This window comes from Lactonifactor sp. BIOML-A5 (genome assembly GCF_009677585.1).
In the GTDB taxonomy this organism is placed as follows: Bacteria; Bacillota; Clostridia; order Lachnospirales; family Lachnospiraceae; genus Lactonifactor.
Genome location: NZ_WKYV01000010.1, coordinates 57,672 through 115,342 on the forward strand (window position 1 = coordinate 57,672; position 57,671 = coordinate 115,342).

Annotated in this window: 55 protein-coding genes and 1 pseudogene (2 of these 56 cut by a window edge); 18 read left to right on the top strand and 38 right to left on the bottom strand. The window is 42.6% G+C overall.

Annotation, left to right across the window (positions count from 1 at the left end):
• The 7 genes from GKG41_RS10190 to GKG41_RS10220 form a co-directional block, all read left to right on the top strand.
• A protein-coding gene (locus GKG41_RS10190; protein ID WP_002569176.1) for a DUF4366 domain-containing protein crosses the window boundary here: on the top strand, positions 1–572 show its 3' portion. The gene continues 130 nt to the left of window position 1, outside the view; only the last 572 of its 702 coding nucleotides appear in the window; its start codon lies beyond the left edge, outside the window; it ends in the stop codon at positions 570–572.
• A complete protein-coding gene (locus GKG41_RS10195; protein ID WP_002569177.1) occupies positions 569–757 on the top strand; it encodes a hypothetical protein in 189 nt (62 codons plus the stop codon). The genes GKG41_RS10190 and GKG41_RS10195 overlap by 4 nt, the downstream gene beginning before the upstream one ends.
• Positions 758–772: 15 nt before the next feature.
• Entirely contained in the window at positions 773–2,863 is a 2,091-nt protein-coding gene (locus GKG41_RS10200; protein WP_002569178.1) for a DNA topoisomerase 3, read from the top strand.
• Positions 2,864–3,075: 212 nt separating this feature from the next.
• A complete protein-coding gene (locus GKG41_RS10205) occupies positions 3,076–6,639 on the top strand; it encodes a YodL domain-containing protein (protein WP_002569179.1) in 3,564 nt (1,187 codons plus the stop codon).
• A 3-nt stretch (positions 6,640–6,642) separates the two neighbouring features.
• Positions 6,643–7,596: a hypothetical protein gene (locus GKG41_RS10210; RefSeq protein ID WP_002569180.1), complete on the top strand. Its 954-nt coding sequence runs from the start codon at positions 6,643–6,645 to the stop codon at positions 7,594–7,596.
• Between the two features lie 2 nt (positions 7,597–7,598).
• Positions 7,599–7,805: a transposon-transfer assisting family protein gene (locus GKG41_RS10215; protein ID WP_002569181.1), complete on the top strand. Its 207-nt coding sequence runs from the start codon at positions 7,599–7,601 to the stop codon at positions 7,803–7,805.
• Positions 7,802–8,167: a cysteine-rich VLP domain-containing protein gene (locus GKG41_RS10220; protein WP_002569182.1), complete on the top strand. Its 366-nt coding sequence runs from the start codon at positions 7,802–7,804 to the stop codon at positions 8,165–8,167. The genes GKG41_RS10215 and GKG41_RS10220 overlap by 4 nt, the downstream gene beginning before the upstream one ends.
• A gap of 177 nt (positions 8,168–8,344) precedes the next feature.
• On the opposite strand, the gene GKG41_RS10225 is transcribed toward GKG41_RS10220, so the two are convergent.
• From GKG41_RS10225 to GKG41_RS10240, 4 genes are all read right to left on the bottom strand, one after another.
• Positions 8,345–8,596 (bottom strand): helix-turn-helix domain-containing protein, encoded by a 252-nt coding sequence (locus GKG41_RS10225; RefSeq protein ID WP_002569183.1) that lies wholly within the window; start codon positions 8,594–8,596, stop codon positions 8,345–8,347.
• A 63-nt stretch (positions 8,597–8,659) separates the two neighbouring features.
• Complete coding sequence (locus GKG41_RS10230; protein WP_002569184.1) at positions 8,660–10,006, bottom strand: relaxase/mobilization nuclease domain-containing protein; 1,347 nt, start codon at positions 10,004–10,006, stop codon at positions 8,660–8,662.
• A complete protein-coding gene (gene mobC, locus GKG41_RS10235) occupies positions 9,967–10,296 on the bottom strand; it encodes a plasmid mobilization relaxosome protein MobC (RefSeq protein ID WP_002569185.1) in 330 nt (109 codons plus the stop codon). The genes GKG41_RS10230 and mobC overlap by 40 nt, the downstream gene beginning before the upstream one ends.
• A 267-nt stretch (positions 10,297–10,563) precedes the next feature.
• A complete protein-coding gene (locus GKG41_RS10240) occupies positions 10,564–10,917 on the bottom strand; it encodes a helix-turn-helix transcriptional regulator (RefSeq protein ID WP_002569186.1) in 354 nt (117 codons plus the stop codon).
• 384 nt (positions 10,918–11,301) lie between these two features.
• On the opposite strand from GKG41_RS10240, the gene GKG41_RS10245 reads away from it, so the two are divergent.
• From GKG41_RS10245 to GKG41_RS10280, 6 genes are all read left to right on the top strand, one after another.
• The gene (locus tag GKG41_RS10245) at positions 11,302–11,481 is read left to right on the top strand and encodes a cysteine-rich KTR domain-containing protein (RefSeq protein ID WP_002588768.1); all 180 of its coding nucleotides are present in this window, start codon (positions 11,302–11,304) and stop codon (positions 11,479–11,481) included.
• A gap of 23 nt (positions 11,482–11,504) precedes the next feature.
• Entirely contained in the window at positions 11,505–12,494 is a 990-nt protein-coding gene (gene rlmN, locus GKG41_RS10250) for a 23S rRNA (adenine(2503)-C(2))-methyltransferase RlmN (protein ID WP_002569187.1), read from the top strand.
• Between the two features lie 537 nt (positions 12,495–13,031).
• Entirely contained in the window at positions 13,032–13,472 is a 441-nt protein-coding gene (locus tag GKG41_RS10260; protein WP_002569188.1) for a sigma-70 family RNA polymerase sigma factor, read from the top strand.
• Positions 13,453–13,713 carry a helix-turn-helix domain-containing protein gene (locus tag GKG41_RS10265; protein ID WP_002569189.1) on the top strand — a complete coding sequence of 87 codons (261 nt, stop codon included), beginning with the start codon at positions 13,453–13,455 and terminating at the stop codon, positions 13,711–13,713. The genes GKG41_RS10260 and GKG41_RS10265 overlap by 20 nt, the downstream gene beginning before the upstream one ends.
• A 417-nt stretch (positions 13,714–14,130) precedes the next feature.
• On the top strand, positions 14,131–14,358 hold the full coding sequence (locus GKG41_RS10275; protein WP_004613661.1) for a transposon-encoded TnpW family protein: 228 nt from the start codon (positions 14,131–14,133) through the stop codon (positions 14,356–14,358).
• Positions 14,359–14,458: 100 nt separating this feature from the next.
• Positions 14,459–16,135: a recombinase family protein gene (locus GKG41_RS10280; RefSeq protein ID WP_002569190.1), complete on the top strand. Its 1,677-nt coding sequence runs from the start codon at positions 14,459–14,461 to the stop codon at positions 16,133–16,135.
• Positions 16,136–16,183: 48 nt separating this feature from the next.
• Here GKG41_RS10280 and GKG41_RS10285 read toward each other — a convergent pair whose 3' ends face one another.
• Genes GKG41_RS10285 through GKG41_RS23285 form a run of 5 tightly spaced genes read right to left on the bottom strand, consistent with a single transcriptional unit; the run spans position 16,184 to position 20,393 of the window.
• Complete coding sequence (locus GKG41_RS10285; protein ID WP_154258394.1) at positions 16,184–16,456, bottom strand: hypothetical protein; 273 nt, start codon at positions 16,454–16,456, stop codon at positions 16,184–16,186.
• On the bottom strand, positions 16,440–17,465 hold the full coding sequence (locus GKG41_RS10290; protein ID WP_154258395.1) for a recombinase family protein: 1,026 nt from the start codon (positions 17,463–17,465) through the stop codon (positions 16,440–16,442). The genes GKG41_RS10285 and GKG41_RS10290 overlap by 17 nt, the downstream gene beginning before the upstream one ends.
• The gene (locus tag GKG41_RS10295; protein ID WP_154258396.1) at positions 17,456–19,090 is read right to left on the bottom strand and encodes a replication initiator protein A; all 1,635 of its coding nucleotides are present in this window, start codon (positions 19,088–19,090) and stop codon (positions 17,456–17,458) included. Before GKG41_RS10295 ends, GKG41_RS10290 begins: the two co-directional genes overlap by 10 nt.
• A gap of 15 nt (positions 19,091–19,105) precedes the next feature.
• A complete protein-coding gene (locus tag GKG41_RS10300) occupies positions 19,106–20,137 on the bottom strand; it encodes a ParB/RepB/Spo0J family partition protein (protein ID WP_154258397.1) in 1,032 nt (343 codons plus the stop codon).
• 1 nt (position 20,138) lies between these two features.
• On the bottom strand, positions 20,139–20,393 hold the full coding sequence (locus tag GKG41_RS23285; protein ID WP_194167092.1) for a DUF6870 family protein: 255 nt from the start codon (positions 20,391–20,393) through the stop codon (positions 20,139–20,141).
• Between the two features lie 158 nt (positions 20,394–20,551).
• Here GKG41_RS23285 and GKG41_RS10310 point away from each other — a divergent pair, with 158 nt between their 5' ends.
• On the top strand, positions 20,552–21,133 hold the full coding sequence (locus GKG41_RS10310; protein ID WP_154258398.1) for a helix-turn-helix transcriptional regulator: 582 nt from the start codon (positions 20,552–20,554) through the stop codon (positions 21,131–21,133).
• 55 nt (positions 21,134–21,188) lie between these two features.
• On the opposite strand, the gene GKG41_RS10315 is transcribed toward GKG41_RS10310, so the two are convergent.
• The 6 genes from GKG41_RS10315 to GKG41_RS10340 all read right to left on the bottom strand — a co-directional run bounded on the left by GKG41_RS10315 (position 21,189) and on the right by GKG41_RS10340 (position 28,350).
• Positions 21,189–22,220: a DUF4316 domain-containing protein gene (locus tag GKG41_RS10315; protein WP_154258399.1), complete on the bottom strand. Its 1,032-nt coding sequence runs from the start codon at positions 22,218–22,220 to the stop codon at positions 21,189–21,191.
• Positions 22,217–22,447: a transposon-transfer assisting family protein gene (locus tag GKG41_RS10320; protein ID WP_154258400.1), complete on the bottom strand. Its 231-nt coding sequence runs from the start codon at positions 22,445–22,447 to the stop codon at positions 22,217–22,219. The genes GKG41_RS10315 and GKG41_RS10320 overlap by 4 nt, the downstream gene beginning before the upstream one ends.
• Positions 22,440–24,410 (bottom strand): LPD16 domain-containing protein, encoded by a 1,971-nt coding sequence (locus GKG41_RS10325; protein ID WP_173015582.1) that lies wholly within the window; start codon positions 24,408–24,410, stop codon positions 22,440–22,442. Before GKG41_RS10325 ends, GKG41_RS10320 begins: the two co-directional genes overlap by 8 nt.
• Before the next feature lie 125 nt (positions 24,411–24,535).
• Positions 24,536–25,654, bottom strand: coding sequence for a DUF5688 family protein (locus tag GKG41_RS10330; RefSeq protein ID WP_154258402.1), 1,119 nt, complete (start codon positions 25,652–25,654; stop codon positions 24,536–24,538).
• Between the two features lie 2 nt (positions 25,655–25,656).
• Positions 25,657–27,765, bottom strand: a complete 2,109-nt coding sequence (locus tag GKG41_RS10335; protein ID WP_154258403.1) for a DNA topoisomerase 3 — start codon at positions 27,763–27,765, stop codon at positions 25,657–25,659.
• 177 nt (positions 27,766–27,942) lie between these two features.
• Positions 27,943–28,350, bottom strand: a complete 408-nt coding sequence (locus tag GKG41_RS10340; protein WP_154258404.1) for a hypothetical protein — start codon at positions 28,348–28,350, stop codon at positions 27,943–27,945.
• 206 nt (positions 28,351–28,556) lie between these two features.
• On the opposite strand from GKG41_RS10340, the gene GKG41_RS10345 reads away from it, so the two are divergent.
• Positions 28,557–29,468: an XRE family transcriptional regulator gene (locus GKG41_RS10345; protein WP_154258405.1), complete on the top strand. Its 912-nt coding sequence runs from the start codon at positions 28,557–28,559 to the stop codon at positions 29,466–29,468.
• Positions 29,469–29,636: 168 nt separating this feature from the next.
• Positions 29,637–30,677 (top strand): annotated as a pseudogene (locus GKG41_RS10350) (nucleotide sugar dehydrogenase); the annotation flags it as partial.
• On the opposite strand, the gene GKG41_RS10355 reads toward GKG41_RS10350, so the two are convergent.
• From GKG41_RS10355 to GKG41_RS10415, 14 genes are all read right to left on the bottom strand, one after another.
• Positions 30,657–31,673: a Coenzyme F420 hydrogenase/dehydrogenase, beta subunit C-terminal domain gene (locus GKG41_RS10355; protein WP_154258406.1), complete on the bottom strand. Its 1,017-nt coding sequence runs from the start codon at positions 31,671–31,673 to the stop codon at positions 30,657–30,659. The pseudogene GKG41_RS10350 and the gene GKG41_RS10355 overlap by 21 nt on opposite strands.
• Positions 31,666–32,625, bottom strand: a complete 960-nt coding sequence (locus GKG41_RS10360) for a polysaccharide pyruvyl transferase family protein (RefSeq protein ID WP_347563322.1) — start codon at positions 32,623–32,625, stop codon at positions 31,666–31,668. The genes GKG41_RS10355 and GKG41_RS10360 overlap by 8 nt, the downstream gene beginning before the upstream one ends.
• A 7-nt stretch (positions 32,626–32,632) precedes the next feature.
• Complete coding sequence (locus tag GKG41_RS23475) at positions 32,633–33,697, bottom strand: recombinase family protein (protein WP_243142174.1); 1,065 nt, start codon at positions 33,695–33,697, stop codon at positions 32,633–32,635.
• The gene (locus tag GKG41_RS23145) at positions 33,582–36,683 is read right to left on the bottom strand and encodes a SpaA isopeptide-forming pilin-related protein (RefSeq protein WP_173015581.1); all 3,102 of its coding nucleotides are present in this window, start codon (positions 36,681–36,683) and stop codon (positions 33,582–33,584) included. Before GKG41_RS23145 ends, GKG41_RS23475 begins: the two co-directional genes overlap by 116 nt.
• A 16-nt stretch (positions 36,684–36,699) precedes the next feature.
• Positions 36,700–37,221, bottom strand: coding sequence for a hypothetical protein (locus GKG41_RS10370; RefSeq protein WP_154258409.1), 522 nt, complete (start codon positions 37,219–37,221; stop codon positions 36,700–36,702).
• A 90-nt stretch (positions 37,222–37,311) separates the two neighbouring features.
• Entirely contained in the window at positions 37,312–38,028 is a 717-nt protein-coding gene (locus GKG41_RS10375) for a DUF4366 domain-containing protein (RefSeq protein ID WP_154258410.1), read from the bottom strand.
• Positions 38,021–38,272 carry a DUF4315 family protein gene (locus GKG41_RS10380; protein WP_173015580.1) on the bottom strand — a complete coding sequence of 84 codons (252 nt, stop codon included), beginning with the start codon at positions 38,270–38,272 and terminating at the stop codon, positions 38,021–38,023. Before GKG41_RS10380 ends, GKG41_RS10375 begins: the two co-directional genes overlap by 8 nt.
• 20 nt (positions 38,273–38,292) lie before the next feature.
• Positions 38,293–40,548 carry a CD1108 family mobile element protein gene (locus tag GKG41_RS10385; RefSeq protein ID WP_154258412.1) on the bottom strand — a complete coding sequence of 752 codons (2,256 nt, stop codon included), beginning with the start codon at positions 40,546–40,548 and terminating at the stop codon, positions 38,293–38,295.
• 46 nt (positions 40,549–40,594) lie between these two features.
• On the bottom strand, positions 40,595–41,407 hold the full coding sequence (locus GKG41_RS10390; RefSeq protein WP_173015579.1) for a phage replisome organizer N-terminal domain-containing protein: 813 nt from the start codon (positions 41,405–41,407) through the stop codon (positions 40,595–40,597).
• The gene (locus GKG41_RS10395; protein ID WP_154258414.1) at positions 41,394–41,612 is read right to left on the bottom strand and encodes a hypothetical protein; all 219 of its coding nucleotides are present in this window, start codon (positions 41,610–41,612) and stop codon (positions 41,394–41,396) included. Before GKG41_RS10395 ends, GKG41_RS10390 begins: the two co-directional genes overlap by 14 nt.
• Positions 41,609–41,836, bottom strand: a complete 228-nt coding sequence (locus tag GKG41_RS10400; protein ID WP_154258415.1) for a hypothetical protein — start codon at positions 41,834–41,836, stop codon at positions 41,609–41,611. The genes GKG41_RS10395 and GKG41_RS10400 overlap by 4 nt, the downstream gene beginning before the upstream one ends.
• A complete protein-coding gene (locus GKG41_RS23150) occupies positions 41,829–41,978 on the bottom strand; it encodes a hypothetical protein (protein ID WP_173015577.1) in 150 nt (49 codons plus the stop codon). The genes GKG41_RS10400 and GKG41_RS23150 overlap by 8 nt, the downstream gene beginning before the upstream one ends.
• A gap of 575 nt (positions 41,979–42,553) precedes the next feature.
• A complete protein-coding gene (locus GKG41_RS10410) occupies positions 42,554–43,003 on the bottom strand; it encodes a sigma factor-like helix-turn-helix DNA-binding protein (RefSeq protein WP_173015576.1) in 450 nt (149 codons plus the stop codon).
• Positions 42,996–43,622: a sigma-70 family RNA polymerase sigma factor gene (locus GKG41_RS10415; protein ID WP_154258418.1), complete on the bottom strand. Its 627-nt coding sequence runs from the start codon at positions 43,620–43,622 to the stop codon at positions 42,996–42,998. Before GKG41_RS10415 ends, GKG41_RS10410 begins: the two co-directional genes overlap by 8 nt.
• Positions 43,623–44,198: 576 nt before the next feature.
• Between GKG41_RS10415 and GKG41_RS10420 the strand changes: the two genes are divergently transcribed.
• Positions 44,199–45,674, top strand: coding sequence for a nucleotide sugar dehydrogenase (locus GKG41_RS10420; protein WP_154258419.1), 1,476 nt, complete (start codon positions 44,199–44,201; stop codon positions 45,672–45,674).
• Positions 45,675–45,732: 58 nt separating this feature from the next.
• On the opposite strand, the gene GKG41_RS10425 is transcribed toward GKG41_RS10420, so the two are convergent.
• The gene (locus GKG41_RS10425) at positions 45,733–47,700 is read right to left on the bottom strand and encodes a helix-turn-helix transcriptional regulator (RefSeq protein ID WP_154258420.1); all 1,968 of its coding nucleotides are present in this window, start codon (positions 47,698–47,700) and stop codon (positions 45,733–45,735) included.
• Between the two features lie 206 nt (positions 47,701–47,906).
• On the opposite strand from GKG41_RS10425, the gene GKG41_RS10430 reads away from it, so the two are divergent.
• Complete coding sequence (locus GKG41_RS10430; protein ID WP_154258421.1) at positions 47,907–48,800, top strand: helix-turn-helix domain-containing protein; 894 nt, start codon at positions 47,907–47,909, stop codon at positions 48,798–48,800.
• Between the two features lie 36 nt (positions 48,801–48,836).
• Here GKG41_RS10430 and GKG41_RS10435 read toward each other — a convergent pair whose 3' ends face one another.
• The 8 genes from GKG41_RS10435 to GKG41_RS10470 form a co-directional block, all read right to left on the bottom strand.
• Complete coding sequence (locus GKG41_RS10435; protein ID WP_154258422.1) at positions 48,837–49,892, bottom strand: NAD-dependent epimerase/dehydratase family protein; 1,056 nt, start codon at positions 49,890–49,892, stop codon at positions 48,837–48,839.
• An 18-nt stretch (positions 49,893–49,910) separates the two neighbouring features.
• On the bottom strand, positions 49,911–51,659 hold the full coding sequence (locus GKG41_RS10440; protein ID WP_154258423.1) for a DUF4209 domain-containing protein: 1,749 nt from the start codon (positions 51,657–51,659) through the stop codon (positions 49,911–49,913).
• 237 nt (positions 51,660–51,896) lie between these two features.
• Positions 51,897–52,823, bottom strand: a complete 927-nt coding sequence (locus GKG41_RS10445; RefSeq protein ID WP_154258424.1) for a sugar phosphate nucleotidyltransferase — start codon at positions 52,821–52,823, stop codon at positions 51,897–51,899.
• Positions 52,824–52,900: 77 nt separating this feature from the next.
• The gene (locus GKG41_RS10450) at positions 52,901–53,455 is read right to left on the bottom strand and encodes a serine acetyltransferase (RefSeq protein ID WP_154258425.1); all 555 of its coding nucleotides are present in this window, start codon (positions 53,453–53,455) and stop codon (positions 52,901–52,903) included.
• A gap of 64 nt (positions 53,456–53,519) precedes the next feature.
• Positions 53,520–54,695, bottom strand: a complete 1,176-nt coding sequence (locus GKG41_RS10455) for a Coenzyme F420 hydrogenase/dehydrogenase, beta subunit C-terminal domain (RefSeq protein WP_154258426.1) — start codon at positions 54,693–54,695, stop codon at positions 53,520–53,522.
• Positions 54,685–55,827, bottom strand: coding sequence for a polysaccharide pyruvyl transferase family protein (locus tag GKG41_RS10460; protein WP_154258427.1), 1,143 nt, complete (start codon positions 55,825–55,827; stop codon positions 54,685–54,687). Before GKG41_RS10460 ends, GKG41_RS10455 begins: the two co-directional genes overlap by 11 nt.
• Before the next feature lie 23 nt (positions 55,828–55,850).
• Positions 55,851–57,041 (bottom strand): Coenzyme F420 hydrogenase/dehydrogenase, beta subunit C-terminal domain, encoded by a 1,191-nt coding sequence (locus GKG41_RS10465; RefSeq protein WP_154258428.1) that lies wholly within the window; start codon positions 57,039–57,041, stop codon positions 55,851–55,853.
• Positions 57,038–57,671, bottom strand: partial view of a polysaccharide pyruvyl transferase family protein gene (locus tag GKG41_RS10470; protein ID WP_154258429.1) — the 3' portion only. Its footprint extends 527 nt past the window's final position; the window shows 634 of its 1,161 coding nt (coding positions 528–1,161); its start codon lies beyond the right edge, outside the window; its stop codon occupies positions 57,038–57,040. Before GKG41_RS10470 ends, GKG41_RS10465 begins: the two co-directional genes overlap by 4 nt.

Genomic DNA, 57,671 nt, shown 5'->3' on the forward strand with positions numbered 1-57,671 from the left:
ATGAGGAACCCGAAAAGGAAGAACCCCTTACCCCGGACGGGAACGCGACCCTTGTAGACGATTTCGGCGGCAACAAGCAGCTTATCACAGTGACGACCAAAAACGGCAATTACTTTTATATCCTTATCGACCGGGACGACGAGGGCGAGGACACCGTACATTTCCTTAATCAAGTGGACGAAGCCGACCTTATGGCACTCATGGAGGACGGAAGCACCGAAGCAGCCCCGCCCGCCGTTTGCAGTTGCACCGATAAATGCGAAGCCGGAAAGGTAAATGTGAGCTGCCCTGTCTGCAAGGACAACATGACCGCTTGCAGCGGCAAGGAAGCGGAGCCGGAAACCGAGAAACCAACAGAGCAGCCCAAAGAGAAAGGCAATACAGGCGGGCTTGTGCTTTTCCTTGTCGTGGCACTTCTTGGCGGCGGGGGCGCGTTCTATTATTTTAAGTTTATGAAGCCAAAGCAGAACGTCAAGGGCGACACCGACCTTGAAGATTTCGATTTTGACGATTACGACGAGGACGAGGGGGACGGGCTTTCTGATGAAGAACAGGAGGACGAGGAAGCATGACGCTTTTTACCGAAAACCCTTTAGAAAAAATGATGGTACAAAGACCCACCGGGCGGCGTGACAGTGCGCCGCCCGTTCCAAAATCCCCGGCGTGTATGCGTTGCCCTTATAAGGCGCAATCCCCCTGTATCGGCTATTGTCTGAAACAGGCACAGGAGAAGAAGCACACCGCGCCGGAACGCTGAAAGGAGGATTTTTTCATGGCATTTAGACTTGTGATTGCAGAAAAGCCGAGCGTGGCGCAGACTATCGCCGCCGCGCTTGGCATTAAGGGGAAACAGGACGGGTATATCGAGGGCGGCGGCTACCTCATTTCATGGTGCGTCGGGCATTTGGTACAGCTTGCGGAAGCTGCCGCCTACGGGGAGCAATATAAAAAATGGAGTTTTGACAGCTTACCCATTCTGCCGGAGGAATGGCAGTACGCCGTTGACCCGGACAAGGGGAAGCAATTCAAAACCATTAAAGAGCTTATGCACCGCGCCGACGTTTCCGAAGTGGTAAATGCGTGTGACGCGGGGCGCGAGGGTGAATTGATTTTCCGCTTTGTCTACGAAGTGGCGGGCTGCAAGAAGCCCATGCGCCGCTTGTGGATTTCTTCAATGGAGGACGGGGCGATTAAGGCGGGCTTTGCTTCCCTCAAAGACGGGCGGGACTATGGCGCGCTCTTTGCGTCCGCCCTCTGCCGCGCAAAGGCTGACTGGCTTATCGGCATTAACGCCACCCGGCTTTTCTCCTGCCTGTATGGAAAGACCTTGAACGTGGGGCGCGTCCAGACCCCGACCTTAAAAATGCTCACCGACCGGGACGCGGCTATCTCCCATTTCCAGAAAGAAAAATATTATCATGTTCGCCTTGATTTATCCGGCGCGGACGCGGCAAGCGAAAGGATTTCGGACAAGGCAGAAGCCGACGCGCTGAAAGGGGCTTGCGAAGCGGGAAAGGCGGTATGCGTTTCCCTTACCAGAGAGAAGAAAACCGCAGCCCCGCCAAAGCTCTTTGACCTTACCTCTTTGCAGCGGGAAACGAACCGCATTTTCGGTTACACCGCAAAGCAGACCCTTGACCTTGCACAATCCCTTTATGAAAAGCGGCTCCTTACTTATCCGAGGACGGACAGCAGCTTTCTTACTGACGACATGGGCGGCACCGCAGCGGACATTATCGCGCTGCTTTGCGAAAAGCTCCCCTTTATGGCGGGCGCGGACTTCACGCCGGAGATTGCAAAGGTATTAGACAGCAAGAAAGTATCAGACCACCACGCAATCATTCCCACTATGGAGCTTGCAAAGGCTGACCCGGACGCGCTGCCGGAAAGCGAGAAGAATATCCTTACCCTTGCGGGGGCGCGTCTGCTTTTTGCCACCGCCGAGCCGCATATTTATGAAGCGGTTACGGCGGTTTTCTCATGCGCCGGGACAGACTTCACCGCAAGGGGAAAGACCGTACTTGCGGAGGGTTGGAAAGAGCTTGAACGCAGATACCGGGCGACGCTGAAAGATAAGCCCGAAGCAGAGGACGGGGAAAATGAGGGCGTGACGCTGCCGGAGCTTTCCGAGGGACAGAACTTTCCTAACCCCGCCGCAAAAGTAACGGAGCATACCACAACGCCGCCGAAGCCCCACAGCGAAGCGTCGCTTCTCTCTGCTATGGAGCGAGCCGGGAACGGGGACACCGACCCGGACGCGGAACGCCGGGGGCTTGGCACTCCCGCCACCCGCGCCGCCGTCATTGAAAAACTGGTAAAGGGCGGCTTTGCAGAGCGCAAGGGGAAGCAGCTTATCCCCACGCAGAACGGAGCCGCCCTTATATCAGTCTTGCCGGATATGCTCACTTCCCCGCAGCTTACCGCAGAATGGGAAAACAATCTGACGCAGATAGCAAAGGGAGCCGCAGACCCCGGCGAATTTCTGTCCGGCATTGAAGCTATGGCGCGGGAGCTTGTGCAGACACACGCCGCAGCACTGGACGGGAAAAAGGATTTGTTCCGGGAGGAAAAGCCCTCTGTCGGCAAATGCCCCCGTTGCGGTTCCCCCGTCCATGAGGGGAAGAAAAACTATTATTGCAGCAACAAAGAATGTGCCTTTGTCATGTGGAAGAATGACCGCTTTTTCGAGGAACGCAAGACCGCTTTTTCCGCGAAGATTGCCGCCGCGCTCCTTAAATCCGGCAAAGTGAATGTGAAGAAGCTCTATTCCCCGAAAACAGGCAAGACCTATGACGGAACTATCGTTCTGGCTGACACTGGCGGGAAATACGTCAACTACCGTATCGAAGTACAGAAGAACTAAAAACTTGAATAGCAAGCATAGGAAGCGGGTACCCACTTCCGTAAATCCCTGTCCTGCCGCTGACGCGCCGGACGGGGATTTTGCTTGTTGGGAAGTTTCCCAAACCCTCTAAAAAAATGAAAAAATTGTTGGCATAACGCACAGCCCACCGTAGTACGGGGCGAACCCCAAAAGCGCGGCGGTGCGCCGCCATTTCAGAAAGGAGCGAATGAATGGAAAAGAAAAAAGGTTACTCCATGTTTGAGCGTGACAAGTTAGACCCGGCTGACAGTATGCGGATAGAGCGAAATATTTATTTTGAGGAACAGACCGCTGACCTTTCCGGGCTTACCGCCCTGCCCTTAGAACAGTTACAGGCATTGCGGGAAGAATACGCGGCGGCTGAACAGGCAGCTTTTGAAGCCTTGCAAGAACAGGCGGCGGCATGGGACGAACAGGCGGGAAAGACCCTTGCCATTGACAAAGCCATTGAGTATGTGAGGACACCCGAAGCTACGCATACCGCGAACCAGTGGGAAGCTACGGACTACGGGAAGCACATCAGCAACCGCGTCTACCAAATGCGCTACCACATATCCGAGAATACCCGGTATGACAGGGAAAAAGAGAAATCCATTCCCTATTCGTGGACGCTTTCATGGAGTATTTACACCAACAGCCCCCACAATTACGGACAGGCAAAAATCGCCGGACAGGAAAGGAAAGTCTTTGCAGACAAGGCAGCTATGGAAAAATATCTGAATGGGCGTATCAAAGCCTATCAGCATTTATTCACCGAGGTATCGCCGCCTATCCCGCCAGAGTATGCAGAGCATTTCAAAGTAAACGGGCAGCTTTTACCGGGCTATGCTATCGAGGGCGAGGAACGGGCGCAGCCTACCGCTGAAAAAGCAGCCCCCACCACAGCAGAGCCGCCACAGGACACCGAACAGAGAAAGGAGCGTGAAACCATAAACGAGCAGTTTTCAATTCTTATCGACAGCCGCAGCCGCTTTGAAACAGGCAAACCGGGCGGCGTGTGGCTTCCCATGCCGACCACAACAGAGCAGCTTCATGCGGCTATGGAAAGCGTCGGCATTACCGCAGACAATCCGCAGGATTTTTTCATCAACGGGTATTCTTCTACGGAGGACTGCCCCTTTGACTTGCCGCTTTCCGTTATCCAAAGCGCAAGCATGGACGAGCTGAATTATTTTGGAAAACTTCTGGAAATGCAGAGTGACGGGGACAAGGATAAATTTGCGGCGGCGGTTACACATGGCGAGTATGCCGGAAGCATGAAAGACCTTATCAACCTTGCACAAAACCTTGACTGTTACTGGCTCTATCCCACTGTCCGCAGCGAAGAAGATTACGGTTATTATCTTATCGACGAACTGGACGAGCTGGAGCTTCCCGAAGAAGCAAAGAAATATTTCAAGTATGAAGAATACGGGCGGGACGCAGTTAGCAAGGATAAGGGGCAGTTTACCGAACAGGGCTATATCTATAACAATCAGAACACCTTTACCGAATGGTATCGGGGAACGGAAAACGAGATACCCAAAGAATACCGCGTTATGAGCTTCCCACAGCCGGAACGCGGCGGACAGGACAAGACCTTTATGGACGCAGCCGCCACAGAGCAGACCGCCCGAACCGCCGCAGAGCAGCCACAGGAGCCGCACCCGGTTATCCCTATCGTGCTGACAGCCGGGAAGCCCGCCGAGAAATTAAAAGAGATTACCGACCGTCTGGAACAGGGCATTACGGAACTCTTTGACAGCGAGCGTTACAAGGAATATCTGAAAGTCATGTCAAAATTCCATAATTACAGCTTCCGAAACACCGTCCTTATCGCCATGCAGAAGCCGGACGCTTCCCTTTTGGCGGGCTTTTCCGCTTGGAAGAACAACTTTGAGCGAAATGTGATGAGAGGGCAAAAGGGAATTAAAATCATTGCCCCGTCGCCCTATAAAATCAAACAGGAAATGCAGAAAATCGACCCGCACACGCAGAAGCCCATAATCGGCAAGGACGGAAAGCCCGTCACCGAGGAAAAGGAAATCACCATACCCGCCTACAAGGTGGTATCCGTCTTTGACGTTTCCCAGACCGAGGGAAAGGAACTGCCGGACATTGCCGTTGACGAACTGACAGGCGACGTTGACCGCTATAAGGACTTTTTCGCAGCCCTTGAAAAGACTTCCCCCGTTCCTATCGCCTTTGAGAATATCGAGGGCGGCTCTCATGGCTACTACCACTTGGAGGACAAGCGCATTGCTATCAACGAGGGCATGAGCGAATTACAGACCTTAAAGACCGCCATTCACGAAATCGCCCATGCGAAGCTGCACGACATTGACCTCAACGCGCCAAAGGACGAGCAACCCCGCGTTGACCGCCGCACCCGCGAAGTCGAAGCGGAAAGCGTCGCCTATACCGTCTGCCAACATTACGGGCTTGACACGTCGGACTATTCTTTCGGCTATGTCGCCGGGTGGAGCAGCGGGCGGGAGCTGTCCGAGCTGAAAAGCTCCCTTGAAACGATACGCAGCGCAGCCGCCGAGATTATCAATTCCATAGACGCGAATTTTGCGGAGCTGCAAAAGGCACAGGACAAGGAGCAGACCGCCGGACAGGAGCAGCCCACCAGAGAGGGACAAGAAGCCGCGCCACAGCCGGAAGCCCCGAAAAAAGCAGATACAGCCGGGAAAGAAAAGCCGGAAGCAGCCCCGAAAGAAGCCTTTACCCCGGAAACGATTTACAGAGTGCGCCGGAACCCTTACAGCGACAGCCGGGAAAACAGCCACCTCTTGCAAGCCTATGTGACACAGGAGAACGGGCGGGCGAAAATGGGCGACGTGCTTTATACGGGAACGCCGGAGAAATGCCGCGAGCTTATGGGGCAGCTCAAAAGCGGCGAGCTGACCGAGGGCGACGTAAAGCAGCTTTACGCAAAGGCACAGGAAACGGCGCAGACCACCGGACAGGACAAGGACACCTTTTCCATTTACCAGATAAAGGGCGGGGACGAAACAAGGGACTTCCGCTTTGAGCCTTACGACCGCCTGCAGGCGGCGGGAAATGTGGTTGATAAAGCGAACTATGAGCTTGTCTATTCCGCGCCCCTTGCGCCGGAAACTTCCCTTGAAGATATTTATACCCGCTTCAATATCGACCACCCAAAAGATTTTAAGGGACACAGCCTTTCCGTTTCGGACGTGGTAGTGCTTCATCAGAACGGACAGGACACCGCGCATTACGTTGACAGCGTAGGCTTCCGGCAAGTGCCGGAGTTTTTACAGGAGCAGAAGCAGCTTACCCCGGACGAGCTGACAACGGGCGAAACAATCCAGACACCGAGGGGGACTTTCCATGTGACCGCCATGAGCCGGGAGCAGATAGAAGCCGCCGGATATGGCTTTCACCACCAGTCGGACGACGGAAAGTATCTGATTATGGGGAACGGGACGCGGGCGTTTGCTGTTGCCGCAGAGCAGCCGGAAAAGGCAAACCCCTTGAAGCATATCGAGGACACCGTAGAGCAGAACGACAACAACTTTGACGGTATCATCAACAACACCCCTACCGTTGACGAACTGGAAGCAAAGGTTAAGGCGGGAGAAACAATTTCCCTTGTTGACCTGGCTAACGCGGTCAAAGCCGACAAAGAGCGCGGCAAGGAAGCGAAGCCGGAAAAGAAGCCCTCTATCCGGGCGCAGCTTAGGGCTGACAAGGAAAAGGCGCAGAAGAAAAACGCAAAGCAGAAATTACAGGATTTGGAAAGGAGCTGACCCATGCCGAAACAGAGTAAATTTGAGAACGTGGATTTGTTCGCTTCCCTCAATGCGGTTATGAAGCAGAACACAGGCTTTTACCAGAGCGACTTGGAGATTGACAAGGAGATTATCGCAAAGGCGGCGGCAAGCCCCCGCAAGGAGGACAAGACCCTTTTGTGGTTCTGCCGCCCGTCCGGGACGCATTGCTTCCGGGAGCGCGACGTTTTCCTCAAAGACACCGCGCCCCACAACACATGGCGTTTCTACATGGAGCAGACGAGCGACCGCGTCCTTGCCTATGCAATCGAGCTAACGGGGACGGAGCGCGGGAAAATCAAGGGCAATCTGTACGAACTGGACTACGCTAAACATTATGAGCGCGTCAAGGAAAAGGAGCTGCCCGCCGATACGGTGAAGCTGATTTATGAGCATGGGGAACGGGAGATACCCGCCGGACAGTTTTTCAACGGCAATCCCGATTATGAGCTTGGAAAGTTTGAACGCTTTGAAGCCGTACCCAACGACCCGGACGCGCTGCAATCGCTCTTACAGGAAGAACGGCGCAGCCGGGAGCAGCTTCCGCCGGGGGATTTCAAGGCGCATATCGCCGCATTGCGGGACGGGCTGATTGAAACGGAAGCGCGGCGCATTGTACGGGAAATGAAGCGGCACGACACGCCGAACAGCCCCAACAAGACCCATTTCATGGTAGAGCTTTCCCCGGCGTTCATGCAGCTTGCAGCCACAAAGGACACTGACCGCCTTTTCTCCATGCTGCCCTACAAGACCCTTGCCTTTTCCAAAATCGAGGGCAGACATGGGACGTATGCGCTGATTGACAAGGGGGAGAACCGGGACAGGAAGATAAGGAAGCCCCGCCCCTCTATCCGGGCGCAGCTTAAAGCAGACAAGGCAAAGACCGCCCCGAAAAAGGCGGCGGCAAAAACAAAAAATCACGATATGGAGGTATGAGCATGATTAGACTGACTGTTGAAGAAACAAACCTTTTGAGCATTTACAACGAGGGCGGCAAGCGGGCTTTGATTGAGAATGTCAACGCCGCGCTGCCCTACATGGACGCGGATATGCGGGAGCTTGCAAAGCGCACCCTTTCCAAAGTGGACGCTTTGACCGAAGCGGAATTTGCAGAGCTTCCCATTTACGCCGCTGATGAAGTATGAACGGGGTTAAGCGGCTGACGCCGCCCCAGAGCCGGAAAGTCAACGCCCTTGTGCGCCGGACGTGCTGCAATTATGATAACGGGAACTGTATCTTACTGGACGACGGGGACGAGTGCGTTTGTCCGCAGCTCATTTCCTATTCGCTTCTCTGCAAGTGGTTCCGGGCTGCGGTGCTTCCCGCCGACAGGCTACTCTATGCGGAGCTTTACCAGACAGGGGACAAGAAGAAGTGTACCGAGTGCGGCGCGTTCTTTGCGTCAACCTCTAACAGTGTCAAATACTGCCCCGTCTGCCGGAAGCGTATCACCCGCAGACAAGCTGCCGAGCGCATGAGGAAAAGACGCACCCCTGTTACGCAGTAGGTGCGGAAAATCCCTTGATTTACAGGGCTTTCCGGGCGTGAAAATCGGATAGGCGATACTTTATACCTTTACCCCCGAAAATGGCGTTCTACTGCGTAACATTCACGAAAACAGCACCCATAAAAAGACAGGGCGCGGAAGTCATATACTGGCTTCCGCGCCCTGTTCTTTTTTTGCCTATCTGACATTTCCCTTTTCCATTTCTTCAAGCGGGAACTGCGGGAGGGCTTCTATCAGCTTCTTTGTGATAGACTGGCGCATATCTTCGTTGATTTCCTGTTTCGTGCTTCCGTCTGGCTGTCTGACCGCTACCGTCGATAGCCTGTCGATTTCGTCCTTGTAGCAATCCACGACTTTCTCCACCGCCCATTTCTCCCCGGCAACGGCGGCGCGTATGGTTTCATATTCCGGCATTTTCTGGTTTTCCATGCTCAACGCTCCTCTGCTTTTTGATAGCCCTATCATAGCACAGCGGCGGGGATTTTGCTATCCTTATCCGCGTTCTGTTTCCTTTTCCCGTTCCGGCTGTCTGTCTGCCTGTAAAATGCTGTCAATGTTCTGCTTGATAATATCATATTCCCGGACTTTCTTTTTCAATTTTCCATAGTCGGCGTAAAGGGCTTCTTTCTGCGCTTGGAGGGCTTCATACTCCGATTGCAGCGCGGCGAGGTTCGGGAGCTTCGCAATGCCCGCCGCTTTCAGTGACCTTACGGCGGCTTCATGGAGGATAATTGCCTGTTCCTGTCCGGCGCGGTACTTCTCCCTGTTCCTTGCCTTGCGGTATGCGTCATAGACAGGCTTTGTCTTTTGATAGGTGGAAACATTCTTGATAAGCACCGCCATTTCCGCAAGCCGCTTTTCGGCGTTCTTCAATGCGTCTGCCGCCTGTCCGCTTTCCGCTGCCATTTCCTCAATCCGGCTGACTAAATCCGCGTACTGCTCAATCTTATGTTCCGTCAAGAAATTCATTGTTTTAGCTGCCTGTTTCAGATTGTGGATTTTCGCCCACTGTTCATAGCCCTTACTCTGCGCTGCCTTGATACTGTTCTCAATGTCGATAAGCAGCGACACGCCGCGCTGCTCTCTGGGAGCTTTCGCCACCTTTGTCCGTCTGCCCGCTATCCGTTCCCTTACGGCTTCCTCTGTATAGTCTGCGCCGAGGGTTTTAAGGCGGGTGAAGCGTTCCTGTCCGGGGGCGCGGCATGATACATATTTCCCCGGCTTTATCTCATAGCCCGCCGCCTGTAACCGCGTTAGCAATTCCTCAAAACTGGAAACTTGGGGGATAAGCGCGTCAACAGTGGTTTTCAGCTTGCCTTTCCAACTTGTACCCGTCTTTTCTGCCTGGTACTCCGCATAGCTCTTTCCCTTGCTGCCCTTGCCGGGGACGACAACGGACAAGCCATTTTCCCGGCACAGCTTGTCGCTCATGTTCCGTATGCCGTAATAGCTCCTTTTGTTGGAATTGTATTTATGGTGGTCTACAAAGTTCACCGCGCAAAAAATGATATGGTTATGGACGTGTCCTTTGTCAATGTGCGTCGTGAGTACATACTCATGCTGCCCCTTTGTTACCGCGTCGGCAAGCTGCTTTCCGATTTCATGGGCTTTCTGATAATCGACTTCCCCCGGCTCAAAGGACTGTATCAGATGAAAGGCTAAATTGTTCCCCTTTTGGAGTGCTTGCGACAGGGTATATTCAAACTCAATATCTGCCGTTTCATAGGAGCAACCGAAAGAGGACACAAGCATTTTCCCGTCCGTCTTGTCCGGGTTTTCGATATAGTCAAGGGCTTTGCTTAGAGTGCTTTTAATAGGCTTAATCTTTGTAACCGCCATATCTCCGCAAGCACCCCCTTTATTTCCTCTATGTCCTCTTGGTATGCGTTCCCCGTCGCGTTTACGCGGCGTGCTATCTGGTTGACGTTGACACCGATTTTCTGTATCTCTGCGGTCATAGCCTTTATATCGGCGTGGTCTATCTGAATGATATACCCGTCAATGGCAATCTTCCGCAGATACGCCGCCATGTTCCGGGTGGGTACGAGCTTCATTTTTTCCAGTATTAAATCCCGTTCCGCTTCCGTCACTCTGAATTTGATTTGCACTGTCCTTTTGCGTCCGTCCATGTGTTCGCTCCTTTCCTTTCCGTTCCGAGGGTTTGGGACACTTCCCAACAAGCAATTTTCAACCGACGCGCCGCAGCGCGGGAGGGCGAAAATACGGAAGTGGTACCCGCTTCCTATGCTTGCTACGAATGTTTTTATCCTTTAGGCTCTTATCACCTACTACGGAGAAAAAGCGATTTTGCCAAACTTACGCAAAAGAAAAACGCTGCAACCTCAAAAAAGATTACAACGCTTTCTAAATCCTGTTCAGTTTTAAGTCGGACATTCCTATTCGCCCTCTTTTTCGACTTCGGAAATCTCCTTTGCCGTTGCGGTTACAATCCGTATGCCTGTATCGCTCATACCGTCAAGAAGCGCGTCAAGCTGCCGCCGCTGCGTGTTCTTCTCCGGCGGCGTTTCTAAAAGGAATTGGTCTACGGATATATGGTAACGCTGTATCAGCTCAAAGAATATCTGTAAACTTGGGTGCTGCCCCTTGTTCTCAATGTTCGCAAGGTAGCGCGGCGAGATAAACATTTCGTCGCCTACTTTCTTGCGGCTCTCCTTGCATCCCTCACGCGCTGCCTTTATCGCTGCCCCAAAAGCCTTAAAGTCGTATCGTGGTACTGGTCTTTTTGCCATAGTTATTCACCCTATTACATTTTACTGTTCCCCTTTCTTCTTGGATATGTCTACGTAGTTCTATCAGTTAGCCAAAATAATTCATATATATATATGTTGACAACAAGCTGCTTTTGTATATAATATTATATAAAAGGGGGGGAATGTTTATGTTACATAGCATGCGTATTCGATAAGCATTGAAATCAAAAAAGATTTTTCCCATTTTCAATATGGGCTTTTTTGTCATGCTTATTTTGCGTATGCTATACAACAAAACTAACGACGTATAGACATAGTATAAAAACTATGCCTTAATTTTGTTGTAGTATTATATGTATAAATGCAGGTCAATGCTCATGTTGAAAATTGACCTGCATTTTTTTGCGCAAAAGGAGAAATATTATGCTTGAAAAATATTGGATAAAATGTCCAATTTGTAACGGAAAGACGAGGGTTCAAGTATTTTATAATACGGTATTAAGAAATTTTCCTCTTTTCTGCCCTAAATGTAAATTAACGCATATCGTTGATGTTGAAAAACTAGAAATCATAATCAAAAACTCTGAAAAACAAACTTTTTAATTTTGAAAAGGAAGGATATTTAAATGAAACACTTACCTAAAAGTACACCTACGGAAATATTGAATGACCCATACGGATTTACTTACAAAGAAATGTCGGAAGTAATTGGAGAGGATAAAGCAAGAGCCTTATATACGGAATTGTATAAACAGCCATTTCACAAAGAAAATCTATCAATATCAACAAAAAAAGTCTATAAAAGTAGCGATACTGAAAAGTATGTTTATGAATTGAAAGATAACAGGTATATTGAAACGGTTTTTATTAAACGGCGAGATGGTGGGACTGTTTGCGTAAGTACGCAAGTTGGTTGTTCTGTTGGCTGTATTTTTTGTGAGTCCGGACGCAATGGTTTTGTTCGTAATCTAACACCGTCTGAAATTGTGCAGCAGGTTGTATTGATACGTCAAAAAGTAAATCGTATCGTTTTTATGGGAATGGGAGAACCTTTATTCAATTACGACAACTTGATTGCAGCAATCCATATTCTTCGAGATAGAAATGGACTTAACTTTCCAACCGACGGCATTACCGTATCAACAGTTGGTCCAGTTAATCAATTAAAAAAATTGCGCGAAGAACATCTAAAAATTCAGTTGACAATATCTTTACATGCAGCAACACAGGCTGCGAGAAACTGTATCATTCCTCATATGCACATGTACGCTATTGAAGATGTTGTTAAGCAAGCATTGTCCTATTCTCAAAGGCATAATCGAAAAGTGGTATTTGCGTATTTGCTTTTACCAGGTATAAATGACCGTTCCTCAGATATAAGGCAACTTGCAAAATGGTTTAAGGGCAAAAATGTTATGATTAACGTGCTGCAATACAACCCGACGAGTAATTCAAAAATTAGAGCACCACAAAAACAAGAAATGGTTGCGTTCAAACATCAATTAGAGCAAACAGGACTTGAAGTTACCATGAGAGTTTCTCATGGTAGAGAGATTAAAGCAGCTTGTGGACAGTTAGCTAATACATATAATAAAGCCAAAAAACAACAGAAATAATTTAATTAAAAGAGCCAGACGCACAGACGCAGAGCCGATAATATGCAGTTTGAAATACTGCTGTTATCGGCTCTTTTTTGATTTTAATTTGTGCCCCTAATAACCATATTGGAGCAAAATCAGAACTGTTGCTTGTCGTTCTTTGATTTCCGCAGCAGCTTTGAAAAATCAAAGCCGCCGTTTCTTTTTATCTTCTAATGAAATGACGCGGTATCACTGTTGAAATCGGCGGCTAAAGGAGGTAGCCGCCATGAAGCAAAAAGCATATCGACAAAATCCGACAGTTATTGACTTATCAAAAAAAGCCCGCCCACCACCGGGGGAAACTACGCTTATATATATGAACTGTCTAATCATCTGGATACTGCTTACAATGCCTATGCGCCCGTCCGGGCTTTTCGGACGGGCGCATTTTGTACGTTCAAAAAATTTTTGAAGAAATTTCAAAAAATCTTCGGCGTTTTTGAAAAACGCCGTATTGCCCCGCGAAAAGGGGGGAAGCACCACCAACTTTCCAACGAGAAAGGAGGTGAGAATGTGGAACCTAATAGCAGGGAGTTTTACAAACAGTGTGCTTTTCAGAAGTTTTGTAATACGGTATTGCACAATGAAGCTTGCGACACCCATAGAGAACTTCGCAGACACAAGGCAAAGGAAGTGACCTTTTCCGACATGACCTTAGACGAAGCGCGGCAGCTTCATACGTTTGATGAATATTTCAAACGTGAAGCCGCCGAAACCGTCTTTGAGAAAGCCGGGAAGAAAATCACGCCAAAGCTGCTTCTTGAAGCAATCCGTACTTTGCCGGAAGAAAAGCGCAAAGCCATATTGCTGTATTACTTCGAGGGAATGAACGATACCGAGATTGCGGAGCTGTTCAACACGTCGAGAAGCACGATACAGTACAGGCGGACAAGCTCTTTTGAGAAATTAAGAAAATATCTGGAGGAAAATGCTGATGAATGGGACGAATGGTAACGAACCCGGCTACCCGGAAAATGCCCTTGTTCCTTATCCTGTCATTGTGGCAGCGACAAAGGGCGACCCGGACGCCATGAAGATTGTCTTGCAGCATTTCAGCGGCTACATAGCCCGCCTCTCCATGCGGAAGCTGTACGACGAGCGCGGGAACGTCTATTTTGGCGTAGACCACGACATTCGGGAACGGCTGCAAGCAAAACTGATGATGGCTGTCCTCACCTTTAAGGCAGAGGAATAAACCGCAGCGGCGGCGGGACGCTTTCTCTCTCCCCCTTTTCCGTTCCGCTGCTGACGCGGCAGCAAAGCCATTCTGAACCTTGACAAAGAAAGCGGCGCAAGATAACGGCGGCGCAGCATAGGGCAAATCGGATACGTTCCTTTTGCGCCGAGCCATACGGCGGGTGCGCCATGACGCTATCCGGGTGAGGTTATCCCCGCCCGGACAGCCGAGCGACCAACACCGCGCCGGAAAGCAAGTGTAGCGGCTTGCGGGCGACGACACGCAGAATATACAATGATACTTCCTTACAGCCACAGTCCGAGCGTTAAGAGCGTCGCAGGCAATGGGTAGGGCGGCATGAGAACCATGCCGGGGTGAAATTCCCATGAGGTTATGCTAATAACCGTCCGATTAAAGCCTTTGTTTTATTGAATAGTGGACTTGCTGCTATTCATAGACTATATTATATGTTTGCGAAAGAAAGGGGGATTTTCTTTGACGCAAAACCAAACGCCCGTTACCACAACGGAGCATAAAATAGGAAAAGTTACTTACCTTGTATGTTCGTCCGCAAGTGAACGCGCAACGGACACACTGGATAAAAAGATAAAAAAACTCATTCGCAAAGACATGGAACTGAACCCCGCAAACGCCCGGAAATAGGGCGTTTCTTCACATTTTATACATGACACAGGCAGCGGTATGTGGTATAATATAGACAGTACAAATACCATGCTTGTCTGTCGTCGGAAAGGAGGACAAAATGTTACAGACAGACAAGATTACCGCTTTATATTGCAGATTGAGCCAGGAAGATATGCAAGCCGGGGAAAGCGAGAGCATACAGAACCAAAAACTGATTTTACAAAAGTATGCTGACGAACACCACTTTTTCAACACGCGCTTTTTCGTAGACGACGGATTTTCCGGCGTGAGCTTTGAGCGTGAGGGGCTTCAAGCCATGCTGCATGAGGTTGAAGCCGGGAACGTGGCGACCGTCATAACAAAAGACCTTTCCCGTCTGGGACGTAATTATCTGAAAACCGGGGAGCTGATAGAGATTGTCTTTCCCGAATATGAAGTGCGCTACATTGCCATTAACGACGGTGTAGACACAGCAAGGGAAGATAACGAGTTTACCCCTCTGCGGAACTGGTTCAACGAGTTTTACGCCCGCGACACCTCAAAGAAAATCCGGGCTGTCAAACAGGCAAAGGCGCAGAAAGGCGAGCGCGTCAACGGCGAAGCTCCTTACGGCTACCTTATCGACCCGGATAACCGCAATCATCTGATACCCGACCCGGAAACGGCGCACGTCGTAAAACAGATTTTTGCAATGTATGTACGGGGCGACCGTATGTGTGAAATCCAGAACTGGCTGCGGGACAATGAAATACTGACCGTCGGGGAACTGCGCTACCGCAGGACAGGGAGCAAACGCCACCCCCGCCCACAGCTCAACGCATGGTACAACTGGCCGGATAAGACGCTGTACGACATTCTGACAAGGAAAGAATATTTAGGGCATACCATAACCGGGAAAACCTACAAGGTATCTTATAAGTCGAAAAAGACGAAAAAGAACCCGGAGGAAAAAAGGTATTTCTTCCCCAACACTCACGAACCTTTGATTGATGAAGAAACCTTTGAACTTGCACAGAAGCGGATTGCCACCCGGCAACGCCCGACAAAGGTTGATGAAATTGACCTGTTTTCCGGGCTGCTCTTTTGCGGGGACTGCGGCTACAAAATGTATGCAGTACGCGGAGCCGGGACGCTTGAACGGAAACACGCCTACACTTGCGGCAACTACCGCAACCGGGCAAGAAATGATATGCTCTGCACTACGCATTATATCCGCAAAAGCGTATTGAAAGAACTTGTCCTTGCAGACTTGCAGCGAGTAACGTCTTATGTGAAAGAGCATGAACAGGAGTTTATCGAAACAGCCAACGAGTGCAGCGCAAAGGCAGTACAAAAGACGCTGACACAGCAGCGGAAAGAGCTTGACAAGGCGCAGAACCGTATTAACGAGCTGAACATCTTATTCCGCAAGCTCTACGAGGACAACGCTTTAGGGAAACTTTCAGATGAACAATTTGCTTTTCTGACTTCCGGCTATGATGAAGAAAAAAAGACGCTGACCCGGAGGATTGCGGAGCTGTCACAGGAAATCGACAACGCCACCGAGCGCAGCGCGGACGTAAAAAGGTTTGTCGCACTGGTACGCAGATACACAGCGATTGAAGAACTGACCTACGAAAACGTCCATGAATTTATTGACCGTATTCTTATTCACGAACTGGATAAGGAAACGAACACCCGCAAAATCGAAATCTTTTATAGCTTTGTCGGCAGAGTTGATACAGGTGACAAGCCTACCGAAAGTATCTCCTATTTCAGACAGATAGGAGCCGACGTAAAGAGTTATGCTATCTAACATACATCAAAAAGAGGTAAGATAACACCCTCTGCAAAAAAGGTATCGTTATCTTACCTCAACAAACTTGGTTCCAGTAAAACCATTATCCACATAGGTTTCTATAAGAGATAATTCCTCATGTGAATTGATATACGATTCTACTAATGAAATCTGTGTCTGGATAGTATCATCAGAATCGTGTCCGCTATTCTCTACTGATAATCTTATATATGCTGCCGTAGGCAATGCGTTTGCTCGTGCAGACAACTCGTTAATTGAGATAACCTGCTCTACCGTCTCCTTCTCCGGCACAATCTGTTTTCTACTTTTTCGAGCCATCTGTCTCCCTCCATTCTTTTGGAAAATACAATAGCCATTCCGAGTGTAATAACTCCACTCTCTTAATAGTCACAACATCCATAACAACTTTGCCCAGATATTTTCGAATAGTACTTCGCTCCATTAATCGTAATTTCAGTGGATCTACTTCCAGATACAGTTTCAATCTAGGATTTTCTAAAGAATATGCCTTTCGGAGAGTCTTCATTTTTTCTCGATCACTAGAAATTATTTTCTCAATTGCTTCTACCTCAGCCTTTAATTCTAATTGACGACTATTATCTTCATCCTGGTTGATATATATCTGAAGACGCTCCTTTTCTAATTCTGCAAGCTTATAAGCAAGATCTCTGATTTCTTTTTCGTAAACTGACAGGCGAGAAGTCATTTCCTTCCCTCCATCTTCCTCAAGCTTTGCCTTTATTTTTAAAGCCTGTTCCCTTGCACTAAGAATTGTCTGGCAAACAGCCTGATCCATTTCTGCCACCGGTGCTGTCTCTGGGTTGATCAGCATCTGATAATCCTCTGTCATTTGATAACCATATTTCAAATCGTTCCAGCAAAGAAGACCTTGCTTGTGTCGATCTATAATTCTCCTCCGAATAGTTTCCTGATGATATTGGCTTACCTTCTCCTCAAAGAATGCTTCAACCTCATCATAAGTTTTCGAAATGCTGCAGAAATTGTCTTCTATCACAGCAAAATGAATTCCTGCCGGATAAAATGTCTGCAGAAGCATTTCTCTTGCAAACCATAAATTTTTACCAGTTCTATATAACGAATCAACGATGACCAGATCATACTTTCTGGCCAGACCATCGTTTAACATTTCTGTAAATGCATCATCTGCATTTATGTCCTGCTTGCGGTCAGAATATCTTGTCTGCAATTTATACCCTTTGCTTTTTACAAATTCTTTTATTCTCTGATTTTGCTGATTGATAATGTCAGGAGAATTCTCTTCGCCAAACAGACAAGAAGTAAATCTTGTATAACAAACTACACGCATCCCTTCATCTCCTCACTTGCAAATTCTTCTGAAGCTGCTTCTGCCATACGGATCACATCCTGCATTTCATCTTCAAAATGCATTTTTATCACTATATTTTCTTTGTCATATACAATGATTTGTTCTATCAGAGCAACTACAATTGGCCGCTCCAATTTTTCGATATTCTGATATTGCTTCAGATTTTCTACCCATGGTTTCAGTCGTTGCTTGTCTGATATCGCAGTTGCTTTTTCTATCTGTAAATGCTTATATCTGGCCTCCGCTGCATTGATTTTGTCTGTAAATGTTCGTTTCATAAAGACAAATTCATCTTTATCAATGATACCTTCCAACATGTCTTCATAAGCTTTTGTCTTAAACCCACGGTAACGATCAATCTCTTTTTGTAATTCTTCCATCTGTTGAACGATCACCTTCACTCTTGATTGTTCTTGTGGAATCTGATCTATAGTCTCTATAATGCTTTGAGCTTTTAAAAAAAGTGAAATCTGCTTTTGAACAGTTTCTGTAACTATCTCCTCCAACTGCTTTGCACTAAACAAATGTGAGGAACAGCCCTTGCCGCTCTTATAAGTACTACAATGAAAATAACTATATTTCTTCCTGCCCTTGGATACTCTTCTCCGGACCATGTTCTGCCAACAGTCACCACAAACAACTAAGCCGGAAAAAAGATAAACTGCGTCTTCATCGGGAGAAGTTCTCGTATCAAAAAGGAGTAATCTCTGAACCTCTTCAAAAATCTCTTTCGAGACAATAGGTTCGTGAGTATTTTCGACTCGTATCCAGTCCTCCTTTGGAACGGCTCTTGTCTGTTTAATCTTGTAACTGATTTTTCTATTTGTACCCTGAACCATTGTTCCGATATATATTTCATTTGCCAGAATTCGGTTTACAGATGTTGGAGACCAACCAACACCAGATCCAATGCGGAATCCGGAATCGTAATTCAATCCATTACTTCTCTTATATTCTGCCGGCGGTAATACACCCATAGCATTCAATGCATCCTCAGTAGATTGATAGATAGGATCAGGATAATTCATATCAGTATAATTATGTATATTATAATTTGCGTCTGAATTTCGGATGTCTAGGGATCTGATATTCGGATTTCCAGAAATCTGATTTTCAGATGTCAAGAAATCTGGTTTTCGGATTTCTGAAAAACATTCATCTCTAGAAGTCTGATTTTCAGATTTCTGAGCCATATCCATAGATTTCCCCTGCCCAATAGACGCTTTTTTCTGTGGCAATACAAAATTTTTCACATATATAATATCCGGTTTGCCCTGTCCTCTTCTTACCCTTTCTACCAATCCGATTCCTTTCTTAGAATCTAATGCTCCTAAAATCTTACCTGCTTTTTCATGACCAATACCAAGATCCTCTGCTATTTCGTCGATGGTGTAAATAATATAGGCTCTATTCTTATCATCGAACCATCCATTTTTCTGAGACAAAGACATTCTATCCAGAAGAAGTCCATATAATAGCTTTGCATCATTTGATACTTTCTTAAAACGTTCATCCTTCACAAGCATCTTTGGAATACGATAAAAGGCGAACTGCTGAGACTCCATCCCATAAAAATAGTCAAACTCTATGGCAGTTGTGTTCATCAGTTCACCCTCTTTCTACTCGTATTTTTCTTTCCATTTCTCTAACAAATTAAGAATAGTGTCTTCCATTTGAGCAGCATCCATATCCTCCGGAAAATACTTTGCCAATTTTTCTACTCCAATTGTTAATGGTTTTCTTTTCACTATTGGAGAAAGCAATAAATTCCTTACCTCTTCCTCCGTCAATTCATTAGTCTGAGATAAGATTTTCAATCTCTTACTTGCTGTCGATGTAATCCTAGCCTTGGAAGAATCTAAAACTCGATACACCCATGTCTGCTCATCAGAATTCAAAAATGAAATATCCACTCCCTGGCCAAAAGGAATTCTTTTCTTATCTACCATTTCTAATAACTCATCTGATAGCCGTGCAAGCCATATATATCTCTGAATGGTCTTTCCGCTTTCGTTAGCTGTCGCTCCAATTTTATCTAATGTATTTCCACCTGCCTGTATTCCTTGATGCTTCAAAGCTTCATATTTCATCTGATATGCTCTGGCCTTTTCACTTAGAAGAATATTTTCTCTTTGCAGATTTGAATCCACCATTGTCCAGATTGCTTCGTCATCATCATAGCTTCTGATATATACCGGCAGAGTTTTCTTACCAGCAAGTTCCGATGCTCTTTTTCTCCTATGTCCCGAAACTAATTCAAAACCACCTTCTGCTCTTTTTCGGACAATTGCAGGGACCATTACACCATGAAGACGTATACTCTGTGCAAGCTCTAACATGCTTTCATCATCCACTATTTTAAATGGATGGTTCTTAAACTCATACAATTCCACAAGTGGAACATCTACAACGTCAGAACAGCCAGCCTCAGCTGTACCAAACAGATCATCATAGGAATTTAACTTTGCAAGGGTAATATCCATTCGATCCGGCTCCTGAAAACCAAGACTTACTGAAGCACTTCCCTGGCTATCAGCATCTATAAGTAAGACCTTCTTACCCAGACGTGCCAATCCAATTGCAATATTTACACTCAAGGTACTTTTTCCAGTGCCTCCCTTTTGGTTTGAGATTACATAGACCTTGCACATATCATGAAGCCTCCTTCCCTACGGTAAGAAGATCCGCAAGCGTATTACCTCCTGCGAATTGTATATAGCTACTCAGGCAATCATCTAATCTCTTTTTACCAGTGAAACTGATTTTTACTACTACTCCATTACAAAGATAACAATATGGATTTTTAATCTGTTCTATATAATCTTTTATTCTCTCCTCAACCGGAAGATTAGTTTTTATCGTTACGTCTTTCAAATCGACCAATTCATTTCTGTCAATCCCATTCATAGTATCTCTCCTTTTCATTTCTATGATATACATTTGTATCTCTATTGTAATTTATACATTTGTATTTGTCAAAGTTTATTTTCCCCAATATTTTTATATCTTTTTCTGATTGTTTATGCTATACTACTCATACAAGGCATGAAAGAAGGAAAAATCTTATGACTATAAATGAAAAAATCAAAAAATTAAGAAATGATTTTAATCTGACTCAGGATCAGTTATCTGCATTATCTGAAATCAGTATTCCTGCTATCAGAAAATATGAAGCTGGCGATAGAAATCCAAAAGCTGATCAGCTCATAAAGATTGCAGCTGCATTAGGCATAAGCAGTAACGAATTGATTACTCCTGACTTGCAGAAAACTCAGGACTTTATCTCTTTATTGGATTTCATTCGTGAACAGTTAAATATGGATGTGCAATATGATCTGGACGACTCTGGAAATCCTATCCCATCTTCAGCAAGATTAACTTTTAAGAACTCTTTTTTAAATGAAGTATTATGCTCTTATGCTTATGCATTACATAATCTTTCCAGTAACTCCGAAGAAGCAGTTGCTGCATTAAATAAACTAAGATTGGATAAGACAGAAATCTGCAAAAATGAAACAGACGAGAGTATGCAGCCTGCTTTATCTGAATTTGCACGTGATTTTAATTCCATCATTATCGAAACCAATCCTAAAAAACAGGATCTCATTCTTCGACTTGCTAAAGAAATACAAGCTACAGATATCTAATAACAGCTATAGCCCGATAGGTTTTAATCCTACCGGGCTATCTTTATGAACATAATTATCGTTTGCCACCAAGAGCTAATTCCTGGTCCATATTCTGGAAAGGCTCCGGTTTGCCATATTTCTTTGCCACTTCATTCTGTTTCTGCCTGAGTCTTAATATAATTGAAACTCTCTGATATGGTGGGATAAACCCTTTCTTTACCGGTGGTCTCGTTTCAGTTTTAACCTTCTCTGACTTTTGGACAACTTGTCCAGAAGTACCTTTATGTTCCGGCTCCTGCGTCTGACTTACTGCGACGCTATTATTGTGGTTGCCATCGATCATATCATAATTTTGTTCTCCTGCACTTTCAGAAGCCCTTTCATACATACCATTCTCTGAATATTTCTGATATAACAAGAACTTTTCTCCGTTAGGCATCTGAGACATCTTTGCAAGGATTTCCGCTTTTCTCTGCTCCTGTAGATTCATTTCACTTTTCTTTGCTTCATCTGTCGGAGCTATTACTTCAACATCAGATTCCAAACGAGGATGTGCCCCTGACATATAAGTGCGAATCACAGCTAATGCATCTTTATCAAATCCATTTTTATTGTTGTCCATAACCATTCGGCCATAGGCATCCAGGATCAGAAAAGAAGCAGCATTTCTAAATTCTGTACTCTCCATTAGATAAAAATGTTTCCCATCAATTAAAAGCTGATCACAAGCATCCCACTCACCTGCTTTGCCTTTCACTCTGTAATTTCTGGTATCCAGATCAATCATTGCTCCACCAGAGGAATGTCTGATAAAACCAGGGATCACTCTAAGGGAATCTGCTTCTACATAATATGCAGTTACAATACCGGCATGATTTACAGCAATTACGTCTCCAATACCAAGCTTATATTTCCCTGTATTTTCAAGAGCTGCTCTGATTTTACGCGCACTATCTTGCTCACTGCAAATGTCAAAATATACCTGCTTATAATTCTCTATACGCACATCATAGCGATCTGCCTGACCTCCATACATCCTGAAACGATTATATGCCTGAGAATTATAATCTTTTCGCCTATAGATCATATAATGATGGATATTCATGACTCACCTTCTTCCTGCTTATATGGAGCTAAATCAATAGCTTTGAATTCCTCATCTGTTATGCTCTTCATCTTACGTATTGTACTTTTCACAATTTCTGTAAGCTCCTGATCTTCTTTAATAAATTGCAGGCATTCCCTCATGCCCTGCATGGTCTTTGTTCGTGTTTTATCTTCAAACATGGCCATGGTTAAATACTCATCCTGTTCAAATTGAATCTTAGCCAAGTTCCTGCCCTCCCTTACTGCGCTGCTGTGTTTTTGTTTTATTTGCTGATTGCTGTGCCTTAATGGTTTCTTTATTTGCTGACAGCCTGCCTAACACTGATTTTTTACCATCTACCGCATCAGCAATCTGTTCGGCAGACTTTTGGACAATTTGTCCAGAAGCTTCTCTCTGATAGTCTTCCAGTTTTTTCATAGCGCTCTGAATCAAAGGATGATCTCGATAATATGGAATGGTATCAATGATATCCCTCTGAATATGATTTCCTACAAGAAGATCAAATCTTCCTTCATAGTCACTGTTGTCTTTTAATTCAAAACCAATTCCTTTGACACCATTCATTCTATCAGCTGGAATTTTCTCAAAATATAAAAGTGCTTCATCAAGCGAAAGATTCTCATGATACTCTCCCAACACTGGAAATTCTGCACATTCGGCAACATAAAAAGATATTTTATCAGGCGTAAACACAGTATTCCTTGCCGATGATATGGCTGCTTGCTCAGTTTGCTCAACAACTTCCTGCAAGTATTCTATGTCCACAGGATGAGACTGGCCTGTGAGTCCATATTCATTCATCAGATTGTCCCTGACTGCTTCTATAGTTATTCCCTCATCTGCTAATACGCCACCATCTATTTCATGAAAATTGGAATCATACACAGTGTAATCATAGCCTTCTTCCGTTTCCTGTACATAAAGGAACTTATCACTTGCCTCAATCGCCAGCTCAGTTGGTAATTCCTCATTTTGCTTTTGGACAACTTGTCCAGAAGTGACATTCTCTACGCTTGATTCCAAACGTGATAATAATTCTTTGGCTGCCTCCGCATCCTCCGGGAGATCAATATTATCAGCAGCCTCCTGTAACCATTCTCGGATCTCATGGATTTCTCCGGCAATAATCGCTGCTTTTACTACTTCAACACCAGTCTCCGGATTTTCAACAGAATCACGATATTCATAGGTATCATAATCATATGCAAATTGATCTATGTCTCTGGCAAGCTGTTCAATTTCTTTTGCTTTTAATTCAACTCTTTCCTGCTCCAAAATCTCTAACTGCTCCTGAATCTGATCAATCATTTCACCTGCGGTTACACGAATGGTATCCATAGAGGCTTTTAATTCTTTTAGTTCCTTTCCTGAACTCCAGGATCCAATATAAGGAAATGAATAAGAAGAAGTGTCAATTTTAAATGCTGTAGATACGCAAAAAGCAACACCTTCTGCCTCTGTCTCTTTTGTCTGTGCATCTTTTACAATACCTTGCTGTTTCATCAATTCTCTGTTATGAAGCCATGCATGTGCCACCTCATGAATACAGGTTTTTATCGTCTGGCTCTCACTCATTCCTGATTGAATCACTATTTCATTATCAATCAGGTGATAGTATCCTTTAGCTTCACCATCAATCTCTGCGAAGCGAATAGGTACTGGAGAAACTTTCTGTATGGCTATCATAAAATCCATAAAGTTATCAACCTTTGCATCCAATTCGTGAATATCCAGTTCTGGTAATGGCTCACCACCAGTCTGACGAACATCAAATACTGTAACCACTTTGAATCGTGGAATTGTCTTTTCTACCTCAACCTTCTCCGGCTTACCATTAGCATCCATAATAATCTCACCAGTATTTGGATCTATTTTTTCTACTTCAACCTTCTGCTTGACAGGTGCAGGTGCGATTATTTTTATACCCTTCTGCCCACGTTCAACAAATCTGCCCTTTGATTTCCAAAATGTAAAAGAGCCAACCATCGTTGCTTCCGGATCCTGAGCTGCGATTAATATCGTATTATTTACGGAATATCGATAAAATGATGAAACACATTTCAGATACTCAACAATTTTTTCACTACTCATAAAATCCTGAACGCCTTGTTCTAACTGCTCCAAAGTCTGAGATAATAAATCGTTCTTTTTATTAGTTCCATTTGCCATCGTTTCCTTCTCTGGCATATAACTCCTTCCTGCCATGTCTGACCTGCTAATAAAATGGCCACCTAAAGTAACCAGATTGCAAATCAATCTTTAACTTCAAGTGGCCTTCTAAACATCTTTTAATGAAAAATCATGCAATTTGATTAGATTGAGATGTCGTTCTTATGCTGCTTCGCAGCTTCTTTTACAGGATTCTTTGGCTGAGCTGCCACCTGCTCTTTCTTTTGACTTAATCGGCCAAGAACAGACTTTTTCTCGCCCACGTCGCCGTGCTCCTTATTTGCAGTTTTTGCTCTTGCTGCTTCCTTCTCCTGCATTCGTGTTTCGAAGCGTTCTGCTTTCTCAAATACATGATCCTGTGTATCATAGTGATAAACTTCATCGGCAAGTCGATCTGCAGGCGCAACCTGTGTTGCATTGATTTCCACAACCATTGCCTTAAGTTCCTGAAAAGACATTTCTCCGTTATCAGGAATAACAAGACATTCATGTACACTGGACGGGAGAATAAAGAAATTACCCTCCAGTTTTTCTCCAAGCTGCTCGAAAACATTAGGATAAAACATGACTGCCGCACCATTAATGGACTGGTCATTTGTAATGACTGTCATGGGATTCTGTCCCATGGGAATCATCTCCTCAAGCATGACATCGACTTCCTCCTGGTTAAGGCCTGAAGCAAGCATGTCCTTGCTCATCATTTCCTTCATAACCTCCTCCATAGAAGCGATTTTAGCTGGAAAAAGCTTAGGACTGTTTTCCATTGCATCCTGGTGAAGCTGCTCTTTTGTAACTCCAAGTGTTTCAAGAAGTGGATATGTGACCATTGTAGAGGCGATGCCTTCCTCTCCCTGTGCTGCAACTAAATGATAAGTAATTGCAAGGTTTTCCACTTTTGTAAAAGGCGCATTTTCTAATGCTTCCTGATTGTTTTCAAGATTACTTACACGGATAAAAAGCTTACTTTTATCATATGTCAGTAAGTTATCCAGGCTAACATCCAGCTGCGGCTGCGCTGTAATGGTATCCATAATCTGATCAACAATTTCATCAAAATCACGTCCATTCTCATACTGCTCATGGAAAGCATTCAGATTAATGGTTGGAGATACAATCTGATCAGGACGCTGTACCGAAAGACCTGTATAATGCTCATTCAGTTTATAATTCTCAGCTAATCGAATCGTTGCATCTTTATATTCTTCAGGAAGGCCGCTTTTCACGGCCTCCTGAACTGACTCTGCAAATGTTTTAAATTCCATCTTTATTTACGCTTACCCTTTCTCTGCGATTTATCATATTTCTTTGGGAATTCCAGATTGAACTGGACCTTTTCTCCAGAGGCATCCATTACAATATCAGCAGCAAATAAGTTCCCCGTCTTTGAAGAACACAGATCCTTACAGTGAGTGCGACCTGACTTCAGCATTTCGGCTGCCATACGTGCATCCACACGTTTATTCATATTTGTCAGATAATAATTATCCTTCCAGAGAGTAAAGCTGCATTCCTTGTTCACACAGTAAAAATTGCGTCTGCCTTCGAATACCAGGCTCCCGCATTTCGGACAAGTACCAATACTATCCAGGATACGAAAACGCTGCCTTTCATCCTCAGCTATCAATTCGCATCCGTTTAATACAGACCCAATCAAACCTCGGATTCCTCTCATAAACTGGTCTGGATCCATAGATCCATGCTCCATATCAAGCAGCTGATTTTCCCAGTTTGCAGTCAAAGAAGCAGACTTCAGCATATCCGGGAGAACTTCAATCATCTCCTCGCCTTCTTCTGTAGATACAATCTGCTTTCCTTTTCTTCTGGCATACCCTGAATGAACAAGCTTTTCGATAATTGATGCCCTGGTTGCAGGTGTTCCAAGTCCCTTCTTTTCTGTCTCAGAATCAAACTCTTTATTTCCTGCACGCTCCATAGCCTGAAGTAATGTATCTTCTGTAAATGCCTTTGGAGCTGTTGTAAAATGCTCTGAAAGTGCTCCTGTAACAGAATGGAAGTAATCCCCTTCATGAACTGATACCGGTGCATCTTTAACATCATCCTCTTCAGACTGTTTTTTTACTTCATGGTCTAATCCCTCAAGGTTTTTCCAGCCCATATCCACAACGCATTTAAGCTTCTGTGAAAAAGCATTGCCAGCACACTCCGCATGCACTGCCGTTTCGTTGTAGATGTAAGGCGCAGCCACAGCCATCACCATACGAGTCCAGATCAAGTGAAGAATATTAAGCTGTTTTTCTGAGAGATCATTTTCATCACAATCAAAGAAATCATTTGTGATAATAATTGCATGATGATCAGACACTTTTGCATTATTAATCACCTGATTTACACCATCGTCAGAAACCTCAAATACACCAAGTTCTTTTAAAAGAGAATATTCCTGGATCCTTTTAATGAAATCCGCAAAAGAACCTCTCATGTCCTCGGTAATAAACTGGCTGTCTGTTCTCGGATAAGTGATCAATTTTGCTTCATATAAAGCCTGGGCTGCATCCAATGTTTCTTTTGCCGTATAGCCATAGTATCTGTTCGCTACCCTCTGAAGAGTGGTCAGATCATAGAGCTTAGGCGGGTTAATACGCTTAGTCTGAGTATCAACAAGACTGATATGAGCATCAGCCCCATCCACCATAGAAAGCATATCTCTTGCCATACCTGCATCAGTAAGCTTCGGGCTTACCAGATCAAGACCCTCTGCCTTCACATGTACCAGATAGTATTTTTCCTTAATGAAATCCCTGATCTGTCGATCACGTTCCACCAACATGGCAAGAGTCGGTGTCTGAACTCGTCCTACACGAAGTGTTCTGGAATAGACTGAAGTGTATGCTCTGGTTGCATTCATACCCACAAGCCAATCAGCCTTTGCTCTGCACACCGCAGCATCAGAAAGACCTGCATATTCACTGGCATCCTTAAGATGTGCAAAGCCATCTGCGATTGCACGATCCTCCATAGAACTGATCCACAGACGTTTTACAGGAAGTCTTGATTCTGAAAGGTCATATACTCTCTTAAAGATAAGTTCTCCCTCTCGTCCGGCATCACAGGCATTGACTGCAAACGCTACATCGGAACGATTGAAAAGGCTCTTCAGCTCATTAAATTGGTCCCTTTTATCCGATGCAACAGAAAGCTCCCACTGTTCCGGGATAATAGGAAGATCATCAAAATTCCAGTTCTTATATTTCGGATCATAATGTTCAGGCGGAACATACTCTGCCAGATGGCCTAAGCACCAGCTAACAATGTAATCACCTCCCTCCATATAGCCGTCCTTTCGCTCATTTGCCCCAAGGACCTTGGCAATCTGCTGTGCTACACTTGGTTTCTCACTTACTACTAAAATCATTGCTACCTCCTTCGCCGGCTTTCCGGCTCCATCTAAAAATTTTCAAAAGCACCTCATAAGTGCTTTCACTAAATCACTTTGAAATCGGTAGTTTGGTATGGGGTTTGTCAAAAAAAGTCAAAAAAAGAAAGGACAGCCACGATTGGCCATCCTTCCAAGGGACTACTTCATTCAGTTTTATTCTTCAGACTCATCGTCAGCTTCAGATGATTCGTAATTATAATCTTCAATTACATATTCTTCATCATCGTCATCTGTATGATATGTCTCACCATATTCCATGCCTTCATTTACATCATCGTCCGCTTCCTTCTGTGCCTTTTTCTTTTTATAGTAGTAAGAAAGCAACCTTGCACTGGATGCATTCTTAAGTGCTCCTTTATCTTGAATCGTTTCCAATTCCATATTTATATAATTACCAAGCACCAGCTTCATATCTTCACCGAAGAAGTTCGTCAACACCTCGAATGCAGTATATGGTCTGGTTTCATCCGGAACCTTGTTTCCAGTATTCCTAGAAACAGGAAGAGCAACTATTTCTCCCCGTGCTCCTTCCATAAGATTTCTAATCATTGTATATTCCAATAGCATCACCTACTTCATCATTTATTGTAGTGGGATCGTGTAGCTTTATTATAATCGACCATCAGTTCGATTTCAAGCAGAAAGTTATATGTTATTTTGCATTTAGTTATTGCAATGCACAATATTCTTGTGCTATACTGACAATGTCAGTATAGATGAATAGTAGTTCAAGTAAACCATCTGACTTAGAATTGGAGTAAGAGGCCATGGGTAAAAATGATAAAAATACCAAAAACAGTGGATCTTCTAAAAGCAATATTACTTCTATCAGTAGTAAATTAAAAATTCATATGACTGATCAACCAACCATGAAAGAAAATGATTGGTCTTTTGGTGGTGTAATTAAGGAATATCGTAATAAAGCAGGTCTCAGTCAAAATAGTCTTGCGGAAATGATGAATACATCACGTAATACAATCATTAATTGGGAAACTGATAAAAGTCGTCCAGATATTGATAATATCCGAGAACTTTGTCTGCTTCTTGGAATCCCATTATCTGAATTATTCAATATTCCGTCTACTGAGCAGCCTTCTACAAAAGAAAAAACCATGCTGTCACAATTCCGTAAGCTTAGTACTGTAAGCCAAAGAATCATAACGCGTATGGTTAATAGTATGTATGAAGAAGAAACTGATGCCAGGGACGAATACTTACGCTCCTCTTATCGAATCCTTCCTCTGGAAGCAACTGCTGTTGCTGCAGGGACTGGATGTGACTTTAACGATCTTCCTGCAGAACCAATATTTATAAAAAACAATCCATATAGCGAACTAGCAGATGCTATCATCCGTGTATCTGGTGCAAGCATGGAACCGCTATACCATGATGGTGATTTTCTTTATGTCGTATACACTCAGGAACATACTGACGGAGACGATGTAATCTGTACTACTGCCGACGGAGCCGTCGTTAAAAGAGCCATTGATGATAAGCTTATATCTCTTAACACAAAATATCCATTTGGCGAAAAACATGAAGACGATCATGTAAGAATTCTTGGAAGAGTCATTGGTATTGTTAGTCAAAATGACATTGCTGTTGGTGAAGATCAATCTAATCTAGAAATATTACAGTCCAAGGAACTACGCGAATTCTATAAACTTCATAACAAATGATCCATATTCCATTTTAAGCGACATTTGTTTGTCTTTTAAAATGGAATATTTATTTTATTTCTATTTATAATTGACATATTGTGTTTCATTTGCTATTCTACTGACATATTTAGCATTGCTACTCTTGCAATCACAAATTCCATTTTAAATGACATTTGGAGAATATATATGAAAAAGTTATCTGTAAAGAAAATGGCTGATACTATTACAGCTAAAAGAAAAGGAAAAAAACTTACTCAAGCTCAACTTGCAGAACTGACCGGAATCAACAGAGGTATGATTAGTCGTTTGGAAAGCTATGACTATACTCCTACTATCGATCAGTTACAGGCAATGGCAGAGGTTCTTGATTTTGAAGTAGTTGACTTCTTTGAAGAGGAAAAAGTACTTTCGTCCAACCCTGCAAACTTAGACAAAAAATACAATATTGCTGTCGCTGGTACCGGTTATGTAGGATTGTCTATTGCTACCCTTCTTGCACAGCACAATCACGTAACTGCTGTAGATATCATTCCAGAAAAAGTAGAGCTGATTAACAATAAAAAATCACCTATCCAGGACGACTACATTGAAATGTATCTTGCTGAGAAAGAGCTTGATCTTACTGCCACTTTAGATGGCGAAGAAGCTTACAAAAATGCTGATTTTGTTGTTATTGCAGCTCCAACAAATTATGACAGCAAAAAGAATTTCTTTGACTGCTCAGCTGTAGAGGCAGTTATTGAATTAGTATTAAGAACAAATCCAAACGCTATGATGGTCATCAAATCTACTATTCCGGTTGGCTATACTGCATCTATAAGAGCAAAATATAATACAAAGAACATTATCTTCAGCCCTGAGTTTCTTCGTGAATCTAAGGCTCTTTATGATAATCTCTATCCTTCAAGAATTATCGTTTCTTGCGATGAAGAATCCGCCGAAAAAGCACATATTTTCGCTTCTCTTCTTCAGCAGGGAGCAATCAAAGAAGATATCGATACATTATTCATGGGATTTACAGAAGCTGAGGCAGTTAAACTCTTTGCTAATACTTATCTTGCACTTCGTGTATCTTATTTTAATGAGCTTGATACATATGCAGAAACAAAAGGATTAAACACACAGGAAATCATCAATGGTGTTTGTCTTGATCCACGTATTGGAATGCATTATAACAATCCGAGTTTTGGATATGGTGGATACTGCTTACCAAAAGACACAAAAAGGACGTTTATCAGCATGTATTAATACATCTTTTATTGCAAGAAAAATCTGCTTTCCTTTTAAGGTATTTACTAATATGCAAGAAACATTTCGTGGGCCATAATCGCATGAAGCTGCTTTACCTAATCCGGAATAATCCGAAATTGTAAGATCTCCAACTCTTTCCCTTCTAGCATATTTACATTTATAACAATTTTCTCTATAGGTTATCCCATAGTGATATCCAACTTGGTACGCATCATTCCTATGTACTTTTTTCTTATAATAGGTTTTTTCCCCATTTTTTAGTGAAAAAGTAAAAGTATGTGTTCCTTCTTCTGGATCCCTAAAAAACACACCAGTTGTTGTATTATTATATTTCTTTTCAATGAATGAAATGTGTTCTTGCAATATATGTGTTTCTGTAGTTCCATGACAAACTATATCAACTACAATTAAATTATTGTCAGATATTTTTTTCGTTTTGATGTATTGTTGCAGCCCAGCAACTTGACAAGGAATTCCAATAAATAGCACTTTTTTATCACGTTTCAGCAATTCTCCAATTTCAAAATAAACTGTCTTAGTATCACTATGTACATATTTTGAATTTTGAAACGCTAAGAATTCTTTTTCAGAACTATACAATCCATATTCCGGTAATAAATTGTCATTCATTTTCACTCCTGAATAATAATAACCATTACCAGAACAATATCTATACAACTCGGTTGCTATACCTCCAGATGCACTGGTTTCTCTGATATTTTTGTCCATTGACCACGCTGCATAGCTTTCTAATGGATAATTCCAGGGCGAATCATTTAATTGTGGACACGCTTGTTCACATAGATTACATGCACAACAATCTTCCATATTCTTTAATGCAATGGTAGTTCCATAGTCATTTTTTTTATAGGATATGCATTTTTTCGGACATATCTGAATACAACTACCACATGCCGTACATTTATCAAAACAAACAGGCTGAAACTGATTGTAAAATAAAGCATTACTCATTTAACATTTTTGTCAATATGGATATTGACTCCTCCCTGAATGATTGTAAATTATCATTAACAATTGCGTAGTTGATTTTTTTATAGTTCAAAACATCGACCTCATCTCCGCAGTTTTCTTGAACACCGATTCGATTTGCCAACGATAAAACTCTTGATTTATGGGCTCGTGTATAAAACAAAAATTCTTTATTGTAATATATTGAGAAAAGCATTCCATGGTATGAAGCAGTAAATATCATCTGAGCATTAAAAATCAAACCAAGAAACTCATTTAATGACTTCGGTTTTACATTTTTTACCCCTGATACAGGCATATCGTAATTAATATATATAACCTTGCAATTATTCTTTTTTGCATATTTTTTTGCATCCATTAAATTCTTTGAATGTGGATCCCTAAAATAAACAAGTACATATTTTCCATTATAATTATTAGGAACTATATAATTGTTCCATTCCTTTGTTGTTAATAACATTGTTGGATCACACACCCATTCTGCTTTAGGTCCATTAATAGATTTCAACCACTCTACAGCAGCATTTTCTCGCACTGCTATACCCTGAAAATCATTTAAATAAAAAGCTACACGATTTTCATCCCCTCTAATAGCATAGTCGCCAACTGACGATGCAAAAGCATATTTTTTCTTTTTATCCTCAATAAAATTCAAAAAATAAGTATAATCGTTATCTGTAATATCGCGTCCCCAAACAATATCGCTTCCAACAAACACCTTAGAATATTCTTTACCTGCATTCTCAATATTTTCAGGCGTAAAAATATCACTAATCTGAAAACTCCGATCAACAAATTCCTGCAAAGTTTTCGCTTTCTTCTTATATCCCGGTAAAAACAGTATATTTTTAATCGTTTTTTTTACATTTCTTTCAACGAATGATTTATTAAGATTTTCGCGTTTCTCAATGGCTGGACATCTATAATCAATGATCTCACACTTATGACCTAACTGTCATTTTCAAAAGGTCTGAGTGCATATCATTCCTGCATTCGGATCTAAGGTTATTTCCATGACAATAAAAATGCCCACCATTGCGGTTATTACAATAGGCATAGGATTCGTAGGTCATCACTCTACCGCAGACAGCACAGAACACTTTTCCTCTCAGTGGTTCTTCGTGCTCTCCGTACAATTCAGGCTTAGTCCTCATCTTGTCTGCAGAACGACTGATCAGCTCCTGTACCTGTTCATATTCAGATTCGGTTACCAAAGCTTCATGCTGATTTTCATGGATGATCCATTCGTCCTTAGAAGTCTTGTGTTCTGCAATTTTCAGGTAGAACGCTCTTTTTCGCTTTCCCCAGACAAGCCTTCCCAGATACACCTGATTTCTGAGAATATCTCTGAGCTTTCCAATATTCCAAAGCTCATTCTCCGGCATAGCCTCTCCTCTTTCCTTTACCATGCGATAAGCTTTGGGAGTAAGTACACCCATATAATTCAACCTGGCTGCTATCTTCCCGGTAGTCATCCCCATCAGATACCATCTGAAAATCATCTTCACAACAGGAGCCGTTTCCGGATTAACATATAAACGGTTTTCTGTTTTATCTAAGCGGTATCCATATGTAGCACGCGGGATAATAGCACTCCCTCTGCTCATGGATAACTCGTGATAAGTAGATACTCTTTTAGAGATATCTCTTGCATAAAACTCATTAACCAGGTTCTTGAGCGGCACTGAAATATTATTTCTGTCTTCCTCCCGGCTGCTATCAAAATTGTCATTTATAGCAATCAGCCTTACGTTAAGCTTAGGAAGAAAAGTCTCGATATAATACCCGGTCTCCAGAAAGTTTCTGCCAAAACGAGACAGGTCTTTTACTACGATGCACTGGATTTTTCCCTTCTTCACATCTTCCATAAGTCGAAGAAAATCCGGACGTTCAAACGCTGTGCCACTGAAGCCATTGTCGATATACACATCCGCTAGAACCAGATCGTCCGTATGAGCTATAGTAAGTTCCGAAAGGCAGATCAGATGTGAAAGATACATTGCCATTTTCATCAGCGAATGCAATTTCCATAAGACCATCTGTAGGAATAACACTCTCATCTACAGCAACGATATCCTCCTTTGCATAAAGGCCGAAGGAAACAGCTGTAATTTCACCGTTCATTCCGATTCCAAAGGTCTCGTTCTGTTCCATTTCCTTTTCTACGGAAAGCTCAAGCTTCTGTCTGTCATTGACATAGCTTGCAGAGGATGAAGTAAGGCTGATTTCCTGACCTGCATAGGTGAGCTCAACAATCTGCTCTTCCTCGTTCAGCGTATAACCGAAAGGTGCTTCCGTTTCAACTACACGGTACTTACCAAGATAAATCTCGTCGGTAGTTGCTACACCATCACCATTGGTAGTCATATCTGCTACAACAGTTCCTGCAGCAACACGAAGTGTACCGTCACCGGTATAGATATCTTCTGCTGCGATCACCTGATAGGTAGCACCGGTAAGATTTCTTACTTCATAAACAGCCTGGTAAGTAGGATTAATAACACCCCAGTTACCTTCCTTATCAATAACGCCTTCTTCACCGGATACAGATACGGAAGAAAATACTTCACCGGATTTGGTGATCGTAATAGTACCCTTCTGCGCCATATCATATGCAGTCACAGTGATTACACAAAGGCCTTCCACATCCTCATTATCTGCAGAAGTGACGGTAAAAGGAATAGGATCAGAGTTCAGAACATAACCATAAGGAGCCTGAACCTCTACCAGAGAATAATTACCGGCATCCAACTTCTGAGGAGTGATCAGATAACCATCTTCACTTACATAGAAGGTATCGATCGTTGTCAGGGTAGGATAAGTGTAGCTCATAGAAACCTTGCTGCCGGATGCATCGTAGATTTCAAAGCCAGCACCAGTCATAGGAATAGTATTACCTGTTTCTGCATCTGCCTTTACTACCTTGATATAGGCACTGTAAGGCGCATTATTGATCAGGTACTTATAAGTTTTTCCATTCTCACTGACAAATACAGTAAAGTCCTTCATGAATTCAGTTTCAGGGAAACCAGCAGTCTGATGAACCGTGTAAAGGCCATAAGGAAGATCCTTAGACTGGGCAAATCCATCCTCATCGCAGATCAAAATGTCTCTCTCAGATTCTTTTGCATTCTCATAACTGCCTGCCGATGCAAGATAGATCATGAAAGACGCACCTTCCTCAGGAGTTTCAATCTGAGTGGAACCATCGTCTGCATGCTTAATGATGGAGATATTTCCCTTAATTACCTGCTCATAGGAATTCAAAACAGGAACTGCATTGAATTCGACCTCATAGTTCTCAGGTTCTGCGCCAACGTGATATTCGGTAGGATCAAGCAGATATCCTTCGGAAGGCGTAATCTCCTTAACGGACCAGGTGCTGTCACATACATAATATCCGGTAGTGAAGCTGCCAATGGAATCGGTAGTAAAACTATCTACCAGCTCTCCGTTATGGTAGAGGCCATACACCGCACCGGCAAGAGATGCATCACCCTGCGCAGTACCATTTTCGATATCGTATTTATTGACAGTGACGTTGAACTTCTTAAGGATGTTCGTCACAGTGCTGGAAGTCACTTCGTTCCAGGCAACTGTTACATTCTGATCCTCAGGGATCACATATCGGATTGCGGTGTCAACTTCTTCCAGGGTATAACCGGAAGCGCCTGCAATCAGCACATCTTCGAAAGTTGCAATACCATTGCTGTCAGTTACAGCATACAGATCTACGCTGCTTCCGGATGCACTGGTACCGAAAAGTCTGAACTTCATACCTTCGGTAAAACCATCTTCAGAAGTTTTGGAAACGGAAAGATCTCCTCGTTTCAGTACATTCTTAAAAGTGACTGTAGCAGTTTCTCCTGAAGTAATGGTCACAGTCTGAATCTGCTGAGGTTCATAGTAGTTGCTTACTGCTTCCGATACAGTGTAGGTACCAGGAATCAGACCCTCGATGGAAATAGTTCCGTTATCACCGGTTGTAACTGTCTTATTGTAGTTATTACCGGTTACTGTCATCATAATTCCAGATACGATACCATCTTCGCTAGTTTTCACAAGCTTCAGAGTACCGCCCGGAGTATTGACCTTAAACGCTGCATTTACATCACCCACACGGGTTACACCGGAAACAACGTCCTGAAGAGAGGTGCTTCCGTAAGGTACAAGAATGGCTGATGCTGAGATACCACTAGACTTAGATACTGTAATCGTAGGGTTATTTGCGATATAGGAATCTGAAGTCAGGGTGATCTGATTTCCATTCTTAGTGATCTTCACCTTACTATCACTGCTGGAAACAGAATAGGCGGCTAATACACCGTTCTGATCCGTCATGGTAAGAGTATATTTACCATCCTTCCAGGACATAGCATGGGTTTTGTTATCAGCAAAGCTAGGAGTAACAAACCAGGTCTTCATAGCACTTTCAATTGCATGATAGTTTGCTGCTACCTCTGCATTCGCGCCGCCCTTACAGAAAGCGTTATAGATGCAATTGTTGCTAACAGCATAGCTTCCTGCATCACGATAACCGCACACAATTTCCCATACGACCATCTGAGTTGCAAGATGCTTAGAATCTCCGGAACCTGTAAGTGAACCGGCATTACCAGGCTTACCAAATGCAAGAGCCATCTTAATTGCTTCCTGCTTAGCACCACCAAGATTATTCCAGGTCTCAGAAGCATTGGCGGTCAGGCTATCACCGGTATGAAGCGGAGCACCAGGCTCGATACAGTATGCTTCCTCACCATTGGCATAGATCTGCGTCATCGTGTGACCATAACCGCCATCGGTGCCATGAGTTCCGACAAATGAATCCTGATAAAGGATCTGAGAACCGTCAGACTGATACATATATGCAAATGTGATCTGAGCCGTTTCTCCGGCTGCAAAGGCAGGCGTCGGTACAAGCCCGATGCATACCATCAGACTCAGCGCTGCAGCCATAACGCGCTTGAGTTTACCTTTAAAGATATTCTTCATTCAATTCCTCCATGAATTACAAAGACTCTTCATGCTTTTTGCTCTGACTATTCGCAGCCTTCTTTGGTACTGCAGCCACCTCTTCTTTCTTATCCGAAAGCTTACCGAGCACGGAGTCTCTGGTCTTGTACGACTCCATCAGGCTTTTAAGCTCTGTATTGGAAACCGTACGCGATTCCTTTCTCCAGATAGGCTTTCCATCTGCGTCTGCACCATCCCTTACCGAACGGGAAAGTCTGGTGGAACCGTTTTCCGGAAGCTTCATCCAAAGACCGTTACTGAACTGATTTTCGTGAACCATCTTAGGTGAGACTACAAAATACTCCCATGGACGACGATCAGACGGATCTGCGTTGGGGATCTGAATCTCAACCAGTTCCTTTCCACTCTTCGACGTAAAGGGTTCTCCCATAAGACCTCGACCAAACTTGATGGTCACTTCTTCGATGCCGAGCTTTTCACCGGCTGCTATTGCAGCTTCGGCTTCTCTTACAAAGTCCGGCACATCATTTGGCAGATATGAATTTTCATTTGCCATCGCGTTGTCCTCCTTAAAAATTTTGTTTTAGATACAAAGAGAGTTCCGCCGCTAAGGTGGAACTCCCTGTACTAACATATGGATCTTCAATTAATAATCTTCGTCCTTTGCGTCTTCGAAGACATCTTCATCTTCTATTTCTTCAGCCTCGTACTCATCGTCATCGTAGAATTCGCGATCCTCATCTACATTGCTCTGACCCTTCTTCGGCTTGATCTTGAGGAAATAATAACCACCGGCTACTGCCGCACCAAGTACAACAAATACACCTAACATAGGAAGAGTGGATGCCATTGGATTCTTCTCTGCCGGAGTTTCAGGTTCTACCTGAGGCTGATCATCCGGAGTTTCTGTAGGTGTAATGACCGGAGTCTGCTGCTCAGGTTCCTTCTGACTTTCCTCGAAAGCCTCTTTCTCCTCATCACTCATCAGCTTCATAAGATCCGCCGCATCAACCTGGTTCAGGAAGTACACATTTTCTTCCTTTGCACTGCGATCAATGATGATATAAAAGTAACTGCCATCTCTTGTAGTCACAGTCATAAACTGGAGTCCGGCTTCATCTCCATCGACATCATCAACCAGGTTCATATTTCCATCCGGTGTAAGTACTCCGGATAGCTGTTCTGTCTCAGGTTCCGTTTCCTCAGCCTCTGTCTCTTCAATGTTCTCTTCCACAACAACCGCAGAAGTATCATCGTTTGCCGCATTCTCATCGTAATAGGCAAATGCCGGAACGGCACTTCCCATTGCCATTGTTAATGTCAAAAGCAACGTAGTTACCATAGCCATTACTCTTTTACGCATCGTGACTCATCTCCTCTCTGCCGGAATCACTACCGGCATAAACTTCATGCTGGGCCTGCTGAAGTCTGCGAAGCGTTTCCATGACATCGCCCTTTCCTGCCATGTCACGGATCGTTTTCGTGATTTCTTCATCACACAGCTGTTTCTCCTGCATCTGAAGTGTCTTCAGATAATCTTCAAGCTCCTGAATACGAGCTTTGGTTTTTCTAATGTCCTCACGGACCTTTTCAATCTTTTTATTCACCTTAAAATCCTCCATGAATTTTATGAAAGTCTGCCGAAGCAGAGGAAATGTTGCTGCCAGTAGTTTGTCTGGATAGACGTGTACTGGATCGGGTTGCCGCAATGGATCATCATCCCGTTGCCCACATAGATACCAACATGGCTGGCTCCCGTTGTGTCATAGGTTCCCTGGAAGAAGATCAGATCTCCCGGTTTTGCCTGTGCAGGCGGTACATAGGTACAGATACCACGAAGGCCATCTGCTCCAAGTCTTCCCACGTTCCAACCATTACCGCAGTTATTGATTACCCAGGAAACAAATCCCGAACAGTCAAAGCTTGTGCTTGGACTACTGCCGCCCCAGACATACGGATAACCAAGATATTTTTCGGCCTCTGTAATCATTCTTCGGAACTGTGCATCCTGCAGTGCTTCCGGAGGAATCTCATAAGACATTCCACCTGGCGCGTATCCCTGATAGATAGATGCATCCCACAGGTAATCCCTATTGCCAAGAGAACTATTCAGCAGTGAGTACCATCCGATTGCCTCCGGATCATTCAGCCTGTTTCCGACAACGGTATCGAAGCCTGCATTCGTAACTGTTACATTAAGAACGCGAACCGTTCTGGTATCGGTTACTTCTACGGTCTGACTTCCATTGTCATCTGCCAAAAATGCCTCCCAGGTTCTATGTCCATGTGCACTTGCTGCAGAATGGCTATCATAGTAAACATCAAAGTCAACGCCATAGCGATCAAAAGCACCGGTATCCTCAACGGTGTACTCGACACCATTCATAACGACTTTAGTGCCCATAGGAACAGTTGGATTGTAAGCATCAACTGCAATCGTATGATTTGCAGTAGGATATACGCCGCTGGCAGTAGGACCACCGGACCACTGACCACAACAAATGCTGCAGCTGCAATAACCGCTGGTAACTACATTGCCCAGTGATTCGCCTACTCGTACCGTTCTTGTTTCCGTGATGGTTTCCGTTGTTCCTTCTACAGAAATGGAATACTGATTCTGAAAGAGAGCATCTAATGCGCTCTGAACGGTAGACGCTGTGTAATTACCATATAGAACCGTAAGGAAAGAAGTCAGATGGTATGGATTATGGGATATCTCGTCTACCTGGAACCGATATTCGTCGTATCCGGGATATGCGGTTTCAATCGTATCGATCTGCCTCTGTAATGCTGCCTCCTGATTTGCATAGTAAGATTCTGCAGCATAGATTTCTTCATCTGAAGTCAGATAAGAAGTCTCCAGAATTGCATTACCTCCACCGGTGATCATCGATCCCATAGTGCCAAGTCCATTAACAGCCATCATGATACACATAGCCCCTGCAAGTAGTACCGCCATCCAGCTTTTACTTTTATTGGCTACCCTTTTAGCTCCGTTTTTAAGCTTGTCTCCAATCGTTTCTGCACCTTTTGAAGCTACTGTTTTTCCGGTAGATCCTCCAACCGACCTGATTGGCTTTCCCTTTTTTCTTGCCTCCGCATATTCTTTTTTATACCGACGTTTCTGCTGAACTTTACTCTGCGATGCTCTTCCACCAGGTGCTTTACCAAGATCATCCGCCGCATCAAACTTCAATCTCGTAGGTTTTTCCCCGGTTTCTGTTTTGTCCAAAGAAAGCTTTTCTGTAGATTTTCGTTCAGAAGTCACATGCCCTTTTACGGTATCTTTCAGCCTGCCACCAACCGTTTCAGCCGCTTCTTCTGTTCTATGAGCAGCTTCTACCGCACTGTTGTCATCGCTATTTTCATCCACCTTTCCGTGAACAGCCCCTATAGCTGCAGCCTTGATTTTTCCCGAAGAACTAACAACTACACCAGAACTTGTTTTTCCGTCTTCAGATACAGAAAGACCAGGCTCATCGTCAAACTGGAGCCTGGTCGGTTTCTTTTTCTTCTGTTCTTCATAGATTCTTTTGCGCTGTTTTTTCTTCTTTTCACTCGGGACATCCGCTTTGTGGGATTGTGATCTAACGGAGTGTTCCTGAAGTGTTCCTTCCTGCAACAGTTCAGGTTCTGTCTCTGAAATCTCTGTGGTTTCTTCTGAAACAGAAGCAGGCACTTCCCTCTGAAGTTCCTGTACCGGATCCTCCGAATTGTTCTTCCCGTGGTAACGACGCTGCTGAGCTTTCGTGCTGGAATGACCGGCTTCAATTTTCTCCGCTTCCTCTACACCTTTTTCAAAGTCTGCATCGGCGGCACGTTCACTGATTCGTTCGGAGGTTTTGCGACTCAGGTTATCTTCAACAGCTCCGTCCCTGGTCATTCGAATGGTCACCTTATCGCGGGTACCAAGGTGTAACTCATGTTCATTAGTAGCTCGGTCCTTTCTTAAAAGAATAATCCTCAAATCCGGATTTTGCCGGTTGAGGTGCAGGTGCTTGCTTTGCAGCATCCTTTTTCGCCCACTGGATAATGGTAAGATAATGGCTTTTGTACTGCTTGCCGGTCTTATCCATGTAGGCAGACAGATAATCTATCTTTCCCCTGTAATCAGGGAATTGGCTCTTAAGGCTCAGATATTCTTCATCCGAAAGAACTACATTCTGACTTACTCCATAAAGATGTCGTGGATTTAACTCTCGCTCTTTATGTGGCTCTATGTCTGTTTCTCTCTTTTTCTCTGTCTCTATCTCTGTGTCACATTTTGTAACAGCAGGGTCACTGTCGGTCACTTCGAGGTCACATCCGGTCACATTGCGGTCACATTGTGACCCTCCCGGCAACCCGGGTAAGCTTTTTCCCTCTAACAGCTGACGTTCTCGCATGCGACGCATCTTTGCCGCGGAACTGCTTTCAGAACCTACCATCTCAGGAAGCCTTGTCATGCACAGGTCCCAATCACCAGAACCTTTTTCCAACAGATTCACTTTTTCGAGTGCTGCTATAGAAAACTGCACGGACATCAGATCTTCATCCAGATTCAAAGCGATTTCCTCTTCCATGGTTGGAAAGAGCCCTTCCAGGAAGATATAGCCGTTGGTTCGAAGGCTTACCAAAAGCAATTTCAGATAGATGATCGTGATCTTCTCGCCATCAGGAAGCTTTCGAATATATTTCATTACCGGCTGAGTGAAGAACTCTTCATGCAGCTTCAACCAGTAATATCTCTTATTGTCCGCCATCTTCATACACCTCCTCCCAGAAGGTTTTCATTCCCTTCACATAAGGGCATTCGATGTGAACGCAGAAACGATAGTCCCAATCCGGACGATGATCTTTACAGTTGGTGCATAAGAAATCTTCTCGAACATCTTTCCTGTTCGCCGGTGTTTCTCGCATCAGCTGTTCATAAGCCATTAGTCTGTTGCATGTCAGCATACTGCTCATTTTCGGACTCCCCTCTGCTGGATCTCTCTCAAGCAGTATCCGATGCAAGGGCTAACTCTGCCATAGGGACAGCCATCACAGGGACTCTTGCTTTTAACTTCCTTCTTTTCAGGAAGAAGGTAATAGCAGTTATTCTCACCCAGTTCGCAGCTCTTCTTGCCTGCCCAGTAATAGCAGTATTTGCACTCCTTAGGCTTATCTGCTGCATATCTGATTTCATTCATGCTTCTCCAGCTCCTTTCTCTTATCTTTTCCAAGCAGATGTTTATCCGTTTCACCGGCAATAACCAGACAGCAGTACATCACAATGCCATTCACAGCTAATGCCGCCAGAAGGACACCTACTACAATCTTTTCCATCATCATCGTTTCCTCCCTTGTTATTTCTAGCGATAAAAAAATCCGAACCCTTCTAACGTCCGGATCAGTATTAATCGCAAAAGGATATGGCAGAATCCGCCTGGACTCTGCCACATAGTTTTCACGATTAACGTGTGATTTTGGGTTTTCTCAGTCTTCATTTGTCCCCGACACCCCTGACTGAATATGGGAACCCTCCGACCCGCGTCCTGGTCCGGACACTCATAGGCCGTTTTACCTCCCCGTGGAACTCACCGGGCCGTCCGCATTACTGCGACTAGACGGAAGTATCATTATCCTGCATAGGCTTCATGGCAATCAGATCATACCATCAGACCTGTTTCACTTCTCTGTTGATCGCTCGTCTTAAATAAGAGTCATGGCGGCAGAAAGTCAGTTGCTCCACATATACAGATTTGAACCGGAGGGCTGCATATTCAGTTTTCAAGGTTCAGGTAAGAGGCTCATTTATTAACCCCTTCACTTACCCCGCTTGGGAGAGGCCGAAAGTCAAGGTCGAGAAAAAATTTTTTCAAAAAAATTTAGCGGTCAGATGTTTTTCATCTAACCGCCTTCTCTTTTTAAATCTGGTAATCTGTTATCCCATCCTGCTCAAACAGATGCTTGAGAGTTTTTAATGCTTTATCTCTCCTGCTTCTAACTTTCTTTCTACTCCAACCCATATGCTCCGCAGCCTTTGTGATAGACAAACCATCATCAAACAGCAATTTGATAACCTGCTTCTGCTCGGCTGGAAGAATACCAACATACTTCGAAAGAAGATTCAGGTAAAAATTTCTAAGAACGATGTTTTCTACTAAATCCCGCTCCCTGTATATATATCCTTCCAGAGGAATTCCATAAGTATCATATTGGCTTAAACTTACCTTGCCATGGGCCTGATCTCGCTCCTCCAGATACCTCTCACGCCTGTCTTCTCGATGCCAAGCGCGATATATTTTTTCTGGTACCTCTACTCGCTTTCCATCTACGCCTCTCAAATAAAACGCTTTTGTTGCCGTTTTACTCATTGTCGAACACCTCCAGAAAGCTTTCCCCAAGTTTTTCACGACAACGTTCAACGGCTCTTCGCCTTGCATCATCAACCGCCTGTTTACGAATGCCCAGATATTTTCCAATTGCCTCCATTGTCTCTCCCTGGAGGTAATACATAGAAATAACCTCTCTCTGACGTTCTGTCAGAAGGTCCAGAAGTTCTTTCATAGCTTCCTTTTTTAAATATTCATTCTCTGCCGTAGAGGAACTTGGCAATTCTGCCCAATCTTCGGATTCTGCATCATAAGAAACACAATGTGTTTTCTTGTAATGATTCTGCTCAATCCTGTCTTCTGCTTCAAGCAACATACGAACATACCAGTCCTGATTATCAAAGTAACTCTCTTCAATCTCCTGTTTTCCTTCAGCCTGATCATAAACATAGGCTCCTGCTGAAAACACAGGAACAACCGTTGAATGTTTCCCGGAGCAATACACTGCATATCCATTTTCATAAGCAATCATTACTCCGTCTTTTCCTAAATCAATCTGATCCACAACACTCACTCCCATCTCTCTGAGAGCTTTAACTGTCGGAACCTGTGTTGCTTTCGGACAACTCATTCTCAATTTCAATTCCTTCAGTGTCATCATGACTACCACCTTTCTGCCGTTTGGCAAAACGGGTGGCACGCCAATGAAAAAGGCAGCAGAAGTGGCTCCGAGCCGACCCGTTTTTTTTAACGGGAGCTCGAAGCTCCTATCCGCTGCCTGTCTTACAACAGTCGCTGTTTGTTAAGATGTGTACATGATATCGATTTAAGGCCCTTCATTCGAGGACAGTAACCGTCTCATAATGAGACACAAAAACCTTGATATTTCCTGTGTTTTTCAGGTTTTTCACAATTGGTGAAGACGGAAATTGCCGTAAAATCAAGGATTGTTTATGCGACAGTTTCTGTCCCATAATCGAAAAAATTTTTTTGCAAAATAAAAAAAGGCCCCAGGTCTATGACTCAAAAAAGTCATGATCTGAGGCCAGCTTTGCAAAGTTATGCTATTTAAAATAGAATTTTTACTTTTTACTCGTATTCTATTGATATATTATGTAATTTTTGATATCATAATTGCGCATCAAATGATATTTTTAATATCATTTTGGCGCATTTTGAATTTAAACTATTTTGGAATACACCGAATATAAAAAATAACTGAAAGGATGATGATAAAATGAAGAAGCTTTCATCAAAGCTTGTCGCTTCAACAGTCTTCTCTAAAAGAAGAGAACAGAAAATATCTCAAGCGCAATTATCCGACATGAGTGGTATTAATCGCTCTATGATCGGCAGAATCGAAAATGAACAATATACTCCAAGCATTGACCAACTTGAAACATTAGGAGAAATCCTTGGTTTTGAGGTTGTAGATATGTTTGTTGAGCACACTCCTGCAAAACCTGCCACAAACTCTATTAACCACAGGTACAACATCGCTGTTGCAGGAACCGGATATGTAGGTCTTTCCCTTGCAGTCCTTCTTTCTCAACATAACCATGTAACTGCGGTGGACATCATTCAGGAAAAGGTTGATCTTATCAATAACAAGAAGTCTCCAATTCAGGATGACTATATTGAAATGTACCTTGCTAATAAAGAACTGGATCTTACTGCCACCCTCGATGCGGAAGCAGCATACAAAGACGCTGAGTTTGTCATCATTGCCGCTCCAACAAATTATGACAGCAAGAAGAACTTCTTTGACTGCTCTGCAGTTGAAAATGTTATCGAAACTGTTCTGAAAACTAATCCGAACGCAATGATGATTATCAAGTCTACCATCCCGGTTGGATACACCGCTTCTGTTAGAGAAAAGTACAATACTAAAAATATTATCTTCAGCCCGGAATTCCTTCGCGAATCCAAGGCACTCTATGATAATCTCTATCCTTCAAGAATTATCGTATCCTGCGATGCAGATTCTGAAGATAAGGCTCATACTTTTGCTGAACTTCTTCAACAAGGTGCTGAAAAAGAAAACATCGATACACTGTTTATGGGCTTCACTGAGGCAGAGGCTGTTAAGCTCTTTGCCAACACCTATCTCGCTCTTCGTGTTTCTTATTTCAATGAGCTCGATACCTATGCGGAAAGCAAAGGCCTGAATACTCAGGAAATCATCAACGGTGTATGCCTTGACCCTCGTATCGGCACACATTACAACAATCCTTCTTTTGGTTATGGTGGATACTGCCTGCCGAAAGATACCAAGCAGCTCCTTGCCAACTTCCAGGATGTACCGCAGAACATGATGTCTGCTATTGTAGAATCCAATAGAACGAGAAAAGATTTTATCGCTGATAGGGTTCTTGAGATTGCCGGTGCTTATGAAGCAAATGACACTTGGAACAGAGATAAAGAATGTGACGTTGTTGTCGGTGTATATCGTCTTACAATGAAGTCTAATTCTGATAACTTCCGTCAGTCTTCTATCCAGGGTGTTATGAAACGTATCAAAGCAAAAGGTGCTACCGTTGTTATTTATGAGCCTACCCTCAAGGATGGTGAAACATTCTTTGGGTCCAAGGTTGTAAATAATCTTGAGACATTCAAATCCATGAGTAAAGCAATCATCGCAAACCGTTATGACAGCTGCCTTGATGATGTAATTGAAAAAGTTTATACACGCGATATTTTCAAGCGCGATTAAAAAGAAGGCCCGCTATGTAATCCATAGCGGGTCGTTTGCATCTATGCACTTATAACTATTATGCCGCCCTCTCAAAAAGGGTCGGATATTTATTCTGCTTCAAGATATCATCGCATCTTTCTACCGTAAGCTGCTCTGCTTTGAGTAGGAAACTACGATAGAGATGATCCAGTTCCGTCCTTCGGAATGTTATACCAGCATTAGCAAGGATTTTCTCTGAAACAAATGAAGGAAGCTTCAGCGCAACACAGATAGCGACCAAATGTGGCTTTGAAGGATTCATCGCATTCAGGCAATTATAAACGACCTTACGATCCACATTCAGTTCATTCGCAAGGAATTCCTGAGTAAGTCCTTTTCGCTTCATGATATCCATGATTGCCTCTTTGTAATCGTCGGACATATCGTAGTAGAAATCTCCCCACAACCAACAGTCATCCGAGAAAATCTGGTTTTCCTTATCGTATTCTTCTGTCGCAGGTTCTGCTGCAAGCGTATAACCAGGGAGATACTTATCTTTAACCGGTTCGGTTTTATTTCTTGATACTATGCCCAACTGATAACTGGTATCACGAGCTTTGCCACATTTATAAAAGCCCAAACAGCACTCATCAATATGCTGTCTTGCATAGGCTGTCAGGCGGATCCTTCCTGAATAATCAAATTCAAGATATTTTCTATTGTTTCTGCAGAAATGGCTTTCGGCATAACGAAATCTGCCATTACTAATTAACCGCGCAAATCTTGGCTCTCTTTCGCTAAGGTCAATGGCATCCTTAACAGAGATGGTGTATGTCACGCCTTCCATCCACTTTCCGCTGCATCCATGATCGGGGATCACCATATTATCAATATAGCAATTGATTCCTTCAGCCTCAGGATATCCAAGTTCAATCATACGATATCTGGCCATGGAAAAAGAAACGTGGAAATGTTTCATTACAGCCGTAATTGTATTTCTGATCTTTTCTGTGGAAGACAATTTCTTATACTTTGCCAGTTCTTCTTCAATAAAAGCTTTCGTACTGGAATATTCTAACAGTAAATATGCTGGAAGCTTATCGCACTGCAATTCCATCCAATCGACTGCAGTCTTATTCGTAAACGCATGTCTTTGCGCTTTTCTTCTATTGGTATATGCCGCTTTCTTGTTTCCAGCCATCATCTGCAACAGGAAAAACCAGCGATCTAAATACATATGGGCGCATTCATGTACAATAGTGCTATTCCTTACTCCCGGTGTAGAACAATTATCACTACTGATAAGAATGGTTCCAGGCTTCACCGGAGCAATGCGCACTCTCCCCTGTCTGTCAATGAGTTCAACACTGGCATGGTTGTAGTAAAGCTGTCCCATTATGGATGGATCTCTAAAATGCACCTCATGCACTTCAAGTCCCATCCTTTTAGCCAGGTCGTCAGCATTCAAGCAAAAACCTTTGGCTCCAATTACTGTTCCGATCTCCGGAAAGTACTGCTGAAGCATGTCATGCGCTACTAACTCATAATCACTGTTGTATAAAATCGGAAGAAGATACTCATTTGTAGCAATTGGATATTGCTGCAAGTACTGATCATCTCCTTTGAAAATGTTTATGATTGGGCCTACACATTTCTGTGAACATGGCTTCAAATCCAGAATATAGCGAACCCTGAAGTCAGCTGTCCCATACATTTTTCTATTATCGCAGTCGGTCCCTTCAAGTTTTCCCTGTATGATAAAATCCACCACAGTATCAGCAGTTCCCTGCTGAATTCTGGATCTTGTCATTCTATATGCATAAGACATTAGTCTTAATGCCTGCGCCTGTTTCATGACACCAGCATCATGGATCTGTTCTGTTTCCATTTTTAAATAGTTGCCGATTACCAGTCCCATGTCTTCCTCAAAGTAATCAGTTAAAACCTCATACGCTGAGTAAGGTCTATCACCTGTAGGCATCTTCTTTCCTGCATGGGATGATACCGGCATGGCAGTCAAGCCAGAACCCTGCCCGTAGTCTTTAGTTGTAAACGTATAATTCAAATTGATCACCTATAAAATCATAATTGTGAGTGGGATTGTGATCCTAATTATACTCTTTTCCCTTCGATCTTTCAATAGATTTGCACATTTTTATTTTGCTTTTGCTATTGCATTGCACAATATTATTGTGCTATAATGCACTTGTCACGATAGCAACGCATAGAGAAATCAACGCCCTATCTGGCTTAGAATTGGAGGACAACGCCATGAAAAACGGCGAACACAACATGGGAGCTGCTCACGAGGCTCTTTCCGGTCAGAATATCATTCATCTGCCAAATGTCATTTCACAAGACATAAACACATTATCCTTTGGAGAAGTCATAAAAAAATACCGACAACAGAGCAATCTGAGTCAGACTGATCTGGCCGGTATCATGAAAACTTCTCGTAATACTGTTGTCAACTGGGAAAATGGCAAGGCAAAACCAAGCATTGAATCTATCACTACACTCTGCACACTGCTTGGAATTCCCCTTTATGAGTTATTTGGAATTTCAAATGTTGAGATGCCCTCTCGCCATGAAAATACCATGCTCACTCAATATCGTAAACTGAGTACTGTCAGCAAGAAAATGGTTGATCGTATGATTTCTACCATGCTCCAAGAAGAGATGGACGCTCGTGATCAGTATCTTCGCTCGACCTACATTATCCTTCCTCTTGAAGGGACACCTGCTGCAGCTGGTACCGGATGCACCTTTAATGACCTTAAACCCGAACCTCTATTTGTAAAACGATCACGTTTCAGCGAGGCTGCTGATGCCATTGTTCGCGTTTCCGGTCCTAGCATGGAACCGCTCTATCACAATGATGACCTGGTATATGTTCAGTTTACTGAAGAAGCTGAAGACGGCACGGATGTCATCTGCTCTACTGCAGACGGTGCTGTTATAAAACGTGTCAAAAATAAAATGCTTTATTCCCTCAACCAAGACTATCCTTTCGGCAAAAAAAATGAGGACGACCATGTAGTCGTCCTCGGTAAGGTTCTTGGTATCGTAGGGAAAGAAGATCAACCGAATACAGAAGATATCGCCGATCTGGAAACGGTTCTCTCACGAGAACTCCGCGAATTCTACAAAGAACACGGCGAATAATCATCAAGGCTATCTGCTCCGGCAGGTGGCCTTTTCTTATACCTGGTAGTATTCCTTATACCATTCTGCAAATTTTCTTAAGCCCTCGCGAATTCCAATCTTTGGTGTAAATCCATAATCTCTCTCAAGTGCTTCGCTATCAGCATATGTTACTGGGACATCACCAGGCTGCATACCAACAAGCTCTTTATGTGCATCAAAATCATAATCCTCTGGAAGTACACCAGCTCGAACGAGCTCCTCCTGAAGTGTATTGATATAGTCCAAAAGGTTTTCCGGAGTTCCACCGCCGATATTATAAATAGCGTAAGGTGGAATCGGAAGACCATCCTCTCCGGTTAACTTATCCGGCGCTCCACCCATTACTCTGATCACACCTTCCACAATGTCATCGATGTAAGTGAAATCTCTCTTACAGTTTCCGTAGTTGAAGATGGAGATCGTTTCTCCCTTGAGAAGGCGTTGTGTAGCTGAGTAGTAGAACATATCAGGTCTACCAGCTGGTCCATATACAGTAAAGAAACGAAGTCCTGTGGATGGAATGTTATAGAGTTTGGAATAGCTGTGGGCGAGAAGTTCGTTAGACTTCTTCGTAGCCGCGTAAAGTGATACTGGATTGTCTACCTTGTCCTCTGTGCTGAACGGCACTTTTTTGTTTCCACCGTAGACGGAGGAACTTGAAGCGTATACCAGATGTTCCACTGGATTGTGTCTGCACGCTTCCAAGATATTATAAAATCCGATGATATTGCTCTCGATATACACGTCTGGATGGTCGATGCTGTATCGCACACCAGCCTGGGCAGCAAGGTTGACCACAACGTTGAAGTTGTGGGTTTTGAAGAGATTGGTGATAAGTTCTTTATCCGCCAGATTACCTTTTACGAAGGTAAATCTTCCGTCGTTAATCTTTTCAATCTCACTTAATCTGTAGTCTTTCAGCGCTGGATCATAGTAGTCATTCATTACGTCCAGGCCGACTACCTTGATGTTTGGATATCTAGTAAGTAACTCTGTGGTGAGATTAGCTCCAATAAAACCGGCTGCACCGGTAACAAGGATAGTTTTTCCGTTTAAATCTATTTTTTGCATGGTTCATTACCCCATTTCTTAATTATCATCTTCGTTTTTCTCTTCATCAAGTTTCATGTAGAATCCATGTGAAGTAGCCACAAATATCTTAAAAAATACAAAGCAGAAATATATCGAAGAACCTGAATTAGCTGCGCCAGGTTCTAAAATACCATGCGCTATCATATTTCTCAGATTACTTCCTGCTTTTTCGTTTAACAATCCACGGAATGTGAATAAATAGTCTGGATCATAACAATCCACTAATTCAGGAATATCAAATATCGATGAAAGTGTTTTTGCATTTGATGTATCATCGTCTTCAAGTGTATAGACCAATCCACCATTTTCTTCTGCAATATAGCGGAAAGTATTTTCGGCCTGAGGTGCTAATATATGCAATGCTTCATAGAATCGGCTGTGCAACGCCATATTAAATCCACTGGCGAGAATCTTTTCCCTCCCTGGACGTACAATCGCACATTCATTAAATATGAAGAGAAGATCCTTTTCGTCAAATTTATGTTTTCGATTAATTTCTTGAAGTGCCCAGTAAATAGCTGTACGACCAGAAATATCTGTGTACTCCGTGAGTTTTCGAAACATATGTAATTCTATAACATGCTCATTAGTCTCATTCCCATGTAACGGTGGTAAATCGATAACTCGTCTCCCTTCTCCATCCAACAGACTTGCACCAAACATACCACTAAAGAAGTTTCCTTCTTCATTGATTTGCTTTCTTAGTTCATCCTTTGTATAGATATGAATAAGCTGAGTAAGTGTCCACAAATCTTCCGTAAATGAGGTATCCTCAAACAGCTTTACAATTTTATCATGCGGCTCTTTCATATCCACAGAGTGTGAGATTTTTGCCATTTGTCCAGGAACCTGTTTCTGTAATTCACCAAGTTTTCTCAGTAATACAGCCGCCTTTTCAGGTTCTTGATTATTTCTCGCAATATGGATTGCTTTTTCAAGAGCCTTTATCGAAATAAACAGGTCATTGATTGCCTCGCTCTTTTTCTCTGCTTTCGATTCATAATATGCGACTAAATCCATATCACAATCATGTGTGGATTGTTTACCCCAGACAAGGAGCTGTCTTTTGACCTTATAAGCCTCTTCAACTTTATGTTCAAAATGATTCTGCTCCACTGAAAAGGAAATAATATTATCTGCTATATCAAGATAATCTGAATATGATCCATATTTTTGTTCAATCAGCTGTTCTAATAACACAACCGACAGGAATAAAGGATCTTTTCCATTTTCTTTGATAAGACTTGCCTTTATTGTTTCGCATACACTATTGTAAAGATCTTTATTTTTTCCAGTTTGAGCTGCTATGCAAAGAGCACGACATATCATGTCCACACATGTAGTCCAATTCTTATTATCATAGGTTTTCTCAAATAAGACCAAATATGATTCTGCTGCTTTTATAGCTGACTTATAATCTTTTTTTGTAACCCACAGCACATCACGTATCCGTGTGGCAATTACAATAGGCAGCTTTTCCAGATCAAGAGCCGATAATAATTCAAAATCAGATTCAGTAAGATCCGATATATCGAAGGTACGTTTTCCTTCCCATCGCATCTTTGGACCGAATAATTTGTCCGGATGTCTGTAATCTTCATGAAGGCTAAGTATGTCCACAATTAAGGTATATAACTCTTTCTCTTCTTCATCGATAGCTAATACTTCATCAACATTTCGATCAAACCGAACCTTATCAATTTTGTACACATCATTATATTTTGAAAAGAAATCATATATCGTCATGAACTAATGCTTGCCTCCTTTCCTGGTGAGTAGACAAATCGCTACAGTTCCACACTTTCAATCTTTTTATATTTTCGTTTTCTCTTAAAACCCAAGATAGCAAGGCACTAAGCCTCGCCGTCTTGTTAAAAATAATCTCAGTTATCGATTCAAACAACCAAGAACCTGATTCCTCTTTCTTCCTAATATTATTAGTACGCTTGGTAACTGGAAAAGTCAGTTATCTTTTCAGATAATTTACAAATCTGAATACAGATCTTCTTTATACAAACCACTGTTAATCAGACCCCTAAATGCAGTCTGCACAGCAGCAACATCTTCCTTGTAAGTCATTCCATACCAAGTATCATTTGTTGGAAGAACTTTTACTGTGCACTCCCCTTCTCTTAGCATTCCACCGATGATAGTTGGTAAGAGGTATTCTGCCTTGAGCGGGTTGGCAGGTACAGTGTTTTCAAAGAAATCCACAAAACCAGAAGAAAGAACATTTAAAAACTCCGGTGGATTTCCAGGAAAGCCCCAGAAATTCATGGAAACGAAACTATCCGGATCGAGAGTCTCACCATCAGCTTCAGCTCCGCCATTAACTTTCACAATATTGCTTGTTTCCACAACATCTGTCAGATGAGTGTGTCCATCTGCAACTTGGCAAACGCCTCTTGTCACGCCGCCATTATCTGAAAGTGTATTCTTCAGAATAAACCCAGCCATCGCATAAGCGTTAGGTTCGTGTTCAAGAACTAACCAATCATGCATAACACGGTAAGCTTCTTTACCATAATAATCATCCGCATTGATCACAGCGAATGGATTGTTGATCAAATCCTTAGCAGCTAACACAGCCTGACCAGTTCCCCACGGCTTTATTCTATCTGCAGGTTTTACTCCTGGGATATCGTTAATATCCTGGAAGGCATATTTGACTGCCACATTGTGACCAGAACAGATCTCTTCTATCCTGTTTCCGATGACTTCCTTAAACTCTTCCTCAATATCTCTTCTTATTATAAATATGATTTCATTAAAACCGGCCTCAATGGCATCATGGATTGAATAGTCCATAATGATATGGCTTTGGTTATCAACAGTGGCTAACTGCTTGATACCTGTTCCAAATCTTGACCCGATGCCCGCGGCCATTATTAGTAATGTAGTTGGTTTCATCGTAAACTTCCTATATATTGCCACGCAAACTAATGTTACGCTAACGAAGCTCAACGGGAATATACTCTAAAAAATACTTAAAATAATACTCCCTTAGTTCCTCTGTCACTTATTTTTTTCGCGGGTACACCACCGATAGAAATATTGGGTTCGCTAAAATCTTTGTTTACAACAGAATTTGCTCCAATGGCAATTCCATCAGCAATGGAAATCCCACCATATATTTTTGCTCCAGGGCCAATATATACATTATTTCCAATACATGGTGCTTCGCTGCCATTGCGAAAATCAGCCCCTATGTTAACTCCAACATGAATTCTACAGTTTTCACCTATTGTAGCGAAATTCGAAATAACAATCGGCCCCACGTGTGATATACACAATCCCTTTCCTACAGTATTCGGTGAGATTGTAAAATTACATTTCAGACCTAATTTAAATCTTCGATAGCGATAAAAAGTTCCAAATAATTTAGCAATAACACCGTTTTTATTTCCATAATACTCACACTTTCGGAGCAAAATCTCATACTTCCATATAACATCATTAAAGGCTGGTCTTTTTGATCTTCTATTTAATGCTTTTTTATCGGCAGCAAGATACTCAAGTAGTTCCTCTTTAGTACCTATCATTTACCAAATACCTCCTTTATAGCATTAGTTTTCTTTGTTAATCCTTAGAAAAGCTTGCTATTAACTAACGAAACAATGCTTTTATTCTTTTTAAATAAACCGTCAATTGTTGTGGAAGCAAATTCAACAATCTTGCTTTCACTGGGATTTGATGTATATTAGTTTCAAAGAATGATGCATTCATATCAATATAATAATTCTCTCTCTCCTCTGGCCTTTGCGTAGGACCTTTTAAATTATCCTGCCCTAATACGATGTCTTGATAGTCGCAGACAAAGTATGCTATTTCTTTTTCTACACTATCAATAAGCTTCAACCCTTTTTCTGAATTGACAATTACACTAGAAACACCATCATCTGAATAGAATCTAGGATTAATTTTCATTAGTCTCCAAAAATCACCTACAGTCAAATCTGCAGGTCGGTTTGTAGCATATGAATAATTGCACAAGTAACAAGATTCCCTATAGTTTGAGCCATTCAAAAAGTCTATTCCATATTTAAAAAACTCAAGAGGATTTGTGTCAGTTTTTCCGTTCTCACATTCATAATAGTAGTTAGTACCCCACCCTTTTTTTACTTTGTACCTGAAATCCCACTTCATTACATTTGATTGCTGTTTTCTTGATATTGAATCCAAATGATATTTAAAAAGTTTCGGTGATGGAACTCCATGACAAATGATATCTATCGTATACAAATTCTCATACTCTATACGCAAGAATGATTTAAGCCCCGCAATTTGACAAGGTGTTCCTGTAAAAAGGACTACGCGCCCTTCATCCAAGAATTGTTTTGCCGCTTTGAATGTACTTCCCATGTCAGACTGCACGTACTTTGAGGATTGGATTTTGGGCAATTCTTGAAGATTGCTTATCATCTGATGTCTAACAACAAGGTTCTCATCATATATTGCGCCAAAGACTATGCCGCCGCTAAGTATAATATTTTTTGCAATAATATAGGCGGCTCCTCCAGATGCACTATGTAATAATTCATCTCTATTTTTGTTTTTTAGTCCAACTGCCTTTAATGGAGTACTTTTGACTGTTTCTAAACCATTGCTAGGGCATACCATAAAACATTTCTGACATGAAACACATTTTTTCGTATCAATAAATGGATATAAAAAACCCTCCGGATTTACTTTCATAGATATTGCATTTACTGGACATGAGCATGCACACGCACTACATCCAGTGCATTTTTTTCCAATATCCAAAATATTCTTATTTATCATTATTCTTCTCCACTTCAGTAATGCATGAATTCAAATAATAATAGCAATTTTCCCTTAATTCGTTCAATTTTTGAGTGATCATTTTATAATTTATAGGTTCTTGCTCATTTTCAGAATCATATCTGCACAGCAAGTCCATAGAATTTAAAATCGATAACAATCTCGTTGATTGATTTTGAGAAGCACCATAATTGCGACTAAAAGCATAAATATCTTTTTCAAAATTCAATGAAAATGCCAGACCGTGAAATGAGTCAGTAAAAATCACTTCAGCATTTAAAACCAGATTTAAAAACTGAATAGGTCCACAATCTTGACTTATCCAATTTTCCTCCTCGATATTCAGATATGGAATATAATAAACAGGGATATCATGCTTTCGAGCATAACTATTAACTCTCGTCTTTGCTAATTCTGATGGAGCATCTAGAAAATATGCTAAAATATAACGATCTGTATTTTCTTTTTTTAGTTTTAGCAGTTCAATCCATTCATGTTTGTTCAATACCAATGTTGGATCAATCAATTCTTCGCACAGTCTATTTGTGATTTTTTCTATTAACATTTTCCCGGAATTTTCTCGGGATGACAAAAATCTAATCCCCATCAATTTTTTTGTGAACTGTTTTTTGTTATAATCAGGTATCAATTCTTTACCCAGACTTGGTGCAAACGCAATTCGTTTTGAATATGGTGCAAATTCCAGATAATAAAATGGATCTAAATATAAATCAGTAGGATCCCAAATTTGATCACTTCCACATATAAATGCTGTATATTGATTCTTTTTTGCTATATTCTTTAGTTGCAAATATGATACATAATTTGGCGCTATCTCATTTTTATAGAATTCTAAAAAAAGATTCATACTAGTTTCTGACATGGTTTTGTTAAAACTAGATTGATATGATTTTCTAACTCTATTGGCCTCTTTAAAATGAGTGATTGAACGCAATAACAAAACAACTATTTTTTTTACCCTGACGTCCCTTCCTTCGATTAAGCTTCCTTTGAGCTTGTAAACCACAGGCTCATAGCCTGTTTTTTCGATAATTCTCTTAGAGGCATAGCATTGTAGCGCAGAACCAAAATTGTAGCCTGTAAATAGCGTACATATACCTATCTTATTCATTCATAACCTCACTCTCGAAAAACTCATTCATCGCTTGGCTTAGATGAAGGTATTAGAATTCTTTTCACCTTAACCCCCCACTTAAGAAAAAGCGTTTTAAATTTTCGTTTGATAATAGTTTTTTTAACAAATTTCAAGTTATAAGCTGACTCCAACCCACTACGAATAAAAGTTTCTTCAAATACTTTTTGCTTCTCCGGTTTAGAAATAGCCATAAAAATGGCTCTATTGGCTTTAGCATTTTTCTCACTAATTGGAAAAATAGTGAAAGTCTCATCAATTAAATCGATTAGCTTTTGTCCTTTTTCATTATGAATGAGAGCTGAAGAAACTCCATGCTCATTGTAGCCCCTCATTCCAGGTTCTATAGAGTGATAATCACCAATCATCATATCACCTTGTAACTGTTCGCCTTTAATTTTACAAGAATAACACGAAGGTCTTTTCAAATACTTAAACGCTGCCCCATAAGAGCTATCATGGAATGGAAGCATAGTTTCTTTGCCATTTTTCATGGTAGTTCTAATATAAAATGGAGTCCACCTGCCGTTCTTCTTCCAACGCGTCGAAAAATCTTTAATCGTAGAATTATATTTGTTTTCTTGCAATTCACAGTATTCTCTATGGACTCTCTGTGAAGTTGGTCCGTGACAAATCAGTTCGATAGTATATAAATCCGAATTGGTTCCATAATTACTTACTACCGCAGCAACATCACATGGCAATCCAATAAATAAAACCTTGCAGTTAGATTTTAGGTCATTCTCAATTTTCCTATATATATTACCTTTATTTGCTTGTGCATATTTTGATGTTTTTAATCTTTCAACATCTTCTAAACAATTTGCTCTGATATATTCTATTTTTTTATAATCAGATGTATAAGCAGCTCCATATACTACTCCACCTTTATTAATAAAAGCCCTTGAAATAGATGTCGCCATCCCTCCAGAAGCACATGAGATATTATCCTCAACGTTCTGTAGGCTTCCACAATAATATGAGATAAAACTTGATTTAATTATCCCATCCTTTTTCAGGGGGCATACTTTTATACATTTTCCGCAACTAATACATTTATTCTCAACCACTCTAGGATACAGAAAGCCCTGATTATCTTGATGCATTTCAATAGCATTTTGAGGACATTGATTAGCACACATACTGCATCCGCAACAATCTTTATATTCTTGAAATAAGTCTCCTGTTTTCATTGCTTGCAGTCCTCTAACGCATTTTTTAAGAAACTTAATGATTTATCTCGTTTTTTTCTAACAAGTTCATTAACCTTATCATAATCTATTGGGCTCATATCAAAATCTTCCACCTTAGCATCATTCAATACAAGTCTGTTTTCAAGTTCCCAGGATTTCAGTATATTATCAATACGAGAATTTCTTGAGTTTTTGCTTCCTACTTTTGTTCTGTAAAAAATAAAAAAGTTCTTATTATTAATTACCGAAAAGGCCAGCCCATGAAATGAATCTGTAAGTACATATTCGGCTCCACGAATAAGATTAATAAAATCTTTTGGTCCACGACCAGTTACAATTTCGTCCGCATAACTAACATCAATGTCAGAAACACTTTCTGTGCTCAGAATAGAAACAATCTTTATACCAGTTTTATCTGCAAACGCTCTTGCCAATTCTTTATGCTCTCTAGTATTACCTAGGAAATAGCATAGAATATACTTATCATTTACAATGTTATTTACTGGTATGAGTTGTTCCCATTCATCTTTTGTAAATAAATATGTTGGATCTACTACCACCTCAACAGGAATATCGCATACGCTTTGAATAATTTCTTTCCCTTGTTCTTCTCTTACACTAAGGTGATTT

Coding starts and splice junctions, on each gene's coding strand:
- GKG41_RS10465 (WP_154258428.1), bottom strand. CDS start 57,041: ATGAAAACAGGAGACTTATTTCAAGAATATAAAGATTGTTGCGGATGC.
- GKG41_RS10315 (WP_154258399.1), bottom strand. CDS start 22,220: ATGAATATCCATCATTATATGATCTATAGGCGAAAAGATTATAATTCT.
- GKG41_RS10410 (WP_173015576.1), bottom strand. CDS start 43,003: ATGAGTAAAACGGCAACAAAAGCGTTTTATTTGAGAGGCGTAGATGGA.
- GKG41_RS10395 (WP_154258414.1), bottom strand. CDS start 41,612: ATGAGCAGTATGCTGACATGCAACAGACTAATGGCTTATGAACAGCTG.
- GKG41_RS10450 (WP_154258425.1), bottom strand. CDS start 53,455: ATGATAGGTACTAAAGAGGAACTACTTGAGTATCTTGCTGCCGATAAA.
- GKG41_RS10205 (WP_002569179.1), top strand. CDS start 3,076: ATGGAAAAGAAAAAAGGTTACTCCATGTTTGAGCGTGACAAGTTAGAC.
- GKG41_RS23475 (WP_243142174.1), bottom strand. CDS start 33,697: ATGGCAATGTATCTTTCACATCTGATCTGCCTTTCGGAACTTACTATA.
- GKG41_RS10210 (WP_002569180.1), top strand. CDS start 6,643: ATGCCGAAACAGAGTAAATTTGAGAACGTGGATTTGTTCGCTTCCCTC.
- GKG41_RS10345 (WP_154258405.1), top strand. CDS start 28,557: ATGGGTAAAAATGATAAAAATACCAAAAACAGTGGATCTTCTAAAAGC.
- GKG41_RS10455 (WP_154258426.1), bottom strand. CDS start 54,695: ATGATAAATAAGAATATTTTGGATATTGGAAAAAAATGCACTGGATGT.
- GKG41_RS10415 (WP_154258418.1), bottom strand. CDS start 43,622: ATGATGACACTGAAGGAATTGAAATTGAGAATGAGTTGTCCGAAAGCA.
- GKG41_RS10245 (WP_002588768.1), top strand. CDS start 11,302: ATGCTTGAAAAATATTGGATAAAATGTCCAATTTGTAACGGAAAGACG.
- GKG41_RS10390 (WP_173015579.1), bottom strand. CDS start 41,407: ATGGCGGACAATAAGAGATATTACTGGTTGAAGCTGCATGAAGAGTTC.
- GKG41_RS10215 (WP_002569181.1), top strand. CDS start 7,599: ATGATTAGACTGACTGTTGAAGAAACAAACCTTTTGAGCATTTACAAC.
- GKG41_RS10445 (WP_154258424.1), bottom strand. CDS start 52,823: ATGAAACCAACTACATTACTAATAATGGCCGCGGGCATCGGGTCAAGA.
- GKG41_RS10280 (WP_002569190.1), top strand. CDS start 14,459: ATGTTACAGACAGACAAGATTACCGCTTTATATTGCAGATTGAGCCAG.
- GKG41_RS10370 (WP_154258409.1), bottom strand. CDS start 37,221: ATGGCAAATGAAAATTCATATCTGCCAAATGATGTGCCGGACTTTGTA.
- GKG41_RS10310 (WP_154258398.1), top strand. CDS start 20,552: ATGACTATAAATGAAAAAATCAAAAAATTAAGAAATGATTTTAATCTG.
- GKG41_RS10295 (WP_154258396.1), bottom strand. CDS start 19,090: ATGAACACAACTGCCATAGAGTTTGACTATTTTTATGGGATGGAGTCT.
- GKG41_RS23285 (WP_194167092.1), bottom strand. CDS start 20,393: ATGAATGGGATTGACAGAAATGAATTGGTCGATTTGAAAGACGTAACG.
- GKG41_RS10200 (WP_002569178.1), top strand. CDS start 773: ATGGCATTTAGACTTGTGATTGCAGAAAAGCCGAGCGTGGCGCAGACT.
- GKG41_RS10385 (WP_154258412.1), bottom strand. CDS start 40,548: ATGACCAGGGACGGAGCTGTTGAAGATAACCTGAGTCGCAAAACCTCC.
- GKG41_RS10400 (WP_154258415.1), bottom strand. CDS start 41,836: ATGAATGAAATCAGATATGCAGCAGATAAGCCTAAGGAGTGCAAATAC.
- GKG41_RS10435 (WP_154258422.1), bottom strand. CDS start 49,892: ATGCAAAAAATAGATTTAAACGGAAAAACTATCCTTGTTACCGGTGCA.
- GKG41_RS10330 (WP_154258402.1), bottom strand. CDS start 25,654: ATGGAATTTAAAACATTTGCAGAGTCAGTTCAGGAGGCCGTGAAAAGC.
- GKG41_RS10335 (WP_154258403.1), bottom strand. CDS start 27,765: ATGATTTTAGTAGTAAGTGAGAAACCAAGTGTAGCACAGCAGATTGCC.
- GKG41_RS10285 (WP_154258394.1), bottom strand. CDS start 16,456: ATGGCTCGAAAAAGTAGAAAACAGATTGTGCCGGAGAAGGAGACGGTA.
- GKG41_RS10220 (WP_002569182.1), top strand. CDS start 7,802: ATGAACGGGGTTAAGCGGCTGACGCCGCCCCAGAGCCGGAAAGTCAAC.
- rlmN (WP_002569187.1), top strand. CDS start 11,505: ATGAAACACTTACCTAAAAGTACACCTACGGAAATATTGAATGACCCA.
- GKG41_RS10440 (WP_154258423.1), bottom strand. CDS start 51,659: ATGACGATATATGATTTCTTTTCAAAATATAATGATGTGTACAAAATT.
- GKG41_RS10355 (WP_154258406.1), bottom strand. CDS start 31,673: ATGAGTAATGCTTTATTTTACAATCAGTTTCAGCCTGTTTGTTTTGAT.
- GKG41_RS10265 (WP_002569189.1), top strand. CDS start 13,453: ATGAATGGGACGAATGGTAACGAACCCGGCTACCCGGAAAATGCCCTT.
- GKG41_RS10325 (WP_173015582.1), bottom strand. CDS start 24,410: ATGCCAGAGAAGGAAACGATGGCAAATGGAACTAATAAAAAGAACGAT.
- GKG41_RS10195 (WP_002569177.1), top strand. CDS start 569: ATGACGCTTTTTACCGAAAACCCTTTAGAAAAAATGATGGTACAAAGA.
- mobC (WP_002569185.1), bottom strand. CDS start 10,296: ATGGACGGACGCAAAAGGACAGTGCAAATCAAATTCAGAGTGACGGAA.
- GKG41_RS10375 (WP_154258410.1), bottom strand. CDS start 38,028: ATGCGTAAAAGAGTAATGGCTATGGTAACTACGTTGCTTTTGACATTA.
- GKG41_RS10420 (WP_154258419.1), top strand. CDS start 44,199: ATGAAGAAGCTTTCATCAAAGCTTGTCGCTTCAACAGTCTTCTCTAAA.
- GKG41_RS10240 (WP_002569186.1), bottom strand. CDS start 10,917: ATGGCAAAAAGACCAGTACCACGATACGACTTTAAGGCTTTTGGGGCA.
- GKG41_RS23145 (WP_173015581.1), bottom strand. CDS start 36,683: ATGAAGAATATCTTTAAAGGTAAACTCAAGCGCGTTATGGCTGCAGCG.
- GKG41_RS10225 (WP_002569183.1), bottom strand. CDS start 8,596: ATGGAAAACCAGAAAATGCCGGAATATGAAACCATACGCGCCGCCGTT.
- GKG41_RS10230 (WP_002569184.1), bottom strand. CDS start 10,006: ATGGCGGTTACAAAGATTAAGCCTATTAAAAGCACTCTAAGCAAAGCC.
- GKG41_RS10430 (WP_154258421.1), top strand. CDS start 47,907: ATGAAAAACGGCGAACACAACATGGGAGCTGCTCACGAGGCTCTTTCC.
- GKG41_RS10460 (WP_154258427.1), bottom strand. CDS start 55,827: ATGAATAAGATAGGTATATGTACGCTATTTACAGGCTACAATTTTGGT.
- GKG41_RS23150 (WP_173015577.1), bottom strand. CDS start 41,978: ATGATGATGGAAAAGATTGTAGTAGGTGTCCTTCTGGCGGCATTAGCT.
- GKG41_RS10290 (WP_154258395.1), bottom strand. CDS start 17,465: ATGCGTGTAGTTTGTTATACAAGATTTACTTCTTGTCTGTTTGGCGAA.
- GKG41_RS10300 (WP_154258397.1), bottom strand. CDS start 20,137: ATGTGCAAGGTCTATGTAATCTCAAACCAAAAGGGAGGCACTGGAAAA.